We start from the raw sequence: 46350 nt of genomic DNA on the forward strand, positions 1-46350 counted from the left end.
GACCCCGAAGGATCCGACGTGCGCGATACTGGGATTGAACCAGTGACCCCTACCGTGTCAAGGTAGTGCTCTCCCGCTGAGCTAATCGCGCGGGGAGGTCGGCCGGTCGAAACCGGTCGCACCTCTTGGAGGTGGAGACGGGATTTGAACCCGTGTAGACGGCTTTGCAGGCCGTTGCCTCGCCTCTCGGCCACTCCACCAGGCAACACTCGAAGAACGATCTTACACTGTTCTCCATCGAGCGGACGACGAGATTCGAACTCGCGACCCTCACCTTGGCAAGGTGATGCTCTACCAACTGAGCCACGTCCGCCTGTCTCCCGGGGGCTTCACCGCTTTTCTTCGGCTGCGCTCCCTGGCGACGTGTTGAACTCTAGCGGATTCCCGGGCCAGCTAAAAATCCGTTCCCGCAGCGTGCCGCGGGGGTGCCCCCGGGGCGCCGTCCCGTCCGCCGTTGCGCGGCGCCGTCGCCCTCACCTGCGGCGCACCCGACGGTCAGCCGCGGGCCACCCGGCGCACACCCGCGCGATGCCCGCGCCTGCTCACGCCCTCTGCGACGGTCCGACCCCCGTTCGAGCCCCCGACCTACACTTCAGGCACCGCAGCCCAGCCACCCCGCGCAGGAGAACCGTGTCCGGCCACCCCGTCCCCCACAGCCCGCTCGCCCGCTTCGGCGGCCGCCTCGCCACCGGGCTGCGCGACGTCACCTCGGATCCGGCCGCGCTCGACTCCGCCGGCTTCTGGGCCGTCGCCCACGACTTCGAGGGCCGGCTCACCTGCGCCCGTTTCGACGACGTCCGCCCCGCCCCCGCGCCCCCGTCCGGCGCCGGCTGGCTCGGCCCGGCCGCCGGCAGCTGGCACAGCTCGCTGGACCGTGCCGCCTACGAGGCGGGCGTCCGCCGCGTCCGCGACCACATCGCGGCCGGCGAGGTCTACCAGGCCAACCTCTGCCGGGTGCTGTCCGCACCGCTGCCCGACCCGGCCCGGACCGACGTGGACGCCCTCACCGGTCTGCTCGCGCACGGCAACCCCGCTCCTTACGCGGGCACCATCCGGCTGCCCGGACACGGCGTCGAGATCGCGACCGCCTCGCCCGAGCTCTACCTGCGCCGCGACGGCCGCACCGTCTCCTCCGGTCCGATCAAGGGCACCGGCCGCACCGAGGCCGACCTGCTGGAGAAGGACCACGCAGAGAACGTCATGATCGTCGATCTGGTCCGCAACGACCTCGGCCGGGTCTGCGGGACCGGCACCGTCACCGTTCCGGACCTCTGCGTCGTCGAGAAGCACCCCGGCCTGGTCCACCTGGTCTCCAGCGTCCAGGGCACCCTGCGCGCGGACGCCGGCTGGCCGGAGCTCTTCGACGCGACCTTCCCACCGGGCTCCGTCACCGGCGCTCCCAAGTCCAGCGCGCTGCGGATCATCGAGGCCCTGGAGACGGCCCCGCGCGGCCCCTACTGCGGTGCCGTCGGCTGGGTCGACGCCGACCGGGGCGAGGGCGAACTCGCCGTCGGCATCCGCACGTTCTGGATCGACCGGACCGACCCCGGCGCGCCCGTCCTGCGTTTCGGCACCGGCGCCGGCATCACCTGGGGCTCCGACCCCGCGCGTGAGTGGGCGGAGACCGAACTGAAGGCCGCCCGCCTGGTCGCGATAGCGTCGGGCACCGTCGCCGACTGAAGTGGGACGAACACCCCGGGCGGCCATCGACCCGGGCTCACAGCACCGCACCACCGTCCTGAGGAGCAGCCTCGATGCAGCACCCCACCAAGAGCTGGGTCAACGGCTCACTCGTCGACTCCGCCGACGCCGCCCTGTCCGTCCTCGATCACGGCCTCACCACGGGTGACGGGGTCTTCGAGACGATGAAGGCGGTCGACGGCCGGGCCTTCGCCGTCACCCGTCACCTCGACCGGCTCACCCGCTCCGCCCGCGGCCTCGGCCTGCCCGACCCCGACCACGACCTGGTCCGCGAGGCCTGCGCCCAGGTCCTGGCCGCCAACCCGATGCCGCTCGGCCGGCTGCGTCTCACCTACACCGGCGGCCTCTCCCCGCTCGGCTCCGAGCGCGGCGACGACACCCCGACCCTGGTCGTCTCCCTCGGCAGGGCCGCCCACCGCCCCGACACCACCGCCGCCGCCACCGTCCCGTGGCGCCGCAACGAGCACAGCGCCGTCGCCGGCCTCAAGACCACCTCGTACGCCGAGAACGTGGTCGCGCTCGCCGCCGCCCACCGCGCCGACGCCTCCGAGGCACTGTTCGCCAACACCGCCGGACGGCTCTGCGAGGGCACCGGCTCCAACGTCTTCGTCGTCCTCGGCGGCCGCCTGCTCACTCCCACCCTCGCCTCCGGCTGCCTGGCCGGCATCACCCGGCAACTCGTCATCGACTGGTGCGGTGCCGAGGAGGAGGACCTGCCGCTGGGCGTGCTCGAGGAGGCCGACGAGATCTTCCTGACCTCCACCCTGCGCGACGTGCAGGCCGTCACCCGGGTGGACGACCGTGAGCTCGGCGGGCCGGGCCCCGTCACCGCCAAGGCGATGGCGGTGTTCACCGAGCGCAGCGGCGACGACCTCGACCCCTGATCCCCGCCGAGCGGGCCCCGGACTCCTCGCGGGCCCCCGGCGGATAGAACACCCGGACGGCGGGGAAGGGAGCACGACATGACCACCACGCTGCGCCCCGAGGGGCCGGAGTCACCCGCCGCCGGCGGCCGAACCAGACGCTGGCAGATCTGCGCCAACGGCCGCCCGGTCGGCGCACTGCGCACCACAGCTGTTTCCCGTGGCAGCCAACTCTGGGGTGAGATATCAGAGTTGGAGGTATACGAGGGGCGCGGCCGGGGGCGCGGCACCTTCGGTGCGCTGGCCGCGGAGGAGGTGCTCCGCGGCTGGGGCTGCACCAGGGTCGACGCCGACATCCCCGAGGCGGCGCCGGTCGCCCGCGCCCTCGCCGTCACCCTCGGCTACACCGAGCGGATGCGGAACATGGCCAAGCGCCTCGCCGACCCGCCCGCGCTGCCGGCCGGGGTCGCCGCGCGCCGGATCGACGCGGAGGACTTCCCCGAGTGGCTGGCCGCCGCCAAGGAGGGCTATCTGTCCGACCTGGTCTCCTCCGGCCTCGGCGCGGAGCAGGCCCGCGCGAAGTCGGACGCCGACCACCTGTCCCTGCTGCCGCAGGGTGCGGACAGTCCCGGGGTGGCCCTGCGCCGGCTGTACGCGGCCGGGCCGGACCCGCTGGGCTCGCTCTGGCTGGCCCTGCGGGTCCGTGACCTGCCCGACGGCGCCCCGCTCGCCTGGGTGATGGTGGTCGAGGTGGCCGAGGCGCACCGGGGCGCGGGCCACGGCCGCTCACTGATGCTGCTCGCCGAACGCGAGTGCCTGACCGCCGGAGTGCGCGACCTCGGGCTCAACGTGTTCACCGGAAACGGGGTCGCGATCCGGCTCTACGAGTCGCTCGGCTACCGGATCACCAACCGGGTCTACGGCAAACCACTGAGCTGACCAGTCGTCAGGAGGCGTTCGCGGCCTCGATGGCGGCGACGATCCGGGCCCGCAGGCCGTCCTGGCTCTGCCCGCCGTCCAGTCGCCGGCCACCGACCACGTACGTCGGGGTGCCCTGCACCCCGATCGCCTTCCCCTCGGCCTGGTCGGCGTCCACGATCAGCGTGTGCCGGCCGTCGACCAGCGCGGTGTCGACCTCCTCGGCGTCCACTCCCACCGCGCGGGCGACCTCCAGCAGCACCTCTTCGCCGCGAGCGGCCAGGTCATCGACCCGCTCCAGCAGCGCCTCCACGTACGGCCAGCCCAGGCCCTGGGCGAAGGCCTCCTCGGCGGCCTGCGCCGCGGCGTACGCGTGCTTGTGCTTCTCCAGCGGGAAGTGCCGCAGCTCGACGACGAGCGCGTCACCGTACTGCTCGCGCAGTGCCCGTACGTCGTCCAGGGCGGTACGGCAGTCCGGGCACTGGAGCTCGCACCAGAACTCGACACGGGGGAGGGAACCTTCGATCATGCTCCCAGTGTTCCACTAATGGGTACCGCGCCGTCCCGGCGGTGTGCCCGGGCGCCGGCCGGAAGCGACGGGAGGTCCGATGCGATGACCAGGACTACTGGACGTGACGGAGGGCGGCTGTGCTGACGGCGGCGGTCTCCTTCGTGCTCACCGCCGGGGGCGTGGCCGTCGCGGGTCTGCGCGCCTATCGTCGGCGTTTCCTCTCCGCGACCCGCTGGTTCGCCGTGGCACTGGTGCCGGCCGGGCTCTATCTGACCGGCCTCTTCCCGGTGGCGCGCACGATCGGCGGTGAGTTCGCCGACTGGGCGACGAAGCTGGTGTTCGACCCCCGGGTCTGGACGGGCATCGTGCTGCTCGCGGTGTCCGCCGCCCTGCTGCTCGCCACCCGCTGGGTGGGCCGCCGGCGCGCGGTGGACGCCGCCGGGTCCGGCCCGGCCGCTGCGGTGCCCGCACCGGGGCGGGCCGCCGTCACCGGCGCGCCGGCCGGTCCGGGGGCCGCCGCTCCGAAGAGTGCCGCCCCGAAGGTCGCAGCCCCGAAGAGTGCCGCCCCGAAGAGTGCCGCTCCCAAGAGGGGGAAGCGCGACGACGGCCTGGGCGACTTCGAGGACATCGAGGAGATCCTGCGCCGCCGCGGCATCTGACCACGTCGTCACGGCGCGAGGAGAGACGTCTCGGCACCCGGAGAGACGGCAGGGCGGCGGGCTCAGGCGGAGGGCACGGCCTCCGCGGAGCGCTGGCGCGCCCGGTAGGCGGCGACGTGCAGCCGGTTGCCGCAGGTCCGGCTGTCGCAGTAGCGCCGTGAGCGGTTGCGCGAGAGATCCACGAAGACCCGGGCGCAGTCCGGCGCCTCGCAGCGGCGCAGCCGCTCGCGCTCGCCCGCCATCAGGATGAACGCCAGTGCCATGCCCAGCTCGGCCGCCAGGTGGTCGCCCAGGGCGGCGTGCGGGGCGAAGTAGTGGATGTGCCAGCCGTGGTGGTCGTGGTTGGTCAGCCGAGGCGTGGTGCCGGCGGCCGCGACCAGCGCGTTGACCAGCTCGGCGGCCTCCGCCGTGGACTCGGTGCCGAACACCTCCCGCAGCCGGGTGCGCAGCTCGTGCACCCTGAGCAGGTCGTCCTCGGTCAGCGAGTCGATCTCGCTGATCTCCTGGCGGATCACGAAGGCGTCCAGCGCGGCCACGTCGGGCAGCAGCTCGCTGCCGCACACCTCGGGCGCGGTGTTGAGCAGCTCGACGAGGATGCTCAGCGCGCACTCGGTGTCATGGGTGATCAGCACGTGGGGGCTCCTCACGCGGAGGGGGCCGTCGGCACCCCGCGTCTACGGTCAGTCTCAGACCTTACCGGGCCCCGCAGCGGCGGGCCGCCGCTTCGTTCGAAGGGGTGTACGGATCACGCCGGGGCGTGTCGGAGGGGCGCGGTGCGGGTCCGGTGTCGGAACGGCCGCCGCCCGGTGCACTGCGAACCAGTGGCGCAAACCAGTGGCGCCCGGCAGCGAGGCCGGCCACCCGAACGGGTGGCCGGCTCCGGTGCCGGGCGCCTGCGGTGCTGAGGTCCGCCCCGGTGGGGGTGGACCGTTTCACCGGCCCCGAGACCGCGTCGTGCGCGGCTGAGTCGTGCTGCCGTGCCCCCGAGTAGGACGGCTGCGATGACGGCAGGGGGTTACGGCCCTGCCGACGGCAGGGCGTGACCACCTCCGGTCGGGGTCAGCTTTCGGCGAGGATGTGGGACAGCTCCCGGTCGAGGTCGAAGTGACGATGTTCGGTGCCGGGCGGCACGGCGGCGTCCGTCCGCTTGAGAAACGACTCAAGCGCTCGGGCCGGGGCCTCCAGCAGGGCTTCTCCTTCCGGAGAGCTCAGCGCGATGCAGACCACCCCTTGCCCGTGGCTGCGCGACGGCCAGACCCGGACGTCGCCGGTACCGGTGGGTCGGTGCAGCCCCTCCGCAAGGAGATCTCGGGCGAACACCCACTCCACGGTCTCGTCGGCGCCGGTGTGGAACGTGGCGTGCACGGCATAGGGGTCGGCGGTGTCGTAGCGCAGGCCCGCGGGGACGGGCAGTGAGGACTCGCTGGACACGATGAGGCGCAGGTGCAGCTCGCAGCTGACCGTGGTGTTCATAAGCGCCATGGCCTTTCGCTCAGTGTGCGCTCGGGGAATCGCACGTCGGCGAACGGACCATCCCACCTCCACGACCGATGTAAACCCCTCTGTCCCGATTCGGGGCCGAGTCGTACCCCTTACGGCGCATTGCGGAATCGGCACGGAGTGCCCGGCGGGGCATTACCGGGCCACTTCTCGGTTAGTTTCCTGGCATGACTGTGCGAAGCGACAAGGCGCGCGGGAACGCGGGCGGGAACACGAGAACGGGTGATGCGGTCGTGCCGGACGACTCGGGGGTACGGACGCCGGACGGTGGCGAGGGCGAGGAGGCGGGGGGCGCGGACGGCGGCCGGCCGCTGGGCTCGCGCGCGCCGCACTTCATCCGGCGGTCCAGGGCGCTGCACCTGAGCTGGCAGGTGGTCGTCTTCCTGGTCGGCCTGGCGGTGGTGGTGGCCGGGGTGATCATGCTGCCGCTGCCCGGCCCCGGCTGGGTGGTCATCTTCCTGGGCATGGGCATCTGGGCGACCGAGTTCGTCTGGGCCCAGCTGGCGCTGCGCTGGACCCGCCGCAAGGTGTCCGAGGCGGCCCAGAAGGCGATGGACCCGAGGGTCCGCCGCCGCAACATCACACTCACCGCGATCGGGCTGGCGGTGATCGCCGGGATCGGCGGCTGGTACCTCTGGAAGTACGGGCTCACCATGCCCTGGAAGATCGGCGGGCACTGACCCGGACGGCGGCAACCGGTGGCGGCCCGTTCGGGTGACGGGCCGGGGCGGGGGCCCGGGGCGGGGGTGTTCGGAGCACCCCGGGAGATGCGGTAATGTTTTCCCTGCACCCGGGCGATTAGCTCAGCGGGAGAGCACTTCGTTCACACCGAAGGGGTCACTGGTTCGATCCCAGTATCGCCCACCGGAATGCATTGTGATATGTGAGGCCCAGTCGATTATCGGCTGGGCCTCACATGTATTTCCGGAATCCCGGTGAACCGCTGCCGGAGAGAATCCGGCTGAGGCGCAGTCACCTTCCGTGCGGAGCGCGAGTTCTGCCGAGGCGTCGGTCGCCCCGTGGGCGCGAGTTGTACGACACCCCCCGAATGGTGCTACTGTTCTTCTCGTTGCCCGGGCGATTAGCTCAGCGGGAGAGCACTTCGTTCACACCGAAGGGGTCACTGGTTCGATCCCAGTATCGCCCACCGGACAGCATGCAGGCCCTGATCGGGAGACCGATCGGGGCCTGCGGCGTTCGTGGACCGAGCAGTCGATCGACGGGGCGACCACCGGCCGTGCCGGTCGCTACGCCGCGACCTCGCAGCTGTGTTCCGCCGACAACCGCCGCCCGCAGCCGCAGCGGGCCGGGCGCAACGGCCAGGAGAAGTCCACCCGCTCCGGCGTCCCCGAGCGGTCGAACCAGTTCTGCAGCCCCCGGGCCTGCGCCGCGTGCCAGATCACCTGCCGCAGGTGCAGCTCGGCGGCCGACAGTCCGCCCAGCGCCGCCGGGTAGCGCACGCCGATCGCGCGGACCAGGCCCAGCGCCGCCGCCGCGTCGGCCGCCGCGTCGTGGGCGCCGGCCAGCTCCACCCCGTAGTGCGCGCACAGGTCGGTCAGCGTGCGCCGGCCCCTGCGGTAGCGATCCACGTGCTTGTCCAGCACGCGCGGGTCGAGCACCAGCAGCTCGTCCGGGCCCAGCGCGTCCGCCAGCGCCGTGTCCCGGTGGCGGCGCAACTCCCGGTCCAGCAGCGTCAGGTCGTACGGCGCGTTCATCACCACCACCGGACGCCCGGCGCGGGCCTGCTCGGCGAGGGCGCGGGCGATCTCCGCCACCACCGTCGGGGCCGGGCGGCCGTGCGCGCGCACCCGCTCGTCGCCGATGCCGTGGATGGCGCGGGCGCCGTCGGGTATCGGCACGCCCGGATCGGCCAGCCAGGAGGTGGTCTGCGGGGCCGCGCCAGGGCTGAGTTGGACGACCAGGGCGGCGGACACGATCCGGTCGGTCTCGACGTCCACGCCGGTGGTCTCGGTGTCGAAGGAGGCAAGCGGGCCGGTGTACCAGTGCTGTTGCATGACTGCCCCTCAGGTCCTGCGTTCCGCCCGGTTGATACCCGCCCCTGACGCCCGTTCAACCGTTTGGCGGTGTCCGGGCCGGGCACCCTGCGGTCAGATGCCCTGTTCGAATCCGGACGGGCCCGGGGCCGGGGGAGGCTACGGGGCGATGACGCTGACAGAGCCGCAGCCCGACGAGGCGGCCGTCCTGCGCGGCGATCTGGCCGTGACGGCCTGCATGGAGACCCTGCAGGTCGGCTATCTGCACGCGGTGGTGGCGGCGGCCGGCTGCTCGCTGTCCCAGCCCTTCCCCGACAACGGCATCGACTGGCAGGTCAGCCACGGCTCGCGCGCCCACGAGGTGGACGACGAGGTCACCATCAAGATCCAGCTGAAGGCCACCCAGCAGATCGCGCCCGATCCGCGCGGCCCCTTCTTCAGCTTCACCCTGGACAACGACCACCTGCGCAAGCTCGCCCGCGCGCGGGTCGCGGTGCCCAGGATCCTCGTCGTGATGCTGCTGCCGCGCCGGGTCGACCGCTGGCTGTCGGCCGGGCCGGACGCGCTGGAGCTGCGGCACTGCTGCTACTGGGTCAACCTGGCCGGCCACCCGGTCACCGGGCAGCGGCGGACCAACGTCCGGGTGCCCACCGCGAAGGTCTTCGACGACCGCGCACTGTGCGACATCATGGCGCGGGTCGGTGCGGGCGGCAGCCCGTGACGGGCCCGGCCCCGGCGGGAGGAGCAGGACCATGACGCTGCCACGCGGGCCGCAGGAGGCCTCCCGGGCGCTGCCCGATCCGGCCGCCGTCGACCCGGCGGTGCTCGCCACCCTGCTCGCCCGGCACGGCTGGGTCCGGCGCGGTGGCCCCTCCGCCCGGTACGGCCGCTGGACACCCCCCGACGACTCCGATCCCGGGACCAGCCTGCTGGTACCGGCCGGGGAGGGCTTCGACGACGCCGTCGAGCTGCTCGCCGACGCCGTCACCGCGCTGTCGCGCTCGCGCAGCGCGTCCGCCCGCTCGATCCTGCTCGCCCTGGCCGTACCGGGGGACGAGCTGCAGTGGCGGCGCGAGCTGCCGGGGCCGGCCGGCACCACGCCCTGGGACGGCGCCGAGCGGCTCCAGCAGGCGGCGCGGGCGATGCTCGCGGCCGGGGCCAAGGCGAGGCGGACCAGGGCCGCCTACTTCGGCGCCCGGCTGGACACCTGGGCCGGGGACTTCCTGGAGCAGGTGCTGGTGGTCGGCGGCGGCCCGGTCACGGACGGCGGCGCCGGGCTCACCGCGTACAGCCCGGCGCCCGAGGGCCGGGCGGTGGTCACCACCCTGGTCCGGGCACTGGAGGCGTTGCGGGACGCCGTGGACTACCGGCGGGTCAGCGGAGGGCCGGAGGCCTTCGAGAACGCGGTGCAGGCCGGCGTCAGCCGGGAGCTGGTGCAGTCCGTCGAGGAACTCGTGCGCGGCGCGACGGCGGCGCAGCTGACCGTCGCCTGGTCGGCCGCCGCCGGTCCGCCCGGCGGTTTCGGCGACCGGCGGATCGCCCTGGAGTTCTCGCCCGGGGACCTCCCCGCGCTGGAGGAGGCCGCCGCCCTGCTGGAGCGGATCGAACCGGCGGTCGCGGTCACCGTGGTCGGCCTGGTCGTCCGCCTCAAGCGCGCGGACCCGGCCGGACCGGGCACCGTCCGGCTGAAGGTGCTCGCCGGCGCGGAGGTCAGCGAGGTGCGGGTGCGCCTCGCCGACCCGGCGTACCGGGTCGCGGTGGAGGCCCACCTGGCGGGCGCCCCGGTGCGGGTCAGCGGCCGGCTGGAGCGGCGCGGCGGCTTCCGGCGGCTCACCCACCCGGGAGCCCTGGAACCGTGCGGTCTGGAGGAGGCCGAGCGGGAGCGGCTGCTGAAGACCCTGGGAGAAGGGGGACAGGGGGCGTAGGTGCACGGCGGGGGTGGTGCTCTCGGTACCATCGTCACGCGCAGCGCAGTGTTGCGTCCTATGAATCCAGCACGTCAGGAGAGACCGGTGACGGACGTCCGGGTAATCATCAACCGCGAACCCGATCGGGAAGAGCGCGTGGTGACCACGGGCACTACGGCCGCCGAGCTCTTCGCCGACGACCGCTCGATCATCGCCGCCCGCGTCGCGGGCCGGCTCATGGACCTCGCGTACGCCGTCCAGGACGGCGACGAGGTCGAGCCGGTCGCGATCGGCAGCAAGGACGGCCTGGACATCCTGCGCCACTCCACCGCGCACGTCATGGCGCAGGCCGTGCAGCAGCTCTTCCCCGAGGCCAAGCTCGGCATCGGCCCGCCGGTCAAGGACGGCTTCTACTACGACTTCGACGTCGAGAAGCCGTTCCACCCCGATGACCTCAAGGCCATCGAGAAGCGGATGCAGGAGATCATCAAGAAGGGCCAGAAGTTCTCCCGCCGGGTGGTCACCGACGAGGCCGCCACCGAGGAGCTGGCCGCCGAGCCGTACAAGCTGGAGCTGATCGGCCTCAAGGGCTCCGCCGCCACCGCCGGCGAGGGCGCCGACGTCGAGGTCGGCGCGGGCGAGCTGACCATCTACGACAACCTGGACGCCAAGACCGGCGACCTCTGCTGGGGCGACCTCTGCCGCGGCCCGCACCTGCCCTCCACCCGGCACATCCCGGCGTTCAAGCTGATGCGCAACGCGGCCGCCTACTGGCGCGGCAGCGAGCGCAACCCCATGCTGCAGCGCATCTACGGCACCGCCTGGCCGACCAAGGACGAGCTCAAGGCCCACCTCGACTTCCTGATCGAGGCCGAGAAGCGCGACCACCGCAAGCTCGGCAACGAGCTCGACCTCTTCTCCATCCCCGAGGAGATCGGCTCCGGCCTCGCCGTCTTCCACCCCAAGGGCGGCATCATCCGCCGCGCGATGGAGGACTACTCGCGCAAGCGGCACGAGGAGGAGGGCTACGAGTTCGTCTACACCCCGCACGCCACCAAGGGGAAGCTCTTCGAGAAGAGCGGCCACCTGGACTGGTACGCCGACGGCATGTACCCGCCCATGCAGCTCGACGAGGGCGTGGACTACTACCTGAAGCCCATGAACTGCCCGATGCACAACCTGATCTTCGACGCGCGCGGCCGCTCCTACCGTGAACTGCCGCTGCGCCTCTTCGAGTTCGGGACGGTGTACCGGTACGAGAAGTCCGGTGTGGTGCACGGTCTGACCCGTGCCCGCGGCTTCACCCAGGACGACGCGCACATCTACTGCACCCGTGAGCAGATGGCGGAGGAGCTCGACTCCACGCTGACCTTCGTGCTCAACCTGCTGCGCGACTACGGTCTGACCGACTTCTACCTGGAGCTCTCCACCAAGGACGAGGAGAAGTTCGTCGGGTCGGACGAGGCCTGGGAGGAGGCCACCGCGGTTCTCGCGAGCGTGGCCGAGAAGCAGGGGCTGCCGCTGGTCCCGGACCCGGGTGGCGCGGCCTTCTACGGCCCGAAGATCTCGGTCCAGGCGCGGGACGCCATCGGCCGGACCTGGCAGATGAGCACCATCCAGCTGGACTTCAACCTCCCCGAGCGCTTCGACCTGGAGTACACGGCGGCGGACGGCTCGCGCCAGCGGCCGGTCATGATCCACCGTGCGCTCTTCGGCAGCATCGAGCGGTTCTTCGCGGTGCTGCTGGAGCACTACGCCGGCGCCATGCCGCCGTGGCTGGCCCCGGTCACCGTCACCGGCATCCCGATCACCGACGAGCACGTGCCGTACCTGCTGGAGGTCGCGGCCGAGCTGAAGAAGCGCGGGATCCGGGTCGAGGTGGACACCTCGGACGACCGCATGCAGAAGAAGATCAGGAACGCTCAGAAGACCAAGGTCCCGTTCATGCTGATCGCCGGCAACGACGACGTCGAGGCGGGCGCCGTCTCCTTCCGCTACCGCAATGGCGAGCAGAAGAACGGCGTGCCGGTCGCGGACGCCGTGGCCGAGATCGTGGACGCCGTGGAGCGCCGCATCCAGGTGTGACGCCGGTCCCCGCGCTCGCGGGGGCGCGGGGATCGCGGGGCAGTCTCCTCAGGGAGTCTGCCCCGCACCGCTCTGCAAGCCACGCCGTGCGAATATGCTGATCAGCATGACGACTGAGCCGGAACTGCAGCGGGGCGTCGGCGAGCCGGACGGCTTCCGCCGCCTGTGGACCCCCCATCGGATGGCCTACATCCAGGGCGAGAACAAGCCCACCGGCCCGGCTCCGGACGACGGTTGTCCGTTCTGCTCGATCCCGTCGCTCAGCGACGAGGACGGGCTGGTCGTCGCGCGGGGGAGCGCCGTGTTCGCGGTGCTCAACCTGTACCCGTACAACGGTGGGCACCTGATGGTGGTCCCGTACCGGCACGTCGCGGACTACACCGAGCTGGACGAGGCGGAGACGGCCGAGCTGGCGGTGTTCACCAAGAAGGCGATGGCGGCGCTGCGCGCGGCCTCGGGGGCGCACGGGTTCAACATCGGGATGAACCAGGGTGCGGCGGCCGGTGCCGGGATCGCGGCGCACCTACACCAGCACGTGGTGCCGCGCTGGGGCGGGGACACCAACTTCATGCCGGTGGTCGGCCACACCAAGGTGCTGCCGCAGCTGCTGGCGGACACCCGCAAGATGCTGGCCGAGGCCTGGCCGCAGGGCTGAGCCGGGCGAACGCGCGGGGCCCCACCGGGAATCCGGTGGGGCCCCGCGCGTTCGCCGTGGCGCTCAGCCCGCGTCGTACTGGTCGACCTTGTAGGGCCGGGTGCCCTGTGCCTCGGACTTGATGATCGAGGCGCGGTTCTTGAAGAAGCGCTCGGCGTCGAGGTCGTGCTCCTCCAGGAACTCCAGCACGGCCGCGTGGACGGCGGTGAGCACGGGGGTGGCCGCGTTGAGCGCGTTGTCGGTCATCGACCGGGTGTTCCAGGGGGGCGAGGCCCAGACGTGCCGCAGTCCGAAGGGCTCGGGCAGGCCGAGACCGCCGCCGAGCCAGGCGAGCAGACCGGGGCTGCGGTAGAGGGGTGCGCGGACGGCCTGCCGGACCACCTCGTCGTTGTCGATCAGGGGGAGCTTGACCGTCCGCTCCTCCCAGAACTTCAGGCTCTTCGGGACGGTCTTCTCCTTGTCCTTGGGCTTGTCGGAGAAGAGGCCGTTGACCGGGCCCAGCGCGTAGCCCGCCACGCTGACGTTCAGGGTGTGCGCGAGCAGGACGACGGTGACGGTGAAGGTGAGGACCAGCTTGCCGTCGTGCGTCACGAACTGGGTGGCCAGGTAGTGCCGCGGTCCGCCGGGGAAGGTCTGCTTGTCGGCGATGCTCTGGACGGCGAACTCGCGCATCCGGTCGCCGTCCATGTCGGCGTTGTCGGGCCGGCCGATCTCGTCGGCGCCCTCGCCGACCTCGTAGACCACCCACTGTTTGACGGCGACGTTGGGGATGCCGCTGTTGGCGACCTCGCTGATGCCGAGGCCCTTGAGATGGCCGGCGATCTTGCGGACGAGGTCCCAGGGGTGGAACGCGCGGAAGTCGGCGTGGCCCTCCGCCGGGCGCAGGGCGTCGACCATCTTCCACTCGCCCCAGCGCCGCCCGGCGCCGAGGATGCCCTTCGGACCGGCGTAGTGCTGGATGTTGGTCTCCTGCTCGCCCTCCAGCCGGCCGAGCTTGGCGCGCAGGTCGGCGGCCTTCTTGTCCAGGTCGTCGCGGGGGACGGCCCGGGGGACGGTGGCGGCGACGGCGTTGCCCTCGACGAGGTCCAGCCAGCGGGCGCGCAGGTCGACGGCGGACGCCACCACGATGCGCTTGGCGAGGTACCAGCCGACCACCGGCGCGAGCATCACGATGCGCAGGTAGAGGCCCAACAGGCCGCCGGCGGGGGGCTTGACGGCGAGGAGCACGGCGACGGCGGCGGCCGCGCCGAGCACCAGGGCGCCGAAGAAGGCGGCGTTCTTGGGGTTGTCCCGCTTGAGCCAGGCGCGCAGCTGGAAGGCACCGAGCCAGAGCAGGGTGCCGGGCAGGAACAGCAGGCCGGTGGCGACGGTGACGGTGGTGAGCCTGCGGTCGCGGGCGGCGCGCAGGTCCTCGGCGGCCAGGCAGTGTTCGACGATCTGGCGGGTGTCGATGCCGAAGGACGGGACGAGCGGCTTGCGGTCGCCGCCGAGCGTACGGCCGACGACGGCACGGCAGAACGCCTCGCCGAGGTTGGGGCGGAAGAGGGCGAAGCGGCCCTTCTTCTCCGTGGCGTGGGTGACCGTCTCGACGAACGCGCGGACGTCGCCGTCGCGGTAGGCGGCCGAGGAGAGCGCCTGGGTGACGGCGGTCTGCGGGCCGGTGTCGGTCCGGGGTATCTGCGCACCCGGGGTCATGTCGAGTGTCGTCACGGTGGCGTCCCCTCCTCCCCTTGTCAGCGGCAGGTTACCGTGCGGCGGTACCGGCGCGCGGATGATCGTCTGAAGTGCCGTCACGTTCGGGCCACCACGGGCCCGTGGGGCATGATGCCCACCTTTCGGTGGTGCGATACCCCCGTGCGGGAGGCGGGCGGGCGCAATGGTGCACGATGGGCGCATGAGCCGTACGGAAGGAGCCGTGATGAAGGATCCGGTGCTGGTTTTCGACGGGGACTGCGCGTTCTGCACGACCTGTGCCGGCTGGGCGGAGCGGTACCTGCGGCAGACCCTGGCGTCGGGGGGCTGGGAGGCGGTGCCGTTCCAGTTCGCGGACCTGGCGGAGCTGGACGCGCTGGCGGGCGGGCGCGGCGAGGTGTCCTGGGAACGGGCCGAGCGCGAGGTGCTCTGGGTGACGCCGGCGGGCCGGGTGTACGGCGGGGCGCAGGCGGTGGCACGGCTGCTGATGCGCTCGGGCGGGGTCTGGGCGTACCTGGGCGGGGTGCTGGCGCTGGCGCCGGTGCGGCCGGTCGCGGCCGTGGTGTACCGCTGGGTGGCGAAGAACCGGCACCGGATGCCGGGCGGTACGCCCGCCTGCGCGCTGCCGCGGCGCTAGGTGACGCTGCGTCCTGCCCGGTGGCCGGCTCGGCCGCTGTACTTCTCAGCCGGTGTACTTCGCCGCGAGGGCGGCGGGCATCGGCTCGTGGCGCAGGTGGGCGCGGGAGAACTCCGCGGTGCCGTGGGTGAGTGAGCGCAGGTCGACGGGGTAGCGGGCGAGTTCGAGGTCGGGGACCTCGGCGCGCAGCAGGGTGAGGCCGGGCCCGCCGGTCTCGGTGCCGAGGACCCGGCCGCGGCGGGCGGAGAGGTCGCCGAGGACGGCGCCGAGGTACTCGTCGGGCAGCAGGACGCTGACGGCCGAGACCGGTTCGAGCAGCCGGATGACGGCGTGTTCGGCGGCGTCGCGCAGGGCGAGGGCGGCGGCGTTCTGGAAGGCGGAGTCGGAGGAGTCGACGGAGTGCGCCTTGCCGTCGGTGAGGGTGACCCGGATGTCGACGAGCGGGTAGCCGGCGCCGACGCCCTTGGCGAGCTGGGCGCGGACGCCCTTCTCGACCGAGGGGATGAAGTGCTTGGGCACGGCGCCGCCGACGACGTGTTCCTGGAACTCGAAGCCGGCGCCGGCCGGCAGGGGTTCGACCTCCAGCTCGCAGATCGCGTACTGGCCGTGCCCGCCGGACTGCTTGACCAGCCGGCCGTGGCCGGCGGCGGCGGTGCCGAAGGTCTCCCGCAGGGCGACCGTGGGCTCGACGGTGTCGACGTGGACGCCGTGCCGGCCGCGGAGCCGGTCGAGGACGACCTCGGCGTGGGCCTCACCGGTGCACCAGAGGACCAGCTGGTGGGTGTCGGGGTTCTGTTCCAGGCGCAGGGCCGGGTCCTCGGCGGTGAGCCGGGCGAGGGCCTGGGAGAGCCGGTCGTCGTCGGCCTTGCTGTGCGCCTCGATGGCGATCGGCAGGAGGGCTTCGGGCAGCGGCCAGCCGTCGAGTTTCACGGGGTGGCCGGGCTCGTGGACGGTGTCGCCGGCGCGGGCGGTGGTGACCTTGGCGGCGCAGACGAGGTCCCCGGCGACGGCGTGCGGGACGGGCCGCTGGAGTTTGCCGAACGGGCTGGTGAGGCCGGTGACGCGTTCGTCGTTGTCCTGGTCCTCGGGGTGGTCCGGGCCGGTCAGGTGGATGTGGGTGTCGGGGCGCAGCGTGCCGGCGTAGATCCGCAGCAGGCTGATCCGGCCGACGTAGGCGTCCGCGGTGACCCGGACGACCTGGGCGGCGAGGGGGGCGTCGGGGTCGCAGTCGGGAGCGGGGCGGGTGCGTTCGGTGGGGTCGGGGAACGCGGTGGTGATGAGGTCGAGGAGTTCGGCCGAGCCGAGCCCGCGGTCGGTGGTGGGCAGGGCGGGGTGGAGGGCGCAGGAGAGGACCTCGCGGCGCAGGCCGGCTTCGAGGGCGTCGGTGTCGAGCGGTTCGCCGGCCAGGTAGCGCTCCATCAGGGTGTCGTCCTGGCCGGAGATGGCTTCGACGAGGCTCTCGCGGGCGGGGCCGGTGTCGGGCGGCGCTTCGACCGGGCCGTAGACGCGTCCGGTGAGCAGGTCGACGGTGCCGGCGGGGTGGCCGTCCGCGTGGACGGGGAGGAAAAGCGGGCGCAGGGTGTCCGGGCCCAGGCCGAAGGCGTCGTGGCAGGCGGTGAGGATGTCGGCGAAGTCACTGCGGGCGATGTCGAGCTTGGCGACGGCGATGGCGCGGGGGATGCCTTCGGCGGCGCACTCGCGCCACAGGGCGCGGGTGGGGGTGGTGACGGGGTCGGTGGCGGAGACGACGAAGACGGCGCCGTCGGCGGCGTGCAGGGCGGCCCGCAGGTCGGCGGTGAAGTCGGGGTGGCCGGGCGGGTCGATCAGGTTGACCTTGACGCCGTTCCATTCGAGGGGGAGCAGCGAGAGCTGGACGGAGCGCTGCTGCTGGTGCTCGATGTCCTCGTGGTCGGAGACGGTGTTGCCGTCCGTGACGCGTCCGGCTCGGCCGATGGCGCCGGCGGTGAGGGCGAGGGATTCGGCGAGGGTGGTCTTGCCCACGCCGCTGCAGCCGATGAGGACGACGTTGCGCAGCTGCGCGGGGTCGTTGACGGTGGGTGCCTGGCCGGATCGTGCGGTGCTGCGGTCGGGCATCGGGGTCTCCTCCCGTCGCGCCGAGGCTGACGTGAAAAGTCTAGGGGCGGTCTTCGCGGGGCCGCGTGTCGTGGGGACCGCCGTGACCGGGCGTGTGCGCCCGTGTGCCGGGGGTGCCGGGCGGGCGGGGGAAGGGGCCGGTGGGTGGTGAGGTGCGCTCGGGGGTGTCGTCGGCGTGACTACGATGGGTGCGCCGGGTGGGCTGATCCGCCCGGCCGTCTGCTGCGCAATGCGCCGCAGGCGGGTACCAGGGAGATCGGAGCGGTCCGGAAGGCCATGCTCAACAAATACGCGCGTGCCTTCTTCACACGTGTCCTGACCCCGTTCGCCGCGTTCCTGATCCGGCTGGGTGTGAGCCCGGACGCCGTGACGCTGATCGGTACCGCCGGTTCGGTGGCCGGTGCGCTGGTGTTCTTCCCGCGTGGGGAGTTCTTCTGGGGCACCATCACGATCACGCTGTTCATCTTCTCCGACCTGGTGGACGGGAACATGGCCCGCCAGCTGGGCCGGTCCTCCAAGTGGGGGGCCTTCCTGGACTCCACGCTGGACCGGGTGGCCGATGCGGCGATCTTCGGCGGACTGGCGATGTGGTACGCGGGCGAGGGCGACAACAACCTGCTCTGTTCGGTGGCGATCTTCTGCCTGGCGAGCGGCCTGGTGGTCTCGTACACCAAGGCGCGGGCGGAGAGCCAGGGTCTGCCGTGCGATGTGTCGGGGCTGGTGGAGCGGGCCGAGCGGCTGGTGATCAGTCTGGTCGCGGCCGGCGTCGCGGGTCTGCACACCTTCGGGGTGCCGTACGTGGAGTGGCTGCTGCCGGTCGCGCTGTGGCTGGTGGCCGCGGGCAGCCTGGTCACGGTGGTCCAGCGGATGCTGACGGTGCGCCGTGAGGCGTTCGAGGCCGACCGAGCGGCGGCCGGGAGCTGAAGGGGGGCGGGCCTTCGGTGAAGGACCGACTGGTGTACGCGGCCTACGCGTCGGGCTGGGCGGTGCTCAAGCACCTTCCCGAGCCGGCGGCGCGGGGCCTGTTCGACCGGATCGCCGACTACGCGTGGCGCGGGCGCGGCAAGCGGGTGCTCCAGCTGGAGGCGAATCTGCGACGGGTCCGCCCCGGGCTGGACGAGGCCGGGCTGCGGGAGCTGTCGCGGGCCGGGATGCGCTCGTACATGCGGTACTGGATGGAGTCCTTCCGGCTGCCGGTGTGGAGCCGGCAGCGGGTGGCCCGGGACGTCCGGGTCGAGGGCTTCGAGCAACTGCGGGCGGCGATGGAGTCCGGCCGCGGCGCGGTGGCCGCGCTGCCGCACATGGGCAACTGGGACCTCGCGGGTGCCTGGGTGGCGCTGGAGGGGTACCCGTTCACCACGGTCGCGGAGCGGTTGAAGCCCGAGAAGCTGTTCGACCGCTTCGTGGCGTTCCGGGAGAGCCTGGGCATGGAGGTGCTCGCGTTGACCGGCGGCGGGGTGAACGTCGTCGGCACGCTGGCCCGTCGGCTTCGCGAGGGGAGGCTGGTCTGCCTGGTCGGCGACCGGGACCTCTCCGAGGCGGGCATCGAGGTGTCCTTCTTCGGCGAGGCGACCAGGATGCCGGCCGGTCCGGCGGCGCTCTGCCAGCGGACCGGGGCGGCGCTGCTGCCGGTCTCGCTCTGGTACGACGGCCCGCTGCTGCGGGTGCGGATCCACCCCGAGGTGGCCGTGCCGCCGCAGGGGGACCGCAAGGAGAAGACCGCGGTCATGGTGCAGGCGATGGCGGACGTCTGGGAGCAGGGGATCCGCGAGCACCCCGAGGACTGGCACATGCTGCAGCGGTTCTGGCTGGCCGACCTGCCGGTCCGTGCGACGGTGGACGAGGCGGCGCTGCCGGCCGAGGCCGGCCGCCGGGCCGGGCAGCCGGCCGACACCACCCCCGCTCCGGCCGGCGAGCCCGCCGCCGAGGCCTCCGGGGCCTGACCCGCCGCACCTACAGGATCACGAGGAACCAGTGAAGATCGGCATCGTCTGCCCGTACGACTGGGACGTTCCCGGCGGGGTGCAGTTCCACATCCGGGACCTGGCCGAGCACCTGATCGACCTCGGCCACGAGGTGTCGGTGCTGGCGCCCGCCGAGGACGACGAGGCGCTGCCGCCGTACGTGGTCTCGGCCGGGCGGGCGGTGGCCGTGCCGTACAACGGTTCGGTGGCCCGGTTGAGCTTCGGCATCCTGTCGGCGGCACGGGTCCGGCGCTGGCTGAACGAGGGCCGGTTCGACATCCTGCACGTGCACGAGCCGGCCTCGCCGAGCCTGTCGATGCTGGCGGCCTGGTCGGCGTCGGGGCCGATGGTGGGCACCTTCCACACGTCCAACCCGCGCTCGCGGGCGATGATCGCGGCCTCGCCGATCCTCCAGCCGGGCCTGGAGAAGATGCGGGCCCGGATCGCCGTGAGCGAGTACGCCCGGCGGACCCTGGTCGAGCACCTGGGCGGGGACGCGGTGGTGATCCCCAACGGCGTCGACGTCGGCTTCTTCGCGCAGGCCGAGCCGGACGCCCGCTGGACCGGCGGGGCGGCCGCCGGTGAGCCCGGCACGATCGGTTTCATCGGCCGGATCAACGAGCCGCGCAAGGGCCTGCCGACGCTGCTGGCCGCGCTGCCGCGGATCCTGGCCGAGCGGCCGGGGGTCCGGCTGCTGGTGGCCGGCAAGGGGGACGAGGCGGAGGCGGTCGCCGGGCTGGCGCCCGAGGTCCGTGCCCAGGTGGAGTTCCTCGGCATGATCAGCGACCGGGAGAAGGCCCGGCTGCTGCGCAGCGTCGACCTCTACGTGGCGCCGAACACCGGCGGCGAGAGCTTCGGGATCATCCTGGTGGAGGCGATGTCGGCGGGTGCCCCGGTGCTGGCGAGCGACCTGGACGCGTTCAAGCAGGTGCTGGACGGCGGCGACGCGGGGGAGCTGTTCCCGGTCGGGGACGCGAACGCGCTGGCCGGGGTGGCGCTGCGACTGCTGGGCGACCCGGGCCGGCTGGAGGAACTGCGCAAGGCGGCGTCCCGGCACGTGCGGCGGTTCGACTGGTCGACGGTCGGCGCGGACATCCTGGCCGTGTACGAGACGGTGACGGCCGGCACGGTGGCGGTGGTCGGGGAGGACGAGCGCGGTGGTCGGCGCGGCCGGTTCGGGCTGGCCCGGGACTGACCGGGGGCGTCGCGGCCGGGCGGGAATCGGCGCCGCGCGCGCGGGGTTGAGGCTGCCGGACCCACCGATCATCGTGACCCCTGGAGGCACCGGATGCCGCAGATCTCCGTCGACTACTCCCCGAGCCTGGCCGGCGCCTTCGACCGCCGCGCGCTGGGCCTGTCGATCAACCGGCTCGTCGTGAAGACCATCGACGCCGGCCCCGGGGCGTGCAAGACGGTCTTCCGCGAGGTGCGGGACTTCGTGGTCGGCGTCGGCGACGGCGACGCTGCCGAGGGCGGGGACGCCCAGGTGTACGTCGAGTTCCAGATCTTCCCGGGCCGTACGCCGGAGGCGAAGGCGGCGCTCGCCGACGCCGTGCTGGCGCTGCTGGCCGAGCGGATCGCGCCGGCGCCGGGCACCCGGTTGTTCACCGCGGTCAACATCGCGGACATCGACCGCGACAGCTACCGGAGCGCCACGATCGAGGGCTGATGCCGGGCACCCGGTAGCGTAGCGCCCCGTGACTACCTGGATCTGGGCCGGCGTGGCCGTGGTGCTGTTCGGCATGTACCTGAGTTGGACGGCCGGTCGGCTGGACCGGCTGCACGCCCGGATCGACGCCGCGCGGGCCGCGCTGGACGCGCAGTTGGTCCGGCGGGCCTCGGTCGCGATCGAGCTGGCCGCCTCCTCGCTGCTGGACCCGGCGGCCTCGCTGCTGCTGCTGGACGCCGCGCACGCGGCCCGGCAGGCGGACGACGAGCAGCGCGAGGTGGCGGAGAGCCAGCTCAGCATGGCGCTGCGGGCGGTGTTCGCCGAGCCGGAGCAGGTCGCCGTGCTGGTCGCCGAGCCGGGCGGCGAGGAGGCGGTGAAGGAGCTGACGGCCGCGGTGCGCCGGGTGCCGATGGCCCGGCGGTTCCACAACGACGCGGTGCGCGCGGCCCGGGCGGTGCGCGAGCACCGGCTGGTGCGCTACTTCCGGCTGGCGGGCAAGGCGCCGTTCCCGATGGCTTTCGAAATGGACGACGCCCCGCCGCTCGCGCTGACCCCGGAGGGCGCTCCGGCCTGAGCGTCCGGCGTCCCGGGGGCTGAGCCGGGCGTGCCCGGATCCGGCCTGTTTGTCGTATCCCGTCGGCCAGGCTGGACTTGATGGCGCATGGAGAGGCCGTTTCTTCCGCCTACCATAGGGCGATAGCACTGGTTCATCTTCGAGTGAGGTCTCACGTGTCCACCACCCCCACCACCGCAGACCAGCCGCAGATCGGTACCGCCCGGGTGAAGCGCGGCATGGCCGAGCAGCTCAAGGGCGGTGTGATCATGGACGTGGTCAACGCCGAGCAGGCCAAGATCGCCGAGGACGCCGGCGCTGTCGCCGTCATGGCGCTGGAGCGGGTTCCCGCCGACATCCGCAAGGACGGCGGCGTCGCGCGCATGTCGGACCCGAACATGATCGAGGAGATCATCGCCGCGGTCTCGATCCCGGTCATGGCCAAGTCCCGGATCGGCCACTTCGTCGAGGCCCAGGTCCTGCAGTCGCTGGGCGTGGACTACATCGACGAGTCCGAGGTGCTCACCCCGGCCGACGAGGTGAACCACTCCGACAAGTGGGCCTTCACCACGCCGTTCGTCTGTGGCGCCACCAACCTGGGCGAGGCCCTGCGCCGCATCGCCGAGGGCGCGGCCATGATCCGCTCCAAGGGCGAGGCCGGCACCGGCAACGTCGTCGAGGCCGTCCGCCACCTGCGCCAGATCAAGAACGAGATCGCCAGGCTGCGCGGCTTCGACAACAACGAGCTGTTCGCCGCCGCCAAGGAGCTGCGCGCCCCGTACGAGCTGGTCAAGGAGGTCGCCGAGCTCGGCAAGCTGCCGGTCGTGCTGTTCTCCGCCGGTGGTGTGGCCACCCCGGCCGACGCCGCGCTGATGCGCCAGCTCGGCGCCGAGGGCGTCTTCGTGGGCTCCGGCATCTTCAAGTCGGGCGACCCGGCCAAGCGTGCCGCCGCGATCGTGAAGGCCACCACCTTCTTCGACGACCCGAAGATCATCGCGGACGCCTCCCGCAACCTGGGCGAGGCCATGGTCGGCATCAACTGCGACACCCTGCCCGAGAGCGAGCGCTACGCCAACCGCGGCTGGTAGTCGGCCCCCGCGCCACGTCGGCCCGCCGCAGCGCCCCTCGGCGCGCGGCGGGCCGCGCCACGTACACACGACGTAACGATCGAAGAGGTTTGAGACCGTGAGCACTCCAGTCATCGGCGTCCTCGCCCTGCAGGGCGACGTCCGCGAGCACCTGGTCGCGCTGGCCGAGGCCGACGCGCTCGCCCGCCCGGTGCGCCGTGCCGAGGAGCTGGCCGGGGTCGACGCGCTGGTGATCCCCGGCGGGGAGTCCACCACCATGTCCAAGCTGGCCCTGCTGTTCGGCGTGATGGACCCGCTGCGCGAGCGGGTCGCCGCCGGCATGCCGGTCTACGGCACCTGCGCGGGCATGATCATGCTGGCGGACAAGATCCTGGACGGGCGGGACGACCAGGAGACGGTCGGCGGCATCGACATGACCGTGCGCCGCAACGCCTTCGGCCGCCAGAACGAGTCCTTCGAGTCCGGGGTCGCCTTCCGGGGCCTGGACGACGCCCCGGTGCACGGCGTGTTCATCCGCGCCCCCTGGGTCGAGGCCGTCGGCGCGGGTGTCGAGGTGCTCGCCGAGCTGCCGGCCGCCGACGGTCCGGAGAGCCGCGTCGTCGCCGTCCGCCAGGGCAACCTGCTGGCGACCTCCTTCCACCCCGAGCTGACCGGCGACCACCGGGTGCACGGCTACTTCGTGCGGATGGTCGAGGAGCACCTGGCGGCCGTCGCCCGGTAACGCTTCGCCGCCGCACGCGGACCGTGTGCGCCCCACCGGTGGCGGCACCGGTAAGATCTCTCCTGTTCATTTCCCTTTGGCGACGTAAAGGAGCTGGCGATGTCCGGCCACTCTAAGTGGGCTACCACCAAGCACAAGAAGGCCGTGATCGACGCCAAGCGCGGCAAGCTCTTCGCCAAGATGATCAAGAACATCGAGGTGGCGGCGCGCACCGGCGGTGGCGACCCGGCCGGCAACCCGACGCTCTACGACGCCATCCAGAAGGCGAAGAAGAGCTCGGTCCCGATCGACAACATCAACCGCGCGGTCAAGCGCGGTTCGGGTGCCGAGGCCGGCGGGGCCGACTACTCGACCATCATGTACGAGGGCTACGGCCCGAACGGTGTCGCCGTCCTCATCGAGTGCCTCACCGACAACCGCAACCGCGCCGCCTCCGACGTGCGCGTCGCGATGACCCGCAACGGCGGCTCGATGGCCGACCCGGGCTCGGTGTCGTACCTGTTCAACCGCAAGGGCGTCGTGATCGTCCCCAAGGCCGACGGGGTCGACGAGGACAAGCTGTTCGAGGTCGTCCTCGACCAGGAGCCCGAGGAGATCAACGACCTCGGCGAGTCCTTCGAGATCGTCTCCGAGGCCTCCAAGATGGTCGCCGTCCGGACCGCGCTGGTGGACGCCGGCGTCGACTACGACTCGGCCGAGGCCAACTTCCTCCCGAGCATGCAGGTCGAGCTCGACGTCGAAGGCGCCCGCAAGATCCTGAAGCTGATCGACGCCCTGGAGGACAGCGACGACGTGCAGAACGTCTTCGCCAACTTCGACATCAGCGACGAGGTCGGTGCGCAGCTCGACGCCGAGTGAGCGTACTCACTTCCCGGCCCGGTGGTCCCACGACCACCGGGCCGGTGTCGTCGGCGGGAGTGTCCGACCCTGGCGGTAGCCTTCGCAGGTCGCCGCGGTGCGGGCCGGAAGGCGCGCGGGCGGCGGGCCGGAGCGCCCGGCGGCGAGCGGCGCGTTACTGAGAGGCGGGGCCGGAGTGCGGGTACTGGGTGTGGACCCGGGGCTGACCAGGTGCGGGATCGGGGTGGTCGACGGCGCGCCGGGCCGGCCGCTGAAGATGGTCGGGGTCGGGGTGGTGCGCACGCCCGCCGAGGCGGAGATCGGGCCGCGGCTGCTGCTGGTCGAGCAGGGCATCGAGAGCTGGCTCGACGAGCACCGGCCGGATCTGGTCGCCGTCGAGCGGGTCTTCGCCCAGCACAACGTCCGCACCGTGATGGGCACCGCCCAGGCCAGCGCGGTCGCCATGCTCTGCGCCACCCGGCGCGGCATCCCCGTCACCCTGCACACTCCCAGCGAGGTCAAGGCCGCCGTCACCGGCTCCGGCCGGGCCGACAAGGCCCAGGTCACGGCGATGGTGCAGCGGCTGCTGCGGCTGGACGCCCCGCCCAAGCCGGCCGACGCAGCCGACGCGCTGGCGCTGGCCATCTGCCACATCTGGCGCGGCGGTGCGAGCGACCGGATCGCCGCCGCCCTCGCCAAGGCGGCCCCCGCCGCGGCCGCACCGGCGGCCCGAGCCCCGTACTCCGCACGATCTCCCCGAGGAGCCGCCCGATGATCGCCTTCGTCCAAGGGCCGGTGGCCGCCGTCAGCGGCGGCACCGTCGTCGTCGAGGTCGGCGGTGTGGGGATGGCCGTCCAGTGCACCCCGGCGACCGCCGCCGGTCTGCGCCTCGGGGAGCCGGCCCGGCTCGCCACCTCCCTGGTCGTCCGGGAGGACTCGCTCACCCTGTACGGCTTCGCCGACGACGACGAGCGGGCCCTCTTCGAGATCCTCCAGGCCGCGCCGGGTGTCGGGCCGCGCCTGGCCCAGGCGATGCTCGGCGTGCACAGCCCGGACGAGCTGCGGGCCGCCGTCGCCACCGGCAACGAGAAGGCGTTGATCGCCGTCCCGGGGATCGGCAAGGCGAAGGCCGCCAAGCTGCTGCTGGAGTACAAGGACAAGCTGGGCGCCCCGCACGGCAGCGTCCCGGCCCAGAAGCCGATCGCCGCGGGGCCCGCGCCGTGGAGCGAGCAGCTGCACGCGGCGCTGGTCGGTCTCGGCTATGCGCCGCGCGAGGCGGACGAGGCGGTCACCGCCGTCGCCCCCGAGGCCGAGGCGCAGGCCGTCACCGATGTGGGCGCGCTGCTCAGGGCCGCGCTGCGCACGCTCAACCGGGCCCGCTGACACCGCGTCGGCCGTTACCCGCAACCGATCTGACCATCTGTCACCTTGTCGACATTGGAGCCCGCACCGATGAGCCCGTACGACTCCGACCCGGCCGACCGGCTGGTGACGGCCGCCGCCGACGGCGAGGACCAGGCGGTCGAGGCGGCGCTGCGCCCCAAGCAGCTGGACGAGTTCATCGGCCAGGAGCGGGTGCGCGAGCAGCTGTCCCTGGTGCTGCAGGCCGCCCGCAAGCGCGGCACCGCACCCGACCACGTCCTGCTCAGCGGCCCGCCCGGGCTCGGCAAGACCACCCTGTCCATGATCATCGCGGCCGAGCTGGGTGCCCCGATCCGGATCACCTCCGGCCCGGCCATCCAGCACGCGGGTGACCTGGCCGCCATCCTCTCCTCGCTCACCGAGGGCGAGGTGCTCTTCCTGGACGAGATCCACCGGATGTCCCGGCCGGCGGAGGAGATGCTCTACATGGCGATGGAGGACTACCGGGTCGACGTGATCGTCGGCAAGGGCCCGGGGGCCACCGCCATCCCGCTGGAGCTGCCGCCGTTCACGCTGGTCGGCGCCACCACCCGGGCCGGGCTGCTGCCGCCGCCGCTGCGCGACCGGTTCGGCTTCACCGGCCACATGGAGTTCTACGCGCCCGCCGAGCTGGAGCGGGTGGTGCACCGCTCGGCCGCGCTGCTGGACGTGGAGATCGACCCGGCCGGCGCCGCCGAGATCGCCGGGCGCTCCCGGGGTACCCCGCGGATCGCCAACCGGCTGCTGCGTCGGGTCCGCGACTTCGCCCAGGTCCGGCACGACGGCGTGGTCACCCCGGAGATCGCCGCCCAGGCGCTGGAGGTCTACGAGGTGGACGCCCGCGGCCTGGACCGGTTGGACCGCGCGGTGCTGGACGCGCTGCTGCGGCTGTTCGGCGGCGGACCGGTCGGTTTGTCGACATTGGCGGTCGCGGTGGGTGAGGAGGCCGAGACGGTCGAGGAGGTGGCCGAGCCGTTCCTGGTCCGGGAGGGCCTGCTCGCCCGGACCCCGCGCGGGCGGATCGCCACCGCCGCCGCCTGGCAGCACCTCGGTCTGACCCCGCCGGTCCAGACCACCCGGGGCGCGGTGCCGGCCCAGTCGGAACTCTTCCCGGCGGAAGAGGGCTGAACGGGTGACACCGGGACGATCGGGACGCGGACGGCCCTGAGCAGGTCCGCGCGGAGAGCACGCGGAGAAGTCCGGGGAATCAGTGCAGGCACAGGCTCGCCACTTTCGGCGGCAGGATGCGATGCTTGGCGTTGTCCGATCAGTTCGGGGTCGCCTAGACTCCGCCGGACCGCCCCTCTCACCTGACGGGCCGACCATTACCACACAGGCCGCCGGCCGGCGGCCCGTAAAGGACCCTGGCTGCAGTGAACCTCATCATCCTTCTCCTCCCGATCATCGCGATCGTGCTCATGTTCCGGTCGCAGAAGAAGCGCCAGCAGCAGCAGCAGCACATGCAGACCGCGCTGGAGCCCGGGGCCGGGGTGCGCACCATCGGCGGCCTGTACGCCCAGGTGAAGGCGGTCAACGAGGAGACCGTCGAGCTGGAGCTCGCGCCCGGCGTGGTCTCCCACTTCACCAAGAGCGCGATCGCGGCCGTCCTGGACCCGCAGGAGTACGACGCCATCATCAACGGCCGCCCGGCCGACGACGAGCTGTCCGAGCCGGAGGCCGAGGACGCCGACGCCGAGCCGGTCGAGGACAAGCCGCTGACGCTCACCAAGGACAGCGCCGACAAGGGCGACGTCGAGGGCGGGGCTCCCGCGAGCAAGTAGTACGGTCGGGCATTCGCCCGGCCGCGCGGCGCACGCCGCGAGCCCACAGGATCTCAGGGCCGCAGATCCGCCACGCCCCCGTCCGCCACGAGCCGGACGGGGGTCCGGTCGGGGAGGTGGCATGGACAGGGAGAAACGAGCAAGGTGGCAACACCCAAGTCGCGCCCGCGCGACGGTTACCCGGGGCGGGCGCTGGCCCTCATCCTGGTGGTCACCGTCGGACTGGTCGCCCTCATGTTCGGGACGGGCCACACCAAGCCCCGCCTGGGTATCGACCTCGCCGGCGGTACCAGCATCACGCTGAGCGCGAAGTCGACCGACCCCAAGGCGATCAACAAGTCCAACATGGACATCGCCACCGGGATCATCGAGCAGCGGGTCAACGGGATGGGCGTCTCCGAGGCGGAGGTCCAGACCCAGGGCGACCGGAACATCATCGTCAACATCCCCAAGGGCGGTGACAAGCAGAGCGCGGTCGACCAGGTCGGCACCACCGCGCAGCTGTACTTCCGCCCGGTCCTCGCCCTCGCCCCGAGCGGCGTCCAGGTCCCGGCCCCGAGCGCGTCCCCCTCGGCGAGCGGCAGCGCCGCCCCGAGCACGACCCCCTCGGCCACCGGCACGGCCTCGACGGCCGCCACCGCCGGCGCGCCCAGCGCGAGCGCCAGTGCGACCAAGCAGGGCCGCGCCGTCGGCGAGGCCCTCGCCGCCGACGCCACGCCGTCCGCGGGCGCCACCGGCAGTGCGAGCGCCGCCCCGAGCGCCGCCGCCACCGGCAGTGCCGCCGCGACCCCGCCGGCCACCGCGCCCAACCCGGACCTCTCCGCCGCGATGACCTCGGGCACCGTGCCGCCCGAGCTGGCCGCCGAGTTCGCCGCCATCGACTGCTCCAAGCCCGAGCAGCGCAAGAACCTGCAGAAGTCCGAGGAGCAGCCGACCGTGGCCTGCACCCAGAAGGACGAGCGCGGGATCTTCTACAAGCTCGCCCTCGGCCCGGTCGCGGTGAAGGGCGCCGACGTCTCCAAGGCGCAGGCCAGCATCGACACCCAGCAGGGCGCCGGCTGGCAGGTCCAGCTGCAGTTCAACGGCAAGGGCACCGACGCGTTCACCGACGTCACCGGCAAGCTGGCCACCCAGCCGGACCCGGCCAACCAGTTCGCCATCGTGCTGGACGGCCAGGTCGTCTCCCACCCGTACGTGCGCAACGCCATCCCCGGCGGCTCGGCCGTGATCTCCGGCAGCTTCAGCCAGTCCGAGGCGCAGAACCTCGCCAACGTGCTGAGCTTCGGCGCCCTGCCGCTGGAGTTCACCACCGACGACGTCACCACCGTGTCGCCGCAGCTCGGCGGCGACCAGCTGAAGGCGGGCCTGATCGCCGGCCTCATCGGCATGGTCCTGGTGGTCCTCTACTCGCTGGTCTACTACCGCGGCCTCGGCCTGGTGTCGATCGCGGGTCTGATCGTCTCGGCGATCCTGACGTACTCGATCATGAGCCTGCTCGGCGCGGGGATCGGCTTCGCGCTGAACCTGCCGGCCGTCTGTGGCGCGATCGTCGCGATCGGTATCACCGCGGACTCCTTCATCGTCTACTTCGAGCGCATCCGCGACGAGGTCCGCGAGGGCGCCCTGCTGCGCCCGGCGGTCCAGCGGGCCTGGCCGCGCGCCCGGCGCACCATCCTGGTGTCGGACTTCGTGTCCTTCCTCTGTGCAGCGGTGCTCTACCTGGTCTCGGTCGGAAAGGTGCAGGGCTTCGCGTTCACGCTGGGCCTGACCACCGCGCTCGACGTCGTGGTGATCTTCCTCTTCACCAAGCCGCTGATCACCGTGCTGGCCCGCCGGAAGTTCTTCTCCGAGGGTCACCCGTGGTCCGGCCTGGACCCGAAGCGCCTGGGCGCCCGCCCGCCGCTGCGCAGCAGCCGTCGCCGCAGCGCCTCCTCCTCTGCCGCCGTGAAGGAGGCCTGACACCGTGTCGCGCTTCTCCAATCTTGGTCACCGGCTCTACCAGGGCGAGGTCAGTTTCGACTTCGTCGGCCGCCGCAAGCTCTGGTACAGCATCTCCGGCGTGATCGTGCTGGTCGCCGCCGTCGGCCTGGCCATGGGCCTGAAACTCGGCATCGAGTTCAAGGGCGGCTCGGTCTACACCGTCGCCAAGCCCGGGCTGACCATCTCGCAGGCGCAGGACGCGGTGGACAAGATCGTCCACTCGCACCCGCTGGTGCAGGACGTGGACAACGGCAAGAAGATCCGCGTCCAGGTCAGCTCCGAGGAGCAGGTCTCCTCGTCGGTCTTCACGGACAAGCTGTCCAAGGAGCTCGGCGTTCCGGTCGCCGAGATCGACACCCAGGTGATCGGCCCCAGCTGGGGTGAGCAGATCTCCAAGAAGGCCCTCACCGGCCTGATCATCTTCATGGTCCTGGTGACGGTCTACCTGGCGATCGCCTTCGAGTGGCGGATGGCGGTGGCCGCCCTGGTCGCCCTCGTCCACGACCTCCTGATCACCATCGGGGTCTACGCCCTGGTGGGCTTCGAGGTCACCCCCGGTACGGTGATCGGCTTCCTGACCATCCTCGGGTACTCCCTCTACGACACGGTCGTCGTCTTCGACACCGTGAAGGAGAACGCGAAGGGGCTCACCAAACAGAACAAGATCACCTACAGCGAGGCGGCCAACGCGGGCCTCAACCAGACTCTGGTGCGTTCGCTCAACACCACGGTGGTCGCCCTGCTCCCGGTGGCGGCGCTGCTGTTCATCGGTGGCGGCATCCTGGGCGCCGGCACGCTGAACGACATCTCGCTGGCCCTGTTCATCGGTCTCGCCGCCGGTGCCTACTCCTCGATCTGCGTCGCCACCCCGCTGCTGGCGCAGCTCAAGGAGGAGCAGCCGGAGATGAAGGCGCTGGCCAAGCGGGTCGCCCTGCGGCGGGCCTCGGAGGCCAAGAACGCGGCGGCGGGCGGCGAGGTGCCCCAGGGCGAGGAGATCGCCGACGGCGACCTGCCGGCGGGTATGGTCGGTCAGCGCGGCCGGGCGGCCGGCACCTCGCGTGCCAAGGGCCGTCCGTCCACCAAGCGCTGACGCCCGACCGACCGTAAGGACTCTTCGTGACCACCGCCGACACCGCACTGGCCGAGCTGCTGAACAGCCGGATCCGGGATGTCCCGGACTACCCGAAGCCGGGTGTGCTGTTCAAGGACATCGCGCCGCTGCTCGCCGACGCCGCGGCCTTCACGGCCCTCACCGAGGCGCTGGCGGAGCGGGCGACGGCCCTCGGCGCGACCAAGGTGGTGGGCCTGGAGGCGCGCGGCTTCGTGCTGGCGGCCCCGGCGGCCTTCGCGGCCGGCCTCGGCTTCGTGCCGATCCGCAAGGCGGGCAAGCTGCCCGGCGAGGTGTTCCGGCGCTCGTACGAGCTCGAGTACGGCTCGGCGACGCTCGAGGTGCAGTGCGACGCCTTCGCGCCCGGTGAGCGGGTGCTGGTGGTGGACGACGTGCTGGCCACCGGCGGGACGATCGGTGCCTCGCTGGACCTGGTCAAGGAGGCCGGCGCCGAGCTGGCGGGCGTCGTGGTCCTGATGGAGCTGGGCTTCCTGGACGGCCGGGACCGGCTGACCGGGCACCTGGGCGGCGCGCCGCTGGAGACGCTGGTCACGGTCTGAGTGAACGGACGGAGGGCGGCGGTCGGATCATCCGACCGCCGCCCTCCGCGTGTCCGGGGCCGGGCGGCTGAACACGGGGGCGCCGGGCTCGGTACCATGAAGATTCATCCCCTCCCGGTTGTGCGTGATGGTGCGAGCCGCACGAGGGGCCGGCCCGGTGCCCCGAGGAGTGTCCTTGCCCGACGAGGTTGTGCCCACGGCCGAAGCTGCCGCCCCCGAAAACCGTCCCACGCCCTCGGGGGCCACCCCGGCACGCCCGGCGCCGACCTCCTCGCGCCCGGTGGCTCCCGCGAGCCGCCCGTCCTCCTCCGGGGGCATGCGCGCCCGGCTGGCCCGCCTCGGCGGCCAGCGCTCCAGCGTGCTCAATCCCGTTCTGGAGCCGCTGTTCCGCTCGATCCGGGCCAACGACCCCAAGGCCGATCCGGCCCTGCTGCGGGACATCGAGAAGGCGTACGCCGTCGCGGAGAAGTGGCACCGCGGACAGAAGCGCAAGAGCGGCGACCCGTACATCACCCACCCGCTGGCGGTGGCGACCATCCTGGCCGAGCTGGGCATGGACGCCCCGACCCTGATGGCCGGGCTGCTGCACGACACCGTCGAGGACACCGACTACGGCCTGGAGACCCTCCGCAAGGACTTCGGCGACTCGGTGGCCCTGCTGGTCGACGGCGTCACCAAGCTGGACCGGGTGAAGTTCGGTGAGGCCGCGCAGGCCGAGACCGTCCGCAAGATGGTCGTCGCGATGGCCAAGGACCCGCGCGTCCTGGTGATCAAGCTGGCCGACCGTCTGCACAACATGCGCACCATGCGCTACCTCAAGCGGGAGAAGCAGGAGAAGAAGGCCCGCGAGACGCTGGAGATCTACGCCCCGCTGGCGCACCGGCTGGGCATGAACACCATCAAGTGGGAGCTGGAGGACCTCGCCTTCGCGATCCTCTACCCCAAGATGTACGACGAGATCGTGCGCCTGGTCGCCGAGCGCGCCCCCAAGCGGGACGAGTACCTGGCGACCGTCATCGACCAGGTCCAGGGCGACCTGCGGGGCGCCCGGATCACCGCGTCCGTCACCGGCCGGCCGAAGCACTACTACTCGGTCTACCAGAAGATGATCGTCCGGGGCCGGGACTTCGCCGAGATCTACGACCTGGTGGGCATCCGGGTCCTGGTCGACACCGTCCGCGACTGCTACGCGGCGCTGGGCACCATCCACGCGCGGTGGAACCCGGTGCCGGGGCGGTTCAAGGACTACATCGCGATGCCCAAGTTCAACATGTACCAGTCGCTGCACACCACGGTGATCGGCCCCGGGGGCAAGCCCGTCGAGCTGCAGATCCGCACCTTCGACATGCACCGGCGGGCCGAGTACGGCATCGCCGCGCACTGGAAGTACAAGCAGCGCGCGGTGGCCGGCGCCTCCAAGGTCCGCACCGACACCCCGACCCAGACCCGCAAGGACGACAAGGCCGGCGCCGTCAACGAGATGGCCTGGCTGCGGCAGCTGCTGGACTGGCAGAAGGAGACCGAGGACCCGAGCGAGTTCCTGGAGTCGCTGCGCTTCGACCTCTCCAACAACGAGGTCTTCGTCTTCACGCCCAAGGGCGACGTGATAGCGCTGCCGGCCGGCGCCACCCCCGTGGACTTCGCCTTCGCCGTCCACACCGAGGTCGGGTACCGCTGCATAGGGGCGCGGGTCAACGGGCGGCTGGTCCCGCTGGAGTCGACCCTGGAGAACGGCGACAGCGTCGAGGTCTTCACCTCCAAGGCGGAGAACGCCGGGCCCTCCCGGGACTGGCTCGGCTTCGTCAAGTCCCCGCGCGCCCGCAACAAGATCCGGGCCTGGTTCTCCAAGGAGCGCCGCGAGGAGGCGATCGAGCACGGCAAGGAGGCCATCGCCCGGGCGATGCGCAAGCAGGGCCTGCCGATCCAGCGGATCCTGACCGGCGACTCGCTGGTCACCCTGGCCCACGAGATGCGCTACCCGGACATCTCCTCGCTGTACGCGGCTATCGGCGAGGGCCACGTCGCCGCGCAGAACATCGTGCAGAAGCTGGTGCAGGCGCTCGGCGGCGAGGAGGGTGCCACCGAGGACCTCGCCGAGACCGCCACGCCGACGCACGACACCCGCCGGGCGGCGCGCCGGCGGGCCAAGGGCGACCCGGGCGTCATCGTCAAGGGCGTCGAGGACCTCTGGGTCAAGCTGTCGCGGTGCTGCACCCCGGTGCCGGGCGACCCGATCGTCGGCTTCGTCACCCGCGGCAACGGCGTCTCGGTGCACCGCGCCGACTGCGTCAACGTGGAGGCGCTCAGCCAGCAGCCCGAGCGGATGATCGAGGTCGAGTGGGCGGCCACCCAGTCGTCCGTCTTCCTGGTGGCCATCCAGGTCGAGGCGCTGGACCGCTCCCGGCTGCTCTCGGACGTCACCCGGGTCCTCTCCGACCAGCACGTCAACATCCTGTCGGCGGCGGTGCAGACCTCCCGCGACCGGGTGGCGATGAGCCGCTTCACCTTCGAGATGGGCGACCCGAAGCACCTCGGCCACGTCCTGAAGGCGGTCCGCGGGGTGGAGGGCGTCTACGACGTCTACCGGGTCACCTCGGCCCGCAAGTAGGACCGGAGCAGGACGGGCGACGCGAAGGGCCCCGGGAGTTCCCGGGGCCCTTCGTCGTGTCCGGCGTCGGCGGATCAGCCGCTGAACTCCTCCTGGCTGCGGTGCGCCTGCTCCAGCAGGGTCCGCACGCCGGCCAGCTCGGACTCCAGCTTGGCGACCTTGCCGGTGTTACCGGCCGCGCGGGCCTTGTCCAGGTCGGCCTGGATCTTCTCGGCCTTGCTCTCGAACAGGCCGACCATGCCGGCGGCGCGGGCCTTGGCCTCCGGGTTCGAGCGCTTCCACTCGCTGTCCTCGGCCTCGCGGATCGCCCGCTCGACGGTGTTCAGCCGGGCGTCCAGCTTCGGGCGGGCGTCGCGCGGCACGTGCCCGATCGCCTCCCAGCGCTCGTTGACGTCGCGCAGCGCGGCCTTGGCGGCCTTCAGGTCGGTGATCGGCAGGATCGCCTCGGCCTCGGCCGCCAGCACCTCCTTGAGCTTCTGGTTCTCGACCTGCTCGGCGTCGCGCTCGCTGAACACCGCGGAGCGGGCCTGGAAGAAGACGTCCTGGGCGCCGCGGAAGCGCGCCCACAGCTCGTCCTCGATGTCCCGCTGGGCGCGCCCGGCGGCCTTCCAGCGCGCCATCAGGTCGCGGTAGCGGGCCGCGGTCTCGCCCCACTCGGTGGACGAGGAGAGCGCCTCGGCCTCGGTGACCAGCCGCTCCTTGGTGGCCTTGGCCTGGTCGCGCTCGGCGTCCAGGGTCGCGAAGTGGGCCTTGCGGTGCTTCGAGAAGACCGAGCGGGCGTGCGAGAACCGGTGCCACAGCTCGTCGTCGCTCTTGCGGTCCAGCCGGGGCAGGCCCTTCCAGGTGTCCACCAGCGCGCGCAGCCGGTCGCCGGCCTCGCGCCACTGGGTGGACTCGGCGAGCCGCTCGGCCTCCGCGACCAGCTCCTCCTTGGCCGCACGGGTCTCGTCCTGCGCCTTGGCGCGGGCCGCCTTGCGCTCCTCGCGGCGGCTCTCGATGTCACCGGCGAGCGTGTCCAGCCGCTTGGCCAGCGCGTCCAGGTCGCCGACCGCGTGCCCCTCGGTCACCTGCGCGCGCAGGTGGTCCAGCGCGGCCTGGGCGTCCTTGGCGGCCAGGTCGGTGGTGCGCACCCGCTTCTCCAGCAGGCCGATCTCCACCTCGATGCCCTGGTACTTGCGCTCGAAGTAGGCGAGAGCCTCCTCGGGCGAGCCGGCCTGCCAGGAACCCACGACACGTTCGCCGTCGGCCGTCCTGACGTAGACCGTGCCCTGCTCGTCGACACGGCCCCACGGGTCGCTGCTCATAGCGCGTCCTCCACATGACGTCGCGCCCGCGCCGGGGCGGTACGCGTACGTCGTCCACAGTTGATGTGCGGCGGACCGATGGGTCCGCCGTCCCGTCCGCCGTGTTCTGCTGCCGAGGGTGACGGCCGGCGGGTCTGGGCACCCTACACAACGCCAACATAGGCGACCAGGCCCGGTGCTGTCCGCATCCGGGCCGGGCGATTTCGGGCCGGGACCGCGCCGGCGCGCCGCGCGGGCTACCGCGGCGCGGTCCCGGTGCGGGTCAACCCTTCGCGGCGGTCACCGAGTTGAGGGTGACGTCGGCCATCGGGTGGCCGTCCGTCCCACCCTCCAGGGTGCCCGCGGCGGCGATCTTCTGGAGCACGTCCAGACCGCCGGTGATCTTGCCGAACGGGGTGTAGTTCGGGCCGAGCTGGGTGTCCTTGTAGACCAGGAAGAACTGGCTGCCGTTGGTGCCCGGGCCGGAGTTGGCCATCGCCAGGGTGCCCGCCGGGTACGTCGCACCGGTCAGGTTCTCGTCGGCGAACTTGTAACCGGGGCCGCCGGTGCCGCCCGGGTTGGTCGCGCTGGCGGTCGGGTCACCGCACTGCAGCACGAAGATGCCGCCGGTGGTCAGGCGGTGGCACTTGGTGTGGTCGAAGTACTGCTGGCCGGCCAGGAAGGCGAAGGAGTTCACCGTGTGCGGGGCCTTGGCCGCGTCCAGCGAGAGCGTCACCTTGCCGCAGTTGGTGTCCAGGGTCGCCGTGTAGCCGCCGGTGGCGTCGATGCTCATGGCCGGCTCGGTCTGCCACTGCTTGCCGTTCGGCGTGCCCGGCGCCGGATCGACGCAGCCCTCGACCGGCTTGCGGGTCGGGGTGGTGGGCTCGCCGGTGGGGGTCGGCGCGGCCTGCGCGGAGGACGTGGTGTCCTTCTTGCCGTCCGAGTCGAAGGCACCCGTGCCCACCAGGGCACCGCCGCCCGCCAGCACGACCACGGCGAGCGAGCTGCCGAGGATCGTGTTGCGACGCCGGCGCGCCGCGTGGACCTCGGCCCGGCGCTGCGCCTGGCGCTCGTACTTCTCGCGGGCGAGCTGCCGCCGCCGCTGTTCGCTGGTGACCACCGGCCGTGTCTCCTACATGGGTGCTGTCGGCCCCGCCTGCCCAGGGGCGGACAAGGGGGGATCGTGTGCGGATGCTGAAGCGGATCATCGCATCCATCGGCGGCCAAGTGTAGGGACCGCGGCGGTAAGAACGCGGTGAACCTGTCAGGAGGAAGTGAACCTGTCACCCCTATCTGGTTCGCAACCGGACCCGGACCGCCGGTAGGCTTCCGTTACACCACATCGTGTAGCCGCATCCCGCAGCCGCCACGGCCGACCCGAAGCACGAAGGACGCGCGTTGTTCATCGCCGGATTCCCCGCTGGAGCCTGGGGCACCAACTGCTACCTGGTCGCACCGGCCGCCGGCGAGGAGTGCGTCATCGTGGACCCGGGCCACCAGGCCGCCCGCGGCGTGGAGGAGCTGGTCCGCGAGCACCGGCTGAAGCCGGTCGCGGTCGTCCTCACCCACGGCCACATCGACCACGTCGCCTCCGTGGTCCCGGTCTGCGGCGCCCGCGGCGTGCCGGCCTGGATCCACCCCGAGGACCGCTACATGATGGCCGACCCGGAGAAGGCGCTCGGCCGCTCGCTCGGCACCCAGCTGATGGGCGAACTCACCGTCGGCGAGCCCGACGACGTGCGCGAGCTCACCGACGGCAGCGTGCTGGAGCTGGCCGGCCTGGAGCTCACCGTCGACCACGCCCCCGGCCATACCAAGGGGTCGGTGACGTTCCGGACGCCCGGTGCCGAGGACCTCCCTCCGGTGCTCTTCTCGGGCGACCTGCTCTTCGCCGGCTCCATCGGGCGCACGGACCTCCCGGGCGGAGACAGCGAGGCGATCCTGCGGTCGCTGGCCCGGCTGTGCCTGCCCCTCGACGACGCGACCGTGGTCCTCTCCGGCCACGGCGGACAGACCACCATCGGCCGCGAGCGCGCCACCAACCCCTACCTCCGACAGGCGGCGGGAGCGCTCGGCGCCCCGGCCTTCCCGCGACGAGGAATGTGACGGAAGAGAAGTTGACCACCTTCACCGCCCCCAAGGGCACCTACGACCTGCTGCCCCCCAGCTCCGCGACCTTCCTGGCGATCCGCGAGCGGATCGCCGCGCCGGCCCGCCGGGCCGGCTACGGCTACATCGAGACCCCGGTCTTCGAGGACGTGAAGCTCTTCTCCCGCGGCGTCGGCGAGTCCACCGACATCGTCAGCAAGGAGATGTACAACCTCACCACCAAGGGGGGCGACGAGCTCGCGCTGCGCCCCGAGGGCACCGCCTCGGTGCTGCGCGCCGCGCTCCAGGCCAACCTGCACAAGCAGGGCAACCTCCCGGTCAAGCTCTGGTACTCCGGCTCCTACTACCGCTACGAGCGGGCGCAGAAGGGCCGTTACCGCCAGTTCTCGCAGGTCGGTGCCGAGGCGATCGGCGCCGAGGACCCGGCCCTGGACGCCGAGCTCATCATCCTGGCCGACGACGCCTTCCGCTCGCTGGGCCTGAGCGACTACTCGCTGCTGCTCAACAGCCTCGGCGACAAGCAGTGCCGCCCGGTCTACCGGGCCGCGCTGGTCGAGTTCCTCGCCGGCCTCGACCTGGACGAGGACACCCGCCGCCGGGCCGAGATCAACCCGCTGCGCGTGCTGGACGACAAGCGCGAGTCGGTGCAGGCCCAGCTCGGCGGCGCGCCGATGCTGCGCGACTTCCTCTGCGAGGAGTGCAAGGCCTACGACGAGAAGGTCCGCGAGCTGCTCACCGCCAACGGCGTCGCCTTCGTCGACGACCCCAAGCTGGTCCGCGGGCTGGACTACTACACCCGCACCACCTTCGAGTTCGTGCACAACGGCCTGGGCGCGCAGTCCGCGATCGGCGGCGGCGGCCGCTACGACGGACTCTCCGAGATGATCGGCGGCCCCGCGCTCCCGTCCGTCGGCTGGGCCCTCGGCGTGGACCGCAGCTACCTGGCGATGGAGGCCGAGGGCGTCGTCCTCGACCTGCCGGCCGCCACCTCCGTCTACGCCGTCGCGCTCAGCGACGAAGCCAAGAACGTCCTCTTCGCCAAGGTGGTCGAGCTGCGCCGCGAAGGCGTCGCCACCGACCTCGCCTTCGGCGTCAAGGGCATCAAGAACGCGATGAAGTCCGCGGACCGTTCCGGCGCACGCTTCGCCGTGCTCGCCGGTGACCGGGACCTCGCCGACGGCGTCGTCCAGCTCAAGGACATGACCACCGGCGAGCAGAACCCCGTCGCCCTCGACGCTCTCGTCACCACCCTGAAGGAGAAGCAGCTGTGATCCGCACGCACGACGCGGGCACGCTCCGCCCGGAGCACGCAGGCACCACCGTCACCCTGGCCGGCTGGGTCGCCCGCCGCCGAGACCACGGCGGCGTGGCCTTCATCGACCTGCGGGACGCCTCCGGCACCGTGCAGATCGTGGTCCGCGACCTCGACTCGGTGCACGGCCTGCGCGCCGAGTACTGCGTCAAGGTCGTCGGCGACGTCCGGGTGCGGCCCGAGGGCAACGAGAACCCGGACATCCCGACCGGTGCCGTCGAGGTCGTGGTCAGCGAGATCGAGGTGCTCTCCGAGGCCGCCCCGCTGCCCTTCCCGGTCGCCGAGTACGAGCCCGGTACGGTCAACGAGGAGGTCCGCCTCCGCTACCGCTACCTGGACCTGCGCCGCGAGGGCCCGGCCAAGGGCCTGCGCCTGCGCTCCAAGGTCAACAACATCATCCGCCGGGTGATGGAGGAGAACGACTACCTCGACATCGAGACGCCGTACCTCACCCGCTCCACCCCCGAGGGAGCCCGCGACTTCCTCGTCCCGGTCCGCCTGCAGCCCGGCCACTGGTACGCGCTGCCGCAGTCGCCCCAGCTGTTCAAGCAGCTGCTGATGGTGGCCGGCATGGAGCGGTACTACCAGATCGCGCGCTGCTTCCGCGACGAGGACTTCCGCGCCGACCGCCAGCCGGAGTTCACCCAGCTGGACATCGAGGCCTCCTTCGTCGACCAGGAGGACGTCCTGGCCCTCGGCGAGAAGATCGTCGGCTCGATCTGGCGCGACGTGCACGGGTACGAGATCCCCAACCCGCTGCCCCGGATGACCTACGCGGACGCGATGTCCCGCTACGGCTCCGACAAGCCGGACGTCCGCTTCGGCCAGGAACTCACGGACCTCACCGAGTACTTCAAGGGCACCGCGTTCCGCGTCTTCCAGGCCCCGTACGTCGGCGCCGTGGTCATGCCCGGCGGTGCCTCGCAGCCCCGCAAGGCACTGGACGCCTGGCAGGACTGGGCCAAGGCGCGTGGCGCCCGAGGCCTGGCGTACGTGGTCATCGACGCCGAGACCGGCGAGCTGCGCGGCCCCGTTGCCAAGAACCTCTCCGAGGAGCACCTGGCCGGTCTGGCCGCCGCCGCGGGCGCCAAGAACGGCGACGCGATCTTCTTCGCGGCCGGCAAGGAGCGCCCCTCGCAGGAGCTGCTCGGCGCCGCCCGCCTGGAGATCGGCCGCCGCTGCGAGCTGATCGACGAGTCCCAGTGGGCCTTCCTCTGGGTCGTCGACTTCCCGATGTTCGAGCCGATCGAGGACGACAAGGGCGAGTTCCAGGGCTGGCACGCGGTGCACCACCCGTTCACCGCCCCGACCGCCGAGTCGCTCGCCACCTTCGACACCGACCCGGGCTCGGCGCTCTCCAACGCCTACGACCTGGTCCTCAACGGCTCGGAGCTGGGCGGCGGTTCGATCCGTATCCACCAGCGGGACGTGCAGAAGCGGGCGTTCGACGCGATCGGCCTCTCCGAGGAGGAGGCGGCCTCGCAGTTCGGCTTCCTGCTGGACGCCTTCAACTACGGCCCGCCGCCGCACGGTGGCGTCGCCTTCGGCCTCGACCGGATCGTCACGCTGCTGGGCGGGTACGACACCATCCGGGACGTCATCGCCTTCCCGAAGACGTCCACCGGCGGTGACCCGCTGACCGGGGCCCCGACCCCGATCACCCCGGCGCAGCGCCGCGAGGCCGGCGTCGACGCCCAGCCGAAGGTCCGCGAGGACGCCAAGGCCGCCGAGGCCAAGTCCGAGGCCCAGCCCAAGGCCTGACGCTCGATCGGCTAACCTTTCACGGCCCCGGACGGCATACCCGCCGTCCGGGGCCGGTCCACAACGGTGTGCGACGGAGAGAGGCTTCCCCCATGAAGGTCACCACCAGAATCGAGTGTCCCGAGGACGCACCCGCCACCAGACGGGTCCACATGGCGGCCTTCCCCGGCCCCGACGAGGCCGACCTGGTGGACGCGCTGCGCCGCGACCCCGCCTGGCTGCCCGGCCTGTCCGTGGTCGCGGTCGACGAGACCGGGCTGGTGGTCGGCCACGCGCTGCTCACCCGGCTGCGGGTCGGCGACGGTCCAGGCCTCGCGCTGGCGCCCGTCGCGGTCGCCCCGGAGTGGCAGCGCAAGGGCGTCGGCGAGCTGGTCGTCCGGGCCGCGCTGACGGCCGCGGAGGACGCGGCGGAGAAGCTCGTCGTCGTCCTCGGCGATCCGGACTACTACGGCAGGTTCGGCTTCGCCCCGGCCGGGCGGCACGAGGTCACCGGTCCGTTCGACGTGCCGGAGGCCTACTTCCAGGCGCTCGCCCTGCCGGCGTACGACGGCGGTCCGCGTGGCCTCTGCCGCTACCCGGAGCCCTTCGAGGCGGTCTAGCCCGACTGGCCCGGGACCGCCGGGCCGGCCGAGAACCCGACGGTGGCCCGGCAGCTGCGCACGAACGCGGCCATGGCGGGCGTCAGTTCCCGGTCCTTCGGCCAGTACAGCCCCACCTGGCTCGGGCTCAGCCCCCGCACCGGCCGGTACGCGACGTCCTCCCGCGCCGCCAGCCTGCTCATCGCCTCCGGGGCGAAACCGATGCCCTGGCCGCACACCACCGCGGCCAGCCACTCGTCGGAGTTGTGTGCCACCGCGCCGATCCGCACCGGTCGCCCGCCCCGCTCCCGAACCGCCAACCAGTAGTCGCGCCACTGTCCGGCCTCCAGTGGGATCGCCACGAAGGGTTCGTCCAGGAGCTCCCCGAACTCGATCACGTCGTGGCCGGCCAGCCGGTGCCCGGCCGGCAGCGCCGCGCAACGCGGCTCCTCGCCCAGCACCGCGACGTTGTACTGCTCGGAGAGCGACGGCGGCGCGTGCCAGAGCGTCAGGTCGATCTCCCCGCCGGCCAGGCCCGAGGTCGGGTCGAACCAGCTGTTCTGCCGCAGCTCGACCTGCCAGCCGGGCATCCGCCGGGTGAAGTCCGTCACCGTCCTGCGGGTCATCAGGTTGATGATGCCGCCCTCGAAGCCCACCCGCAGCGTCGAGCCCTGCTCGGCCGCCGCCGCCCGGATGGCGCGCAGCGCGTCGTCCCAGCCGGCCAGCATCGTGCCGGTGCGCTCGGCCAGTGCCCGGCCGGCGTGGGTGGGCGCCATGCCGCGGCGCGAGCGCTCGAACAGCTCCACCCCGAGCAGGGCCTCCAGCTGGCGGATCTGCTTGGTGAGGGTCGGCTGCGAGACGAACAGCCGGGCCGCCGCGGCGGTCAGCTGCCCCTCCTCGCAGACCGCGGCGAAGCTGCGCAGCAGTCGGGTGTCCACATCCATGCCCCAAGGTTATGGAACGGGAAATTGGACCGGCCCGGCAGGGCTGGGCCAAGGTTGATCGCTCGGCCCTCGCGGCCGGGCCACGGGGGAGCCCGGCAGCGGCGGTTCAGGGGGCCGCCGCTGCCGGACCGGTGCCGACGACCTGCGCGGAGCCCCGCTTGCGCCTACGGTGAGGGCTCATCAGCCCTTGCCGAACGGAGGCACCCAGGTGGTAGCCAAGGCCGAGCGCGTCACCGCCGGCGACCCGGAGCATCCGCAGGAGCGGCTGGCGAAGAAGCCCTACGAGCGGGAGCTGCTGAGGCTCCAGAACGAGCTGGTCAAGCTCCAGGAGTGGGTGCGCGCCGAGGGCGCCCGGCTGGTGGTCGTCTTCGAGGGGCGCGACGCGGCCGGCAAGGGCGGCGCGATCAAGCGGGTGACGGAGTTCCTGAACCCGCGCATCGCCCGGGTGGTGGCGCTGCCCACCCCCACCGAGCGCCAGCGCACCCAGTGGTACTTCCAGCGGTACGTCGAGCAGTTGCCGGCCGCCGGGGAGATCGTGCTCTTCGACCGCAGCTGGTACAACCGGGCCGGCGTCGAGAAGGTGATGGGCTTCTGCACGCCCGAGGAGCACCGGCAGTTCCTGCACCAGTGCCCGACCTTCGAGCAGATGCTGATCGAGGCGGGCATCCTGCTGCGCAAGTACTGGTTCTCGGTGAGCGACACCGAGCAGGAGCGGCGGTTCCGGGCCCGGCTGGAGGACCCGATGCGCCGCTGGAAGCTCTCCCCGATGGACATCGAGTCGATCAGCCGCTGGGAGGACTACTCGCGGGCCAAGGACGAGATGTTCATCCACACCGACACCCCGGACTCGCCGTGGAACGTGGTGGAGAGCGACGACAAGCGCCGGGCCAGGATCAACATGATCGCCCACCTGCTCTCCACCGTCCCGTACCGGGAGGTGGCCCCGCCCGAGATCGAGCTGCCGCCCCGACCGCGCTCGCGCGGCTACCGGCGGCCGCCGCGCGACCTGCAGACCTTCGTGCCGGACCACGCGGCGGGGATCGGGTAGCGGCTGCCCCGAACGGCTCCTCGGCGTTGCCGAGTCCCGGTCCGGGGCGTGCGATGGGAGGTGCTCACGAAGGCGCGGGCACCCGCCGCGGTGCTCGCCGAAATGGCAGGAGACCCGTCCATGTTCGTTCGTACCGTCTACGCGACCGGTGACCCGGCCAAGCTCGACCAGACCCTCGACGGGTTTCGCGCCGAGGCGGTCGGGCTGCTCTCCGGGCAGCCCGGCTACCGGGGCTACGGCCTGTTCGCCAACCGCGAGCTCGGCATCCTCACCATGGGCTCCTGGTGGGAGAGCGAGCAGGCGGAGCGGGACAGCGAGGCGCAGCTGGGCGGGCGGCGCGCGGAACTGCTGGCACCCTTCGGGGGGACGGTGACCCGGGACCGCTGGGAGGCCGTGGTCGCCGCCCGGCCGGTCCGGGTCGGTCCGGGCGCGTGGTTCCGGCTGACCAAGTTCGACGTCGGCCGCGCGCAGGCCGACCGGGTGGCCGCCGCCTTCCGCGAGGGGGCGTTGCCGGCGTTGCGGAGCCTCGACGGGTTCCTCGGCGGCTCCATGCTGATCGACGCCGAGGACGAGCGCGGTTCGGTGGGCCTCCTCTTCGCGGACAAGGCCGCCCTGGTGGCCTCCCGCGGCCCGGTCGCGCAGGCCCGTGCGAAGGCGGTGGCCGAGGGCGGGGCGATCCTGCGCTCGCTGGAGGAGTTCGAGGTCGTCCTGCTGGACCTTCCGCAGCAGCCCTAGGGAGGCCGGGCTGTCGGTCGGCTCGCATAGGCTTCCGGTGTGGACGAACCGGACCTCTTCACCGCCGCCGCCGAGGAACGCCAGGCCAAGGAGCCCGGCCGGGCCCCGCTCGCCGTACGGATGCGCCCGCACACCCTGGACGAGGTCGCCGGGCAGCGGCAGCTGCTGAAGCCGGGCTCGCCGCTGCGCCGGCTCGTCGCGGGCTCGCGCGGCCCGGCGGCGACCAGTTCGGTGATCCTCTGGGGCCCGCCCGGCACCGGCAAGACCACCCTGGCGCACGTGATCAGCCAGGCCGTCGAGGGCCGCTTCGTCGAGCTGTCCGCGATCACCGCCGGCGTCAAGGAGGTCCGCGCGGTCATCGAGGGCGCCCGCCGGGCGGTCGGCATGAGCGGCAAGGAGACGGTGCTCTTCCTGGACGAGATCCACCGCTTCTCCAAGGCCCAGCAGGACTCGCTGCTGCCCGCCGTGGAGAACCGCTGGGTCACCCTGATCGCCGCGACCACCGAGAACCCGTACTTCTCGGTGATCTCCCCGCTGCTGTCGCGCTCGCTGCTGCTCACCCTGGAGTCGCTGACCGACGAGGACATCCGCGCCCTGCTGCACCGCGCGGTCGCCGACGAGCGCGGCCTGGAGGGCGCGCTGGAGCTCACCGCGGAGGCCGAGGACCACCTGGTCCGACTGGCCGGCGGGGACGCCCGGCGGGCGCTCACCACGCTGGAGGCGGCGGCCGGGGCGGCCCTGGAGAAGGGTGAGACGAGCATCACGCTGGCCACCACCGAGACGGCCGTCAACCAGGCCGCGGTGCGCTACGACAAGGACGGCGACCAGCACTACGACGTGGCCAGCGCACTGATCAAGTCGATCCGCGGCAGCGACGTGGACGCCACCCTGCACTACCTGGCCCGGATGATCGAGGCGGGGGAGGACCCCCGGTTCATCGCCCGGCGGCTGATGATCTCGGCCAGCGAGGACGTCGGCCTGGCCGACCCCACGGCGCTCGCCACGGCGGTCGCGGCGGCCCAGGCGGTGGCGCTGATCGGCTTCCCGGAGGCGCGGATCATCCTCTCCCAGGCGGCGATCGCGCTGGCGCTGGCGCCCAAGTCCAACGCCGCCTACCTGGCCATCGACGCGGCGCTGGCGGACGTCCGGCAGGGCCTGGCGGGTGCGGTGCCACCGCACCTGCGGGACGCGCACTACGGCGGCGCGGGCAAGCTCGGGCACGGCCAGGGCTACCAGTACCCGCACGACCTGCCGGAGGGCATCGCGGCGCAGCAGTACGCGCCGGACGCCGTGCACGGCAAGGCGTACTACCGGCCGACCCGGCACGGCGGCGAGGCCCGGTACGCGGACGTCGTGGAGTGGACCAGGGCCCGGCTCAAGGGCGAGTGACCGGCCGGGGCGGCCCGGGGCACGGGGGCGGACCCCGCCCGGGCCCCGGCCGAACCCGCGCTGAGCCGAAGCGCCGCATCGAAGCGGCCCGGAATTGAGCGGGTGAATCACAGCTATACTCGTGCGGAGTGCCGTGTCCCGGGCGCGGCGGCAGGGGAGACCCTGACCGACCGGCCGCACCAGCGGGGCAATGGCCGCGGCCTCCCTCGGGAGGCCCCAGGAGCGTCGCGCACCGTTTCGGTGTCGCGTGCAGCCCACCAACTCCGGTTCGGTGGGCCACTCGTGTGCTTGCACATTCGTGCCCGGCCTCGGAGAGCGGCTGATCGCACTGCCCTCGGGCGGTGGGGTTGTCTCCGGACCGCGAGAAGCGACCTCCGTCAACACCTGGTGAAGCCGTATTCGTAAGCAAGGAAGGTTTGGTTCATGGCGAACCAGAAGCGTCCCAAGGTCAAGATCGCGCGTGCGCTCGGCGTGCCGCTGACCCCGAAGTCCGTCAAGTACTTCGAGGCCCGCCCGTACCCGCCCGGCCAGCACGGCCGTGGCCGCAAGCAGAACTCGGACTACAAGGTCCGTCTGCTGGAGAAGCAGCGTCTGCGCGCTCAGTACGACCTGAGCGAGAAGCAGATGGCGCGCGCGTTCGACCGCGCGAAGAAGGCCGAGGGCAAGACCGGTGAGGCGCTCGTCGCCGAGCTGGAGACCCGTCTGGACTCCCTGGTGCTGCGTTCGGGCATTGCCCGCACCATCTACCAGGCCCGTCAGATGGTCGTCCACGGTCACATCGAGGTCAACGGCGGCAAGGTCAACAAGCCGTCGTACCAGATGAAGCCGGGCTTCGTCGTGACTGTTCGCGAGCGCAGCAAGGAGAAGGTCCCGTTCCAGGTCGCTCGTGAGGGTGGCTACGCGGGCGAGGGCCAGACCCCGAAGTACCTCGAGGTCAACCTGAAGGCCCTGGCCTTCCGCCTGGACCGCGCGCCGCAGCGCAAGGAGGTCCCGGTGATCTGCGACGAGCAGCTCGTCGTCGAGTACTACTCGCGCTGACCCGCGAGCGGTACGCCTGCCGTACCACTGCGAGCCCCCGTCGCCCTTCCGGGCGGCGGGGGCTCGTCCCTTTCCGCCGTGACTCGCCCGATCGCCTCCGGGCGCTCGGACCCGGCGCGTGCCGTGGGTCCCGGGGCGGCCCGGCTGCGGTCAGCCGTCCTCGCCGGTCATCGCGGCGGCCAGCCGCAGGTGCGGGCGGGCCTCCTCGGCGCGGCCCTGGCGCTCCAGGGTGCGGCCCAGCATCAGCCGGGCGTAGTCCTCGGCCGGGTGGGCGTCGAGGATGCGGCGCAGCTCGGCCTCGGCGCGGGGGAGCTGGGCCGAGTGGTAGTAGCTCCGGGCCAGCAGCAGTCGGACCGAGAGGTTGGTCGGCTCCTCGGCGAGGACGCCCTCCAGCATGCGGGCGGCGTCGGAGTACGCCTTGGAGTCGAAGTAGAACGTCGCGAGGCGGTACTCGTCGGCGGCGGTGTGGATGGTCACGGGTGCTCCTTCCGGGTGCCCGCCCGGCCGAGGTGCCGGGCACGGTGCCGACCGCTGTAGCAATGGACAAGATTCAACTATTCCTGGCCGGCGAGGGCCGCGGTGCCGGCGGCACCGGACGGGGCCCCGGCAGCGGCGGTTCATCCCCCTCGCCGAGGAGTCCGGCGCGATCGTGCCGCTCGGCAAGTGG

The 46350-nt window shown here is 72.3% G+C and carries 44 protein-coding genes and 5 tRNA genes; 36 read left to right on the forward strand and 13 right to left on the reverse strand.

What is annotated here, in order from left to right; all coding sequences use genetic code 11:
- Positions 1 to 19 precede the first annotated feature (19 nt).
- From AB0J08_RS05375 to AB0J08_RS05385, 3 genes are all read right to left on the reverse strand, one after another.
- A tRNA-Val gene (locus AB0J08_RS05375) sits at positions 20 to 91 on the reverse strand.
- A 35-nt stretch (positions 92 to 126) separates the two neighbouring features.
- Positions 127 to 200, reverse strand: a tRNA-Cys gene (locus AB0J08_RS05380).
- Between the two features lie 40 nt (positions 201 to 240).
- Positions 241 to 313 (reverse strand) — tRNA-Gly (locus tag AB0J08_RS05385).
- A 317-nt stretch (positions 314 to 630) separates the two neighbouring features.
- On the opposite strand from AB0J08_RS05385, the gene AB0J08_RS05390 reads away from it, so the two are divergent.
- From AB0J08_RS05390 to AB0J08_RS05400, 3 genes are all read left to right on the forward strand, one after another.
- Positions 631 to 1680: a chorismate-binding protein gene (locus tag AB0J08_RS05390; RefSeq protein WP_360627220.1), complete on the forward strand. Its 1050-nt coding sequence runs from the start codon at positions 631 to 633 to the stop codon at positions 1678 to 1680.
- Positions 1681 to 1754: 74 nt separating this feature from the next.
- Positions 1755 to 2585 (forward strand): aminodeoxychorismate lyase, encoded by an 831-nt coding sequence (locus AB0J08_RS05395; protein WP_360627223.1) that lies wholly within the window; start codon positions 1755 to 1757, stop codon positions 2583 to 2585.
- Between the two features lie 78 nt (positions 2586 to 2663).
- Positions 2664 to 3503, forward strand: coding sequence for a GNAT family N-acetyltransferase (locus tag AB0J08_RS05400; RefSeq protein ID WP_360627226.1), 840 nt, complete (start codon positions 2664 to 2666; stop codon positions 3501 to 3503).
- Between the two features lie 7 nt (positions 3504 to 3510).
- On the opposite strand, the gene AB0J08_RS05405 is transcribed toward AB0J08_RS05400, so the two are convergent.
- A complete protein-coding gene (locus AB0J08_RS05405) occupies positions 3511 to 4011 on the reverse strand; it encodes a DsbA family protein (RefSeq protein ID WP_360627229.1) in 501 nt (166 codons plus the stop codon).
- Between the two features lie 119 nt (positions 4012 to 4130).
- Between AB0J08_RS05405 and AB0J08_RS05410 the strand changes: the two genes are divergently transcribed.
- Entirely contained in the window at positions 4131 to 4652 is a 522-nt protein-coding gene (locus AB0J08_RS05410; RefSeq protein WP_360627231.1) for a hypothetical protein, read from the forward strand.
- Positions 4653 to 4714: 62 nt separating this feature from the next.
- Here the strand turns inward: AB0J08_RS05410 and AB0J08_RS05415 are convergent, their stop codons facing one another.
- Both AB0J08_RS05415 and AB0J08_RS05420 read right to left on the reverse strand, forming a co-directional pair.
- Positions 4715 to 5284, reverse strand: coding sequence for a CGNR zinc finger domain-containing protein (locus AB0J08_RS05415; protein WP_360627234.1), 570 nt, complete (start codon positions 5282 to 5284; stop codon positions 4715 to 4717).
- A 427-nt stretch (positions 5285 to 5711) separates the two neighbouring features.
- A complete protein-coding gene (locus AB0J08_RS05420; RefSeq protein WP_030056266.1) occupies positions 5712 to 6125 on the reverse strand; it encodes an SsgA family sporulation/cell division regulator in 414 nt (137 codons plus the stop codon).
- Between the two features lie 194 nt (positions 6126 to 6319).
- On the opposite strand from AB0J08_RS05420, the gene AB0J08_RS05425 reads away from it, so the two are divergent.
- The 3 genes from AB0J08_RS05425 to AB0J08_RS05435 all read left to right on the forward strand — a co-directional run bounded on the left by AB0J08_RS05425 (position 6320) and on the right by AB0J08_RS05435 (position 7299).
- Positions 6320 to 6832 (forward strand): TIGR02611 family protein, encoded by a 513-nt coding sequence (locus tag AB0J08_RS05425; RefSeq protein ID WP_360627237.1) that lies wholly within the window; start codon positions 6320 to 6322, stop codon positions 6830 to 6832.
- A gap of 112 nt (positions 6833 to 6944) precedes the next feature.
- Positions 6945 to 7016, forward strand: a tRNA-Val gene (locus AB0J08_RS05430).
- Between the two features lie 211 nt (positions 7017 to 7227).
- A tRNA-Val gene (locus AB0J08_RS05435) sits at positions 7228 to 7299 on the forward strand.
- 100 nt (positions 7300 to 7399) lie between these two features.
- Here the strand turns inward: AB0J08_RS05435 and AB0J08_RS05440 are convergent.
- A complete protein-coding gene (locus AB0J08_RS05440) occupies positions 7400 to 8167 on the reverse strand; it encodes an exonuclease domain-containing protein (RefSeq protein WP_360627240.1) in 768 nt (255 codons plus the stop codon).
- 148 nt (positions 8168 to 8315) lie between these two features.
- Here AB0J08_RS05440 and AB0J08_RS05445 point away from each other — a divergent pair, with 148 nt between their 5' ends.
- From AB0J08_RS05445 to AB0J08_RS05460, 4 genes are all read left to right on the forward strand, one after another.
- Positions 8316 to 8867, forward strand: coding sequence for a DUF4365 domain-containing protein (locus tag AB0J08_RS05445; RefSeq protein ID WP_360627243.1), 552 nt, complete (start codon positions 8316 to 8318; stop codon positions 8865 to 8867).
- A gap of 31 nt (positions 8868 to 8898) precedes the next feature.
- Positions 8899 to 10071, forward strand: coding sequence for a hypothetical protein (locus AB0J08_RS05450; protein ID WP_360627246.1), 1173 nt, complete (start codon positions 8899 to 8901; stop codon positions 10069 to 10071).
- Positions 10072 to 10158: 87 nt separating this feature from the next.
- The gene (thrS, locus tag AB0J08_RS05455) at positions 10159 to 12138 is read left to right on the forward strand and encodes a threonine--tRNA ligase (RefSeq protein WP_360627249.1); all 1980 of its coding nucleotides are present in this window, start codon (positions 10159 to 10161) and stop codon (positions 12136 to 12138) included.
- 94 nt (positions 12139 to 12232) lie between these two features.
- On the forward strand, positions 12233 to 12793 hold the full coding sequence (locus AB0J08_RS05460; protein ID WP_360627252.1) for an HIT domain-containing protein: 561 nt from the start codon (positions 12233 to 12235) through the stop codon (positions 12791 to 12793).
- A 63-nt stretch (positions 12794 to 12856) separates the two neighbouring features.
- Here the strand turns inward: AB0J08_RS05460 and AB0J08_RS05465 are convergent, their stop codons facing one another.
- Positions 12857 to 14503 (reverse strand): hypothetical protein, encoded by a 1647-nt coding sequence (locus AB0J08_RS05465; RefSeq protein WP_360627255.1) that lies wholly within the window; start codon positions 14501 to 14503, stop codon positions 12857 to 12859.
- Between the two features lie 184 nt (positions 14504 to 14687).
- Between AB0J08_RS05465 and AB0J08_RS05470 the strand changes: the two genes are divergently transcribed.
- Complete coding sequence (locus AB0J08_RS05470) at positions 14688 to 15122, forward strand: DUF393 domain-containing protein (protein ID WP_360627258.1); 435 nt, start codon at positions 14688 to 14690, stop codon at positions 15120 to 15122.
- A 45-nt stretch (positions 15123 to 15167) separates the two neighbouring features.
- On the opposite strand, the gene AB0J08_RS05475 is transcribed toward AB0J08_RS05470, so the two are convergent.
- Positions 15168 to 17216 carry an elongation factor G-like protein EF-G2 gene (locus tag AB0J08_RS05475; RefSeq protein ID WP_360627261.1) on the reverse strand — a complete coding sequence of 683 codons (2049 nt, stop codon included), beginning with the start codon at positions 17214 to 17216 and terminating at the stop codon, positions 15168 to 15170.
- A 276-nt stretch (positions 17217 to 17492) separates the two neighbouring features.
- On the opposite strand from AB0J08_RS05475, the gene pgsA reads away from it, so the two are divergent.
- The 16 genes from pgsA to AB0J08_RS05555 all read left to right on the forward strand — a co-directional run bounded on the left by pgsA (position 17493) and on the right by AB0J08_RS05555 (position 33486).
- Positions 17493 to 18140: a phosphatidylinositol phosphate synthase gene (gene pgsA / locus AB0J08_RS05480; RefSeq protein WP_360627264.1), complete on the forward strand. Its 648-nt coding sequence runs from the start codon at positions 17493 to 17495 to the stop codon at positions 18138 to 18140.
- Positions 18141 to 18157: 17 nt separating this feature from the next.
- On the forward strand, positions 18158 to 19159 hold the full coding sequence (locus AB0J08_RS05485; RefSeq protein ID WP_360627267.1) for a phosphatidylinositol mannoside acyltransferase: 1002 nt from the start codon (positions 18158 to 18160) through the stop codon (positions 19157 to 19159).
- A 31-nt stretch (positions 19160 to 19190) separates the two neighbouring features.
- Entirely contained in the window at positions 19191 to 20375 is a 1185-nt protein-coding gene (locus AB0J08_RS05490) for a glycosyltransferase family 4 protein (protein WP_360627270.1), read from the forward strand.
- Between the two features lie 93 nt (positions 20376 to 20468).
- On the forward strand, positions 20469 to 20849 hold the full coding sequence (locus AB0J08_RS05495; protein WP_360627273.1) for an isomerase: 381 nt from the start codon (positions 20469 to 20471) through the stop codon (positions 20847 to 20849).
- Between the two features lie 73 nt (positions 20850 to 20922).
- The gene (locus AB0J08_RS05500; RefSeq protein ID WP_360627364.1) at positions 20923 to 21423 is read left to right on the forward strand and encodes a hypothetical protein; all 501 of its coding nucleotides are present in this window, start codon (positions 20923 to 20925) and stop codon (positions 21421 to 21423) included.
- A 155-nt stretch (positions 21424 to 21578) separates the two neighbouring features.
- Complete coding sequence (gene pdxS, locus AB0J08_RS05505; protein ID WP_360627277.1) at positions 21579 to 22490, forward strand: pyridoxal 5'-phosphate synthase lyase subunit PdxS; 912 nt, start codon at positions 21579 to 21581, stop codon at positions 22488 to 22490.
- 97 nt (positions 22491 to 22587) lie between these two features.
- Positions 22588 to 23211 (forward strand): pyridoxal 5'-phosphate synthase glutaminase subunit PdxT, encoded by a 624-nt coding sequence (pdxT, locus tag AB0J08_RS05510; protein WP_360627280.1) that lies wholly within the window; start codon positions 22588 to 22590, stop codon positions 23209 to 23211.
- A 99-nt stretch (positions 23212 to 23310) separates the two neighbouring features.
- On the forward strand, positions 23311 to 24069 hold the full coding sequence (locus AB0J08_RS05515; RefSeq protein WP_360627283.1) for a YebC/PmpR family DNA-binding transcriptional regulator: 759 nt from the start codon (positions 23311 to 23313) through the stop codon (positions 24067 to 24069).
- 175 nt (positions 24070 to 24244) lie between these two features.
- Positions 24245 to 24823, forward strand: a complete 579-nt coding sequence (gene ruvC / locus AB0J08_RS05520) for a crossover junction endodeoxyribonuclease RuvC (RefSeq protein ID WP_360627286.1) — start codon at positions 24245 to 24247, stop codon at positions 24821 to 24823.
- The gene (gene ruvA, locus AB0J08_RS05525; protein WP_360627289.1) at positions 24820 to 25431 is read left to right on the forward strand and encodes a Holliday junction branch migration protein RuvA; all 612 of its coding nucleotides are present in this window, start codon (positions 24820 to 24822) and stop codon (positions 25429 to 25431) included. Before ruvC ends, ruvA begins: the two co-directional genes overlap by 4 nt.
- A gap of 69 nt (positions 25432 to 25500) precedes the next feature.
- Complete coding sequence (ruvB, locus tag AB0J08_RS05530) at positions 25501 to 26577, forward strand: Holliday junction branch migration DNA helicase RuvB (RefSeq protein WP_360627292.1); 1077 nt, start codon at positions 25501 to 25503, stop codon at positions 26575 to 26577.
- Positions 26578 to 26822: 245 nt separating this feature from the next.
- Positions 26823 to 27230 carry a preprotein translocase subunit YajC gene (gene yajC, locus AB0J08_RS05535; protein ID WP_360627295.1) on the forward strand — a complete coding sequence of 136 codons (408 nt, stop codon included), beginning with the start codon at positions 26823 to 26825 and terminating at the stop codon, positions 27228 to 27230.
- A 234-nt stretch (positions 27231 to 27464) separates the two neighbouring features.
- On the forward strand, positions 27465 to 29189 hold the full coding sequence (gene secD, locus AB0J08_RS05540) for a protein translocase subunit SecD (RefSeq protein ID WP_360627367.1): 1725 nt from the start codon (positions 27465 to 27467) through the stop codon (positions 29187 to 29189).
- A gap of 4 nt (positions 29190 to 29193) precedes the next feature.
- The gene (gene secF, locus AB0J08_RS05545) at positions 29194 to 30300 is read left to right on the forward strand and encodes a protein translocase subunit SecF (RefSeq protein WP_360627298.1); all 1107 of its coding nucleotides are present in this window, start codon (positions 29194 to 29196) and stop codon (positions 30298 to 30300) included.
- 26 nt (positions 30301 to 30326) lie between these two features.
- Positions 30327 to 30878, forward strand: coding sequence for an adenine phosphoribosyltransferase (locus AB0J08_RS05550; protein WP_360627301.1), 552 nt, complete (start codon positions 30327 to 30329; stop codon positions 30876 to 30878).
- Between the two features lie 175 nt (positions 30879 to 31053).
- A complete protein-coding gene (locus AB0J08_RS05555; RefSeq protein ID WP_360627304.1) occupies positions 31054 to 33486 on the forward strand; it encodes a bifunctional (p)ppGpp synthetase/guanosine-3',5'-bis(diphosphate) 3'-pyrophosphohydrolase in 2433 nt (810 codons plus the stop codon).
- A gap of 74 nt (positions 33487 to 33560) precedes the next feature.
- Here the strand turns inward: AB0J08_RS05555 and AB0J08_RS05560 are convergent, their stop codons facing one another.
- Positions 33561 to 34790 (reverse strand): DUF349 domain-containing protein, encoded by a 1230-nt coding sequence (locus AB0J08_RS05560; protein ID WP_360627307.1) that lies wholly within the window; start codon positions 34788 to 34790, stop codon positions 33561 to 33563.
- 262 nt (positions 34791 to 35052) lie between these two features.
- Positions 35053 to 35889, reverse strand: coding sequence for a peptidylprolyl isomerase (locus tag AB0J08_RS05565; RefSeq protein WP_360627310.1), 837 nt, complete (start codon positions 35887 to 35889; stop codon positions 35053 to 35055).
- A 278-nt stretch (positions 35890 to 36167) separates the two neighbouring features.
- Here AB0J08_RS05565 and AB0J08_RS05570 point away from each other — a divergent pair, with 278 nt between their 5' ends.
- From AB0J08_RS05570 to AB0J08_RS05585, 4 genes are all read left to right on the forward strand, one after another.
- Positions 36168 to 36875, forward strand: coding sequence for an MBL fold metallo-hydrolase (locus AB0J08_RS05570; protein WP_360627313.1), 708 nt, complete (start codon positions 36168 to 36170; stop codon positions 36873 to 36875).
- Positions 36876 to 36886: 11 nt separating this feature from the next.
- Entirely contained in the window at positions 36887 to 38149 is a 1263-nt protein-coding gene (gene hisS, locus AB0J08_RS05575; RefSeq protein ID WP_360627316.1) for a histidine--tRNA ligase, read from the forward strand.
- A complete protein-coding gene (gene aspS, locus AB0J08_RS05580) occupies positions 38146 to 39951 on the forward strand; it encodes an aspartate--tRNA ligase (protein ID WP_360627319.1) in 1806 nt (601 codons plus the stop codon). The genes hisS and aspS overlap by 4 nt, the downstream gene beginning before the upstream one ends.
- 92 nt (positions 39952 to 40043) lie before the next feature.
- Positions 40044 to 40550, forward strand: coding sequence for an N-acetyltransferase (locus AB0J08_RS05585; RefSeq protein ID WP_360627322.1), 507 nt, complete (start codon positions 40044 to 40046; stop codon positions 40548 to 40550).
- Here AB0J08_RS05585 and AB0J08_RS05590 read toward each other — a convergent pair.
- The gene (locus AB0J08_RS05590) at positions 40547 to 41473 is read right to left on the reverse strand and encodes a LysR family transcriptional regulator (protein ID WP_360627325.1); all 927 of its coding nucleotides are present in this window, start codon (positions 41471 to 41473) and stop codon (positions 40547 to 40549) included. The two genes, AB0J08_RS05585 and AB0J08_RS05590, sit on opposite strands and share 4 nt — an antisense overlap.
- Positions 41474 to 41681: 208 nt before the next feature.
- Between AB0J08_RS05590 and ppk2 the strand changes: the two genes are divergently transcribed.
- The 4 genes from ppk2 (at position 41682) to rpsD (ending at position 45683) form a co-directional block, all read left to right on the forward strand.
- On the forward strand, positions 41682 to 42521 hold the full coding sequence (gene ppk2, locus AB0J08_RS05595; RefSeq protein ID WP_360627328.1) for a polyphosphate kinase 2: 840 nt from the start codon (positions 41682 to 41684) through the stop codon (positions 42519 to 42521).
- A 120-nt stretch (positions 42522 to 42641) separates the two neighbouring features.
- On the forward strand, positions 42642 to 43256 hold the full coding sequence (locus AB0J08_RS05600) for an antibiotic biosynthesis monooxygenase (RefSeq protein WP_360627331.1): 615 nt from the start codon (positions 42642 to 42644) through the stop codon (positions 43254 to 43256).
- A gap of 39 nt (positions 43257 to 43295) precedes the next feature.
- The gene (locus AB0J08_RS05605) at positions 43296 to 44645 is read left to right on the forward strand and encodes a replication-associated recombination protein A (protein WP_360627334.1); all 1350 of its coding nucleotides are present in this window, start codon (positions 43296 to 43298) and stop codon (positions 44643 to 44645) included.
- A gap of 423 nt (positions 44646 to 45068) precedes the next feature.
- Positions 45069 to 45683, forward strand: coding sequence for a 30S ribosomal protein S4 (gene rpsD, locus AB0J08_RS05610; RefSeq protein ID WP_063346792.1), 615 nt, complete (start codon positions 45069 to 45071; stop codon positions 45681 to 45683).
- A 150-nt stretch (positions 45684 to 45833) separates the two neighbouring features.
- Here the strand turns inward: rpsD and AB0J08_RS05615 are convergent, their stop codons facing one another.
- Positions 45834 to 46160, reverse strand: a complete 327-nt coding sequence (locus tag AB0J08_RS05615) for a tetratricopeptide repeat protein (RefSeq protein ID WP_360627337.1) — start codon at positions 46158 to 46160, stop codon at positions 45834 to 45836.
- Positions 46161 to 46350: the final 190 nt, after the last annotated feature.

This window comes from Kitasatospora sp. NPDC050463, from assembly GCF_040655255.1.
Taxonomy (GTDB): Bacteria; Actinomycetota; Actinomycetes; order Streptomycetales; family Streptomycetaceae; genus Kitasatospora.

Coding starts and splice junctions, on each gene's coding strand:
- AB0J08_RS05395 (WP_360627223.1), top strand. CDS start 1,755: ATGCAGCACCCCACCAAGAGCTGGGTCAACGGCTCACTCGTCGACTCC.
- AB0J08_RS05400 (WP_360627226.1), top strand. CDS start 2,664: ATGACCACCACGCTGCGCCCCGAGGGGCCGGAGTCACCCGCCGCCGGC.
- AB0J08_RS05405 (WP_360627229.1), bottom strand. CDS start 4,011: ATGATCGAAGGTTCCCTCCCCCGTGTCGAGTTCTGGTGCGAGCTCCAG.
- AB0J08_RS05420 (WP_030056266.1), bottom strand. CDS start 6,125: ATGAACACCACGGTCAGCTGCGAGCTGCACCTGCGCCTCATCGTGTCC.
- AB0J08_RS05425 (WP_360627237.1), top strand. CDS start 6,320: ATGACTGTGCGAAGCGACAAGGCGCGCGGGAACGCGGGCGGGAACACG.
- AB0J08_RS05440 (WP_360627240.1), bottom strand. CDS start 8,167: ATGCAACAGCACTGGTACACCGGCCCGCTTGCCTCCTTCGACACCGAG.
- AB0J08_RS05445 (WP_360627243.1), top strand. CDS start 8,316: ATGACGCTGACAGAGCCGCAGCCCGACGAGGCGGCCGTCCTGCGCGGC.
- AB0J08_RS05450 (WP_360627246.1), top strand. CDS start 8,899: ATGACGCTGCCACGCGGGCCGCAGGAGGCCTCCCGGGCGCTGCCCGAT.
- AB0J08_RS05460 (WP_360627252.1), top strand. CDS start 12,233: ATGCTGATCAGCATGACGACTGAGCCGGAACTGCAGCGGGGCGTCGGC.
- AB0J08_RS05470 (WP_360627258.1), top strand. CDS start 14,688: ATGAGCCGTACGGAAGGAGCCGTGATGAAGGATCCGGTGCTGGTTTTC.
- AB0J08_RS05475 (WP_360627261.1), bottom strand. CDS start 17,216: ATGCCCGACCGCAGCACCGCACGATCCGGCCAGGCACCCACCGTCAAC.
- pgsA (WP_360627264.1), top strand. CDS start 17,493: ATGCTCAACAAATACGCGCGTGCCTTCTTCACACGTGTCCTGACCCCG.
- AB0J08_RS05495 (WP_360627273.1), top strand. CDS start 20,469: ATGCCGCAGATCTCCGTCGACTACTCCCCGAGCCTGGCCGGCGCCTTC.
- AB0J08_RS05500 (WP_360627364.1), top strand. CDS start 20,923: ATGTACCTGAGTTGGACGGCCGGTCGGCTGGACCGGCTGCACGCCCGG.
- AB0J08_RS05515 (WP_360627283.1), top strand. CDS start 23,311: ATGTCCGGCCACTCTAAGTGGGCTACCACCAAGCACAAGAAGGCCGTG.
- ruvA (WP_360627289.1), top strand. CDS start 24,820: ATGATCGCCTTCGTCCAAGGGCCGGTGGCCGCCGTCAGCGGCGGCACC.
- ruvB (WP_360627292.1), top strand. CDS start 25,501: ATGAGCCCGTACGACTCCGACCCGGCCGACCGGCTGGTGACGGCCGCC.
- secD (WP_360627367.1), top strand. CDS start 27,465: ATGTTCGGGACGGGCCACACCAAGCCCCGCCTGGGTATCGACCTCGCC.
- AB0J08_RS05560 (WP_360627307.1), bottom strand. CDS start 34,790: ATGAGCAGCGACCCGTGGGGCCGTGTCGACGAGCAGGGCACGGTCTAC.
- AB0J08_RS05585 (WP_360627322.1), top strand. CDS start 40,044: ATGAAGGTCACCACCAGAATCGAGTGTCCCGAGGACGCACCCGCCACC.
- AB0J08_RS05590 (WP_360627325.1), bottom strand. CDS start 41,473: ATGGATGTGGACACCCGACTGCTGCGCAGCTTCGCCGCGGTCTGCGAG.
- AB0J08_RS05600 (WP_360627331.1), top strand. CDS start 42,642: ATGTTCGTTCGTACCGTCTACGCGACCGGTGACCCGGCCAAGCTCGAC.
- rpsD (WP_063346792.1), top strand. CDS start 45,069: ATGGCGAACCAGAAGCGTCCCAAGGTCAAGATCGCGCGTGCGCTCGGC.